At 73.8% G+C, this 49883-nt stretch carries 36 protein-coding genes and 1 pseudogene; 7 read left to right on the top strand and 30 right to left on the bottom strand.

Features of this window, described 5'->3' with window-relative positions:
* Positions 1-122: 122 nt before the first annotated feature.
* A complete protein-coding gene (locus tag ABT263_RS28700; RefSeq protein ID WP_352294695.1) occupies positions 123-1529 on the bottom strand; it encodes a DUF4192 domain-containing protein in 1407 nt (468 codons plus the stop codon).
* Positions 1530-1757: 228 nt separating this feature from the next.
* Between ABT263_RS28700 and ABT263_RS28705 the strand changes: the two genes are divergently transcribed.
* Both ABT263_RS28705 and ABT263_RS28710 read left to right on the top strand, forming a co-directional pair.
* Positions 1758-3992: a RecQ family ATP-dependent DNA helicase gene (locus ABT263_RS28705; RefSeq protein WP_352294697.1), complete on the top strand. Its 2235-nt coding sequence runs from the start codon at positions 1758-1760 to the stop codon at positions 3990-3992.
* A gap of 534 nt (positions 3993-4526) precedes the next feature.
* Positions 4527-5135, top strand: coding sequence for a hypothetical protein (locus ABT263_RS28710; RefSeq protein ID WP_352294699.1), 609 nt, complete (start codon positions 4527-4529; stop codon positions 5133-5135).
* 145 nt (positions 5136-5280) lie between these two features.
* Here the strand turns inward: ABT263_RS28710 and ABT263_RS28715 are convergent, their stop codons facing one another.
* The 3 genes from ABT263_RS28715 to ABT263_RS28725 form a co-directional block, all read right to left on the bottom strand.
* Positions 5281-5964, bottom strand: a complete 684-nt coding sequence (locus ABT263_RS28715) for a hypothetical protein (RefSeq protein ID WP_352294701.1) — start codon at positions 5962-5964, stop codon at positions 5281-5283.
* Positions 5965-6064: 100 nt separating this feature from the next.
* Positions 6065-6775: a ribonuclease HII gene (gene rnhB, locus ABT263_RS28720; RefSeq protein WP_352294703.1), complete on the bottom strand. Its 711-nt coding sequence runs from the start codon at positions 6773-6775 to the stop codon at positions 6065-6067.
* A gap of 208 nt (positions 6776-6983) precedes the next feature.
* A complete protein-coding gene (locus tag ABT263_RS28725; protein WP_352294705.1) occupies positions 6984-7802 on the bottom strand; it encodes a TetR/AcrR family transcriptional regulator in 819 nt (272 codons plus the stop codon).
* Between the two features lie 160 nt (positions 7803-7962).
* Here ABT263_RS28725 and ABT263_RS28730 point away from each other — a divergent pair, with 160 nt between their 5' ends.
* Positions 7963-9510, top strand: a complete 1548-nt coding sequence (locus ABT263_RS28730) for an MFS transporter (protein WP_380390945.1) — start codon at positions 7963-7965, stop codon at positions 9508-9510.
* A 269-nt stretch (positions 9511-9779) separates the two neighbouring features.
* Here ABT263_RS28730 and ABT263_RS28735 read toward each other — a convergent pair whose 3' ends face one another.
* From ABT263_RS28735 to nrdR, 15 genes are all read right to left on the bottom strand, one after another.
* Positions 9780-11492, bottom strand: a complete 1713-nt coding sequence (locus tag ABT263_RS28735) for a DUF4153 domain-containing protein (protein ID WP_352294707.1) — start codon at positions 11490-11492, stop codon at positions 9780-9782.
* 199 nt (positions 11493-11691) lie between these two features.
* Positions 11692-14838, bottom strand: coding sequence for an Ig-like domain-containing protein (locus ABT263_RS28740; RefSeq protein ID WP_352294709.1), 3147 nt, complete (start codon positions 14836-14838; stop codon positions 11692-11694).
* Between the two features lie 97 nt (positions 14839-14935).
* The gene (locus ABT263_RS28745) at positions 14936-15970 is read right to left on the bottom strand and encodes a carbohydrate ABC transporter permease (protein WP_352294711.1); all 1035 of its coding nucleotides are present in this window, start codon (positions 15968-15970) and stop codon (positions 14936-14938) included.
* A complete protein-coding gene (locus tag ABT263_RS28750; RefSeq protein ID WP_352294713.1) occupies positions 15967-16974 on the bottom strand; it encodes a carbohydrate ABC transporter permease in 1008 nt (335 codons plus the stop codon). Before ABT263_RS28750 ends, ABT263_RS28745 begins: the two co-directional genes overlap by 4 nt.
* 139 nt (positions 16975-17113) lie before the next feature.
* Positions 17114-18496: an ABC transporter substrate-binding protein gene (locus ABT263_RS28755; protein WP_352294715.1), complete on the bottom strand. Its 1383-nt coding sequence runs from the start codon at positions 18494-18496 to the stop codon at positions 17114-17116.
* A gap of 245 nt (positions 18497-18741) precedes the next feature.
* Entirely contained in the window at positions 18742-19947 is a 1206-nt protein-coding gene (locus ABT263_RS28760) for a cytochrome P450 family protein (protein WP_352294717.1), read from the bottom strand.
* 150 nt (positions 19948-20097) lie between these two features.
* A complete protein-coding gene (locus tag ABT263_RS28765; protein WP_329489846.1) occupies positions 20098-21342 on the bottom strand; it encodes a cytochrome P450 in 1245 nt (414 codons plus the stop codon).
* Positions 21339-22040, bottom strand: a complete 702-nt coding sequence (locus tag ABT263_RS28770) for a GTP-binding protein (RefSeq protein ID WP_352294719.1) — start codon at positions 22038-22040, stop codon at positions 21339-21341. The genes ABT263_RS28765 and ABT263_RS28770 overlap by 4 nt, the downstream gene beginning before the upstream one ends.
* Complete coding sequence (locus ABT263_RS28775; protein ID WP_329489844.1) at positions 22021-22389, bottom strand: DUF742 domain-containing protein; 369 nt, start codon at positions 22387-22389, stop codon at positions 22021-22023. Before ABT263_RS28775 ends, ABT263_RS28770 begins: the two co-directional genes overlap by 20 nt.
* The gene (locus ABT263_RS28780) at positions 22386-22838 is read right to left on the bottom strand and encodes a roadblock/LC7 domain-containing protein (RefSeq protein WP_352294721.1); all 453 of its coding nucleotides are present in this window, start codon (positions 22836-22838) and stop codon (positions 22386-22388) included. Before ABT263_RS28780 ends, ABT263_RS28775 begins: the two co-directional genes overlap by 4 nt.
* A complete protein-coding gene (locus tag ABT263_RS28785) occupies positions 22838-24604 on the bottom strand; it encodes a sensor histidine kinase (RefSeq protein ID WP_352294723.1) in 1767 nt (588 codons plus the stop codon). The genes ABT263_RS28780 and ABT263_RS28785 overlap by 1 nt, the downstream gene beginning before the upstream one ends.
* A 229-nt stretch (positions 24605-24833) precedes the next feature.
* Positions 24834-25400, bottom strand: a complete 567-nt coding sequence (locus ABT263_RS28790; protein WP_352294725.1) for a Clp protease N-terminal domain-containing protein — start codon at positions 25398-25400, stop codon at positions 24834-24836.
* A gap of 3 nt (positions 25401-25403) precedes the next feature.
* Positions 25404-25649 carry an RNA polymerase subunit sigma-70 gene (locus tag ABT263_RS28795; RefSeq protein ID WP_352294726.1) on the bottom strand — a complete coding sequence of 82 codons (246 nt, stop codon included), beginning with the start codon at positions 25647-25649 and terminating at the stop codon, positions 25404-25406.
* A gap of 222 nt (positions 25650-25871) precedes the next feature.
* Entirely contained in the window at positions 25872-28763 is a 2892-nt protein-coding gene (locus ABT263_RS28800; RefSeq protein WP_352294728.1) for a vitamin B12-dependent ribonucleotide reductase, read from the bottom strand.
* A gap of 327 nt (positions 28764-29090) precedes the next feature.
* The gene (gene nrdR / locus ABT263_RS28805; protein ID WP_329489838.1) at positions 29091-29588 is read right to left on the bottom strand and encodes a transcriptional regulator NrdR; all 498 of its coding nucleotides are present in this window, start codon (positions 29586-29588) and stop codon (positions 29091-29093) included.
* A 550-nt stretch (positions 29589-30138) separates the two neighbouring features.
* On the opposite strand from nrdR, the pseudogene lexA reads away from it, so the two are divergent.
* Positions 30139-30810: pseudogene (gene lexA / locus ABT263_RS28810) on the top strand (transcriptional repressor LexA); the annotation flags it as partial.
* A 103-nt stretch (positions 30811-30913) separates the two neighbouring features.
* Here lexA and ABT263_RS28815 read toward each other — a convergent pair.
* From ABT263_RS28815 to ABT263_RS28835, 5 genes are all read right to left on the bottom strand, one after another.
* Positions 30914-33034 (bottom strand): ATP-dependent DNA helicase, encoded by a 2121-nt coding sequence (locus ABT263_RS28815; RefSeq protein ID WP_352294730.1) that lies wholly within the window; start codon positions 33032-33034, stop codon positions 30914-30916.
* 12 nt (positions 33035-33046) lie between these two features.
* Positions 33047-34870, bottom strand: coding sequence for an IucA/IucC family protein (locus ABT263_RS28820; protein WP_352294732.1), 1824 nt, complete (start codon positions 34868-34870; stop codon positions 33047-33049).
* A complete protein-coding gene (locus tag ABT263_RS28825) occupies positions 34848-36311 on the bottom strand; it encodes a lysine N(6)-hydroxylase/L-ornithine N(5)-oxygenase family protein (RefSeq protein WP_352294734.1) in 1464 nt (487 codons plus the stop codon). Before ABT263_RS28825 ends, ABT263_RS28820 begins: the two co-directional genes overlap by 23 nt.
* 61 nt (positions 36312-36372) lie before the next feature.
* Positions 36373-37089, bottom strand: coding sequence for a GNAT family N-acetyltransferase (locus ABT263_RS28830; RefSeq protein WP_502885879.1), 717 nt, complete (start codon positions 37087-37089; stop codon positions 36373-36375).
* Positions 37086-38921 carry an IucA/IucC family protein gene (locus tag ABT263_RS28835; protein WP_502885880.1) on the bottom strand — a complete coding sequence of 612 codons (1836 nt, stop codon included), beginning with the start codon at positions 38919-38921 and terminating at the stop codon, positions 37086-37088. The genes ABT263_RS28830 and ABT263_RS28835 overlap by 4 nt, the downstream gene beginning before the upstream one ends.
* Before the next feature lie 331 nt (positions 38922-39252).
* Here ABT263_RS28835 and ABT263_RS28840 point away from each other — a divergent pair, with 331 nt between their 5' ends.
* Complete coding sequence (locus ABT263_RS28840; RefSeq protein ID WP_352294736.1) at positions 39253-40449, top strand: trypsin-like serine peptidase; 1197 nt, start codon at positions 39253-39255, stop codon at positions 40447-40449.
* 32 nt (positions 40450-40481) lie between these two features.
* Entirely contained in the window at positions 40482-41627 is a 1146-nt protein-coding gene (locus ABT263_RS28845; protein WP_352294738.1) for a trypsin-like serine peptidase, read from the top strand.
* A gap of 77 nt (positions 41628-41704) precedes the next feature.
* On the opposite strand, the gene hflX is transcribed toward ABT263_RS28845, so the two are convergent.
* From hflX to miaA, 5 genes are all read right to left on the bottom strand, one after another.
* On the bottom strand, positions 41705-43213 hold the full coding sequence (gene hflX, locus ABT263_RS28850; RefSeq protein ID WP_329489832.1) for a GTPase HflX: 1509 nt from the start codon (positions 43211-43213) through the stop codon (positions 41705-41707).
* A 151-nt stretch (positions 43214-43364) separates the two neighbouring features.
* Entirely contained in the window at positions 43365-45752 is a 2388-nt protein-coding gene (locus ABT263_RS28855; RefSeq protein ID WP_352294740.1) for a RelA/SpoT family protein, read from the bottom strand.
* Between the two features lie 180 nt (positions 45753-45932).
* On the bottom strand, positions 45933-46853 hold the full coding sequence (dapF, locus tag ABT263_RS28860; protein ID WP_352294742.1) for a diaminopimelate epimerase: 921 nt from the start codon (positions 46851-46853) through the stop codon (positions 45933-45935).
* Between the two features lie 74 nt (positions 46854-46927).
* Positions 46928-47437, bottom strand: coding sequence for a hypothetical protein (locus tag ABT263_RS28865; protein WP_352294744.1), 510 nt, complete (start codon positions 47435-47437; stop codon positions 46928-46930).
* A gap of 246 nt (positions 47438-47683) precedes the next feature.
* Entirely contained in the window at positions 47684-48634 is a 951-nt protein-coding gene (miaA, locus tag ABT263_RS28870; RefSeq protein ID WP_352294746.1) for a tRNA (adenosine(37)-N6)-dimethylallyltransferase MiaA, read from the bottom strand.
* Positions 48635-48803: 169 nt separating this feature from the next.
* Between miaA and ABT263_RS28875 the strand changes: the two genes are divergently transcribed.
* On the top strand, positions 48804-49064 hold the full coding sequence (locus ABT263_RS28875) for an antitoxin (RefSeq protein ID WP_329489827.1): 261 nt from the start codon (positions 48804-48806) through the stop codon (positions 49062-49064).
* Positions 49065-49102: 38 nt separating this feature from the next.
* Here ABT263_RS28875 and ABT263_RS28880 read toward each other — a convergent pair whose 3' ends face one another.
* The gene (locus ABT263_RS28880) at positions 49103-49765 is read right to left on the bottom strand and encodes a class III extradiol ring-cleavage dioxygenase family protein (RefSeq protein ID WP_502885881.1); all 663 of its coding nucleotides are present in this window, start codon (positions 49763-49765) and stop codon (positions 49103-49105) included.
* Between the last annotated feature and the right edge of the window lie 118 nt (positions 49766-49883).

Below are 49883 nucleotides of genomic sequence, written 5' to 3' on the forward strand. Positions count from 1 at the left end.
ACACCGTGCTCGGCCCGGAGATGCGCTCCACCGGCGAGGTCATGGGCATCGACAAGGTCTTCGGCACGGCGTACGCCAAGTCGCAGGCCGGTGCCCGGGAGGACGGCCGTCGCGCCGCGCGGTCAGACGCCCGAACCGGCGGTCCTGCACTCGGGCCCTCGTCGGGCCGACCGCCCTCGCGGGCCTTCGCCGTACCCCTGGCCGGACGGTCGGGGCGCCGCCCCGGCGTACCGGCGACACCTGGCGCACCTGCCTCGCCGGGCACCGCCCCCCGGGCTCGCGGCACCCGACTCACCCGGCGGCTCCGCCTCGGCCTCCCCCTTGCGGGCGCGCCGACGGCGAGGCTTCGCCGGGGCCGAGGGCGACGGCTCCTCCGGCGACCGCTCGGGGTCCGGGCCCCGCTCAGGGGCAGGGCGGCCCGGGCCGCCCGCCGGCGCTCCCCGCTCCCCGGCGGAGCGGCGGCTGCGCTCGGCCGCCACGCTCGCCAACAGCTCCTCGGGCGAGAGCCCGCCGTTCAACGACTCGTAGAGCAGCTGGGCCAGCAGGTAGGTGGGGGCGAGCCGGAGCGTGTGGGCGAGCACCACGCGGGCCGTCGCGGTGTCCCCCGCGACCCAGGAGGCCCAGGCCAGCAGAGTGAGCGGCGGCGGGGCGTAACCGGTGTAGGGCGGCACGCACCGCCTGGCGAGGAAGCGCCAGAGCCGCTGGGTGGGCGCGAGCTCCTCGGGCCGGATGTACTCGGCGGCCCGGTCCCGGGTGCGCCGGTCCTGGAGGGCGACGAGCAGCCGGGCCGTCCGGTGGTCGTCGAGTACGCGCGCGCCGGCCATGAACTCGGCCACCGCCTGGTCGAGCAGCGCGCCGCCCTGCTCCCGGGAGGGCGACGGCGCCCGGCTGTCCAGTACCCGGGCCAGTGCCAGGCGCTGGCCCTCCGCCTCGGGCGGACCGATCGGGCCCACCGCCGCCACGATCGCCTTGCGGCTGCCCCGCGGCGCGAGTCCCGCGAACGTGGCCGCCGCGGCCACCGGCCCGGGGGCGGGGCTGCGCCGGACCGGGTGACCGGCCGGATCGCAGCACCCCTCCCGACGGCAGAGGAAGGACCACCAGCGGCCGGCGGACACGCAGAGTGACTCCTTCACCCGCACTCCCCTGGCCTCGAAGGCCGCCCGCAGCTCCTCCGCGAGCGGTTCGAGCCGGTCGAGGACCGGCGGACCGTGCTCCCGGTCGGGGTCCTGACAGAGGTAGAGGAGGACCTGGACCGGTCGGCGGTCCCGGCGCTCGGAGAGGCCGACGAGCAGCGAGGCCGTCTCGTCGGCGGCCGCCGACCACTGCTGCGGCGCCTCGGGGATGTCCAGCCGGATCACCCCGCCCTGGTGGAGGTCCGGCCCCTGGAGGCCGACGGCGACGATGCTGTCGTCGGGGAAGAAGCCCAGCAGGTAGGGCAGCAGCTCGGCCATGTCGGCCGGGCCGCGCATGGTGACCGGACGCCCGCCGGAGGCCGGGTGGAAGGGGAGTGCGACGCGTTCGTTGTTCATGACCGGAAGACTGCCGCAATCCACGAGCCGCCCCCGGATTTTCCTTTTCCCTGTGGATAAAGCCCGCCTGTGGATAAAACGTCCTTCGTTCGGGGCATTCGGAGCCACTCTCCCGGGGGACATTCGACACCCGTTCAGCGGAAGAGCCGATGAATTGCACCCACCGGCCACCCAGCCGTGAGCAGCGCCGTTCGCCCATTGTCGGCAGCTCGGGGTTACATGGACGGCATGCAGCAGCCGCAGAACCACACCACCGCCACCGACGCCACCGCCACGGCCGGCACCGGCAGCGCGACCGCCGCCGACCGCGCCGAGGTCCGGGCGCGGGCCGAGGCCGTCCTGCGCGAACTCGCCGGGCCCGCCGCCACCCTCCGCGAGGACCAGTGGACGGCCATCGAGGCCCTGGTCGTCGACCACCGCCGGGCCCTCGTGGTGCAGCGCACCGGCTGGGGCAAGTCCGCCGTCTACTTCATCGCCACCGCCCTGCTGCGGGCCCGCGGCGCCGGTCCGACGGTGATCGTCTCCCCCCTGCTCGCCCTGATGCGCAACCAGGTCGAGTCGGCCGCCCGGGCCGGCATCAACGCCCGCACCATCAACTCGGCCAACACCGACGAGTGGGACGCCGTCCAGGCCGAGGTCGCGGCGGGCGCGGTGGACATCCTGCTGGTCAGCCCCGAGCGGCTGAACAACCCCGACTTCCGGGACCAGGTGCTCCCCAAGCTCGCCGCCTCCACCGGCCTGCTGGTGGTGGACGAGGCGCACTGCATCTCCGACTGGGGCCACGACTTCCGCCCCGACTACCGCCGGCTGCGCACCATGCTCGCCGACCTCTCGCCGGGCGTCCCGGTGCTGGCCACCACCGCCACGGCCAACGCCCGCGTCACCGCCGACGTCGCCGAGCAGCTCGGCACCGGCACCACCGACGAGCACGCCCTGGTGCTGCGCGGCCCGCTGGACCGCAAGAGCCTCACCCTGGGGGTGCTCGCCCTGCCCGACCCGGCGCACCGGCTGGCCTGGCTGGCCGACCACCTCGACCGGCTGCCCGGCTCCGGCATCATCTACACCCTCACGGTCGCCGCCACCGACGAGGTGACGGCCTTCCTGCGCGAGCGGGGCTTCCCGGTGGCGTCGTACTCCGGCCGCACCGAGGACGCCGAGCGCCGCACCGCCGAGGCGGACCTGCTGGCCAACCGGGTCAAGGCGCTGGTCGCCACCTCGGCGCTCGGCATGGGCTTCGACAAGCCCGACCTCGGATTCGTGGTGCACCTGGGCTCGCCCAGTTCGCCGATCGCCTACTACCAGCAGGTCGGCCGGGCCGGCCGTGGCGTCGGCCGGGCCGAGGTGCTGCTGCTGCCCGGGCGCGAGGACGAGGCGATCTGGCGCTACTTCGCCTCCCTGGCCTTCCCGCCCGAGGAGCAGGTCCGCCGCACCATCGACGCCCTCGCCGAGGCCGGCCGACCGCTCTCCACCGCCGCCCTGGAGCCCCGGGTGGACCTGCGCCGCGCCCGGCTGGAGACCATGCTCAAGGTGCTCGACGTGGACGGCGCGGTGCGCCGGGTCAAGGGCGGCTGGACGGCCACCGGGCAGAGCTGGGCGTACGACACCGCCCGGTACGCCAAGGTCGCCGCCTCGCGCGAGGCGGAGCAGGCGGCGATGCGCGAGTACGCGGCGTCGACCGGTTGCCGGATGGAGTTCCTGCGGCGGCAGCTGGACGACGAGCAGGCCGAGCCGTGCGGCCGCTGCGACAACTGCGCCGGACCGCTGCACACCCCGGAGGTCTCCGCCGCGGCGCTGGCCGCGGCGCGGGCCGCGCTCGGCCGGCCCGGCGTCAGCTTCGAGCCTCGCCGGCTCTGGCCGACCGGGATGGACGCGCTGGGCGTGCCGCTCAAGGGCCGCATCCCGGCGGGCGAGCAGGCCGAGACCGGCCGGGCGCTGGGCCGGCTCTCCGACATCGGCTGGGGCAACCGGCTGCGGACGCTGCTGGCCGACCAGGCGCCCGACGTTCCGGTGCCCGGGGAGGCGGTGGACGCCCTGGTGGCGGTGCTGAGCGACTGGGCGCGCGGCCCCGGCGGCTGGGCCGGGCCCGCGACGACCGAGGGGGTCCGGCTCGACCGGCCGGTCGGCGTGGTGACCATGGCCTCGTCGCGCCGACCGCAGCTGGTCGGAAGCCTCGGGGCCCGGATCGCCGAGATCGGCCGGCTGCCCCTGCTCGGGCACATCGAGTACGCGGCCGGACGGTCGCCGCAGGGCGGGCGCAGCAACAGTGCCCAGCGCCTGCACGCACTGGCCGGAGCGCTCGCGCTGCCGCCGGAGGTGGAGGCGGCGGCGGCCGCGGCGGGCGGGCCGGTGCTGCTGGTCGACGACCTGGTCGACTCCGGGTGGACGGTCACCGTCGCCGCCCGGCTGCTGCGCAAGGCCGGGGCGAGCGCCGTCCTGCCGCTGGTCCTGGCCGTGCAGGGCTGAGCCGGGGGGCGCGGGGCTCCGGCGAGCGGGGAGCCGGGGCCAACCGGGAGGTGCGACGCGGGCCGGAACGAGCGGAGGGAGGTGGGACTGCGCTCGTGATCGGCGGGAAGACGGTGACGGAGCCTGGGGGTTCCGGCACTGACCTACACCTGAAGGGAGTAATGCGGGCGCAGTGCGGACGATCTGCGGGAACCGGCGGCACCGACCGGGCAAAGGGAGGGACGACCATGCGAAAAGCACTCCGCGCCGGCCTTCGGGTGCTCCGGATCACGGCCTCGCGAGCCGTGGGTGACGGTCACACCGAGGGGGAATATATCCGGCAGAACGTTGGCTTTCGGGCGGCGTTCATCATTTCATCATTGCCGCTCCACCCCCGCTGCCCTGAGAATTGGACCGTACCCGGAACCCGGTCCGCTGGACCAGGGCTTCGGCGTACACACGTACCCGCGCGTCCGTGGGTCGGGAAGGAGGATCGTGATCAACGGTATCGGCCGAGGTCAGTATCCCCTCGCCCGGGGTTCGGAGCCCAGACGGGTGTGCGACCTGGAGACATGGGCTGCCTCGGGGATCCCGTCGCTGCGCGACCCGCGCGAGTTCGTCCTGGAACTGCACCGGCGCCACCTGCCTCAGCCCGGCACGGTCGTGGTCACCGTGCTGGACGCCTCGCACCGGTTGACCGCCTCGGCGTCCTTCGTTCCCCGGCCGCGCCACACCGACGGCTGGGAGCACCGCAACGCCCTCCTGGCGCACCTGCGGCAGGTCACCCCGCACGACCTGCGCCGGACCACTCCGGCCAGAACGGCCGTGCTGCTGCGCTGCCGGGAGGGCTCGGCAGGCTGGACGGCCCAGGACGGCGCCTGGATGTGGGCCCTGCAGGACGCGGCAGCCCTGCACGGGCTGCGCTGCGGTTCGTACCTCACGCTGACCCCGGCGGGCTGGCAGATCCTCGCCGACGGCCGGAGCGGACGCAATCCGCACTCGGGCTCGTGGGCGGACGGGCCGGTCCACACCGTGACCGAGCTGCCGCCCCGCCCCGCACTGGAGAGCGCTCGGGGGCAGCGCCCCCTGCGCCAGTCCGAGCGCCCGTGGACCGGCGCCCGGGTCACCGCGATCGAGCCCGGCCGGCGCACCGGCACCTACTGAGGCCGCGCCCTCGGGCAACGGGCCGCCGCCCACCCGTGCTTCGGGGCCCGGGCGCCGCAGGCACGCCCACAGGTGGCGGCACGGGTCGGAACGGCATGGGTCGGGCCCGGCACCTGGTGGTGCCGGGCCCAAGGGTCGACGGGTGTCAGGCGGACACGGGGCGGCCGGCCGGTGCACCGGCGGCCTCGGCGGCGGGGCCGGCGTCACCGCAGACCACCAGGAGCTCGGCCGCCCGGCCGCGCGCCTCGGTGAACGCCTTGGCGGCACGGTCGGCGCTGCCGCCGTTGACCACCAGCACGACCACGGCACGGCGGGCCGGCCGGGTCAGCGCGGCGTCCGCGTAGAACACGTCGCCCCCCTCGGCGAGTTGCGCCCAGTAGCGCTCCTCGCCGAAGGAGAGTTCGTGCCGCTGCCAGGGGTGCGGTTCGCCGACCGTCAGCACCAGGACGCCGCCCGGGTCGCGGCCGGAGTCCAGCAGCCGGTCGACCGCCTCGTCGGCGCGCTCCAGCGCCTGCGCGGCGGTGGCGGACAGGAGTTGGACCGCGACCTGCGGTGCCGCGGGCGCCGGACGGCGCGGACCGGGCTTGGGGATCCCACCCGGCCGGGGCTGCGGCCCCGGGCGCCCGGCACCCGGCGGCGCCGGGCGCGCGGGTGCGGGCCGTTGGCCCGGCACCGGGGCCGGGACTGCGGTGACGGTCGACGGTGCGGCAGGAGTCGCGCTGCCGGAGGCAGGCGTACGGGGGGCTTGTGCGTCCGACTCGCGGGGGAAGGGAACGCCGGGGCCCGGGAGGCTCTCGTGAATCTCCGGCTCCTCGGGGAAGACAGGCATACCCGGATATCTATCAAATGCCGGTCGGGCGCGCACGGGCGCCCCACCCATTGGGCACGGAAGCCTTCCGCCCCCACCCGGGTCAAGGGACGACGAAACGTCAGAAACCGAGCGTCAACTGCTCGTCCGCGGGACCCGCCGAGCCCGGTGCGCCGACACCGACGACGGCCCTGGTCCGCTTCAGGTGGCGCCATCGGGGCAGCCCGTCCAGGTAGGCCCAGGAGAGCCGGTGCTGTTCGGTCGGGCCGAACTCCTCCAGCGCGGTGCGGTGCACCGGGGAGGGGTAGCCGGCGTTGTCGGCGAAACCGTACTCGGGGCAGGTCTCGCCGAGTTCGGCCATCAGGCCGTCGCGGTGGACCTTGGCGAGCACCGAGGCCGCCGACACGCAGATGCAGGACTGATCGCCCTTGATGACCGTGCGTACCCGCCACGGGCCGCCCAGGTAGTCGTGCTTGCCGTCGAGTATCACCGCGTCCGGTTCGACCGGCAGCGCCTCCAGGGCGCGCACAGCGGCCAGCCGCAGCGCCGCGGTCATCCCCAGCTCGTCGCACTCCAGCGCGGAGGCGTGACCGAGCGCGTACGCGGTGACCCAGTCGGCGAGGACGGGGGCCAGCGCCTCGCGGCGCAGCTCGGTCAGCAGCTTGGAGTCGGTCAGGCCCTCCGGGGGCTTGCGCAGCCCGGTGACGGCGGCACCCACGGTGACCGGTCCGGCCCAGGCGCCGCGCCCGACCTCGTCGAGACCGACGACGATCTTGGCGCCGGCCCGGCGCAGCGAGCGCTCGACGGAGTGCGTCGGCGGAACGATGGGCATCGCGGAGTCCTTCGGCTGGGGCGACCTCCAGCGTAAGCCCCGCCCGGAACCACCCCGACCGGCCGGCCCCGGTGACCCCGCCGCCCGGAACCACCCCCACCAGCCGCCCCCGGTGACCTGGCCCCCCGGCCGCCAGGCGCACCACCCGGCCCCGCCCCCGCCCCCGGCAGCCCCCGCCCCCGGCAGCCCCCGCCCCCGGCAGCCCGCGTCAGCGGCGGATCAGCGGCACCAGGACCTCGTCCACCAGCTCGACGGCGAATCCGCGCCCGAGCTGCCGGCCGCAGACCTTGACCCGGTACATCAGCATCGCGGGCGCCACGTCGGCGACCAGCGGGCTGACCGCGCCGGGCCGGACGTCGCCGCGCTCCGCTCCCCGCCGCAGGATCTCCAGGATCGTGTCCTTGGTCGGCTCGACCACCCGCTGGACGATGAAGTCCTTGAACAGCTCCGCCTGCTCGTGCTCCAGCTCGGCCATCAACGCGTGCATGGCACCGCCCGACCGGGAGGTCATCGCCTCGGTGAAACCCTGGATGAGCAGCAGCAATTCGGCACGGGCGGACCCGAGGTCGGGGGTGTCGGAGGGCCGTGGCAGAGTGGAGTCCAGGGCGTCGATGACGAGTTCGACCTTGGACGCCCAGCGCCGGTACAACGCGGCCTTCCCGGTCCGCGCGGCCCCGGCGACGCCTTCCATCGTCAGCCGTGCGAATCCGCCGGAGGTGAGCTGGTCGAGCACGGCCTCGAAGATCGCGCGTTCCAGCTCCTTGCCCCGGCGCCGCATCGGCCGGGACAGCACCTCGGCGGCCACCTTCATCGGACAGTGCGACGCCGGCCCGGCCACCGGGACGACGATCCTCGGCACGGGCACGGCCGGACCGCCCTCCGCCGGCCACTCCACGGCTCCCTCCGCCGACCCCGGGAGCTGCTCGCCCGCCCGGTCCGCGACCTGGTCGCCCGGCCGCTCGACGGGCCGCTCGGCCGCCCGGCCGCTCGGCCGTTCTGCCGCCTGGCGCCGTACCAACTGATCCATCGTCACCAACCTTAGGGAACGCTTGCGTTCACAATCTCGCCCAGGATATCGTCCAGGCTAGTGAACGATCCCGTTCCTTCATAGCCCGCGGGACGTCGCGGGAACGCACTGGACCTCCGGTCCACAGCATACGAAGCAGTAGCCAGCAGGGGGCACTAACTTGGCTATCTCCGACACGCTCAGCAAGAACTCTCCACCGCAAGGCAGCCAGGGCAGGCGCAAGGGCATCACCCTGACCGTCATCGCCGCGACGCAGCTGATGGTCGTCCTCGACGCCACCATCGTGAACATCGCGCTGCCGCAGATCAGGGACGCGCTGAACTTCTCCACCACCAACCTGTCGTGGGTGATCAACGCCTACACGCTGACCTTCGGTGGCTTGCTGCTGCTCGGCGGCCGCGCGGGCGACATCCTCGGCCGTCGCCGGGTGTTCATCGCCGGCACGCTGCTGTTCGGGCTGGCCTCGCTGCTCGGCGGCTTCGCGCAGGACGGCGGCATGCTGCTCGCCGCCCGCGCGCTCCAGGGCATCGGCGGCGCGATATGTTCGCCGACCGCGTTCGCCCTGATCGCCACCAACTTCGACGAAGGGCCCGAACGCAACAAGGCCTTCGGGGTCTTCTCGGCGGTGGCCGGTTCGGGCGCGGCCATCGGCCTGCTGGCCGGTGGCGTGCTGACCGAGTACCTCGACTGGCGCTGGGTGTTCTTCGTCAACGTGCCGATCGCGATCCTGATCGCCGTCGCCGCGCCGCGCTACATCGCGGAGTCGGAGCGCCGCGCCGGCCGCTTCGACCTCCCCGGTGCGCTCACCTCCACGCTCGGGCTGGTCAGCCTGGTCTACGGATTCATCCGGGCCGCCTCGGACGGCTGGACGGACCCGGTGACGCTCGGCTCCTTCGCGGCCGGCGTGCTGCTGGTGGCCGCGTTCCTGGTGATCGAGAACCGCACCGCGCAGCCGATCACCCCGCTGCACCTGTTCGCCAACCGCAACCGCACCGGTGGCCTGGTGATGATGCTCTGCCTGGCCGCGGCCATGTTCGGCATCTTCTTCTACGTCACGCTCTTCGTGCAGGGACCGCTCGGCTACAGCCCGCTGAAGGCCGGCTTCGCCTTCCTCCCGATCAGCGTGTCGATCATCATCGCCGCGCAGGTCGCCTCCACCCTCCAGGCCAAGTACGGCCCGAAGCCGTTCATGGCCGGGGGTGCGCTGTTCGTCACCATCGGGCTCACCTGGCTGACCCAGATGAACGCGGACAGCGGTTACATCGACGGGGTGCTCGGCCCCACGGTGGTGTTCGGCTTCGGCATGGGCCTGACCTTCGTCCCGGTGATGCTGCTCGCGGTCGCCGGGGTGGCCGGCGAGGACACCGGCGCCGCGTCCGGCCTGCTCAACTCGATGCAGCAGATCGGCGGATCGCTGGGCCTGTCGATCCTCACCACGGTGTTCGCGCACTACGCCACCGCGGAGGCCAAGGTGCAGCTGCCCGGCTTCATGGCCTCGGCCACGCCGGAGCAGAAGGCGGCGTTCCTGGAGAAGAAGGAGTTCCCCAAGGGCACCGACGCGGCCAACCAGGTACTCGCTCATGGCATTTCGCACGGCTTCATCGTGGGCGCGGTGCTCGCCGGGCTCGCCCTGGTGGTCGCGGTCACCGTGATCAGGGCCAAGGCGGAGGACCTGGCGTCGAACACCTCCGGCATCGCGATGCACTGACGCGACACCGACACCGACGCGACGCCGACGCGACACCGCGAGCCCGACACCGAGCCCGACACCGAGCCCGACACCGAGCCCGACACCGCAGCGACGCGGCGCCGACGCGACACCGGTCGGAGCGGCCGCCGGCGGCGGACCGTCCGGACGCCGCACCGACCGCGGAACACCACGAGGGCCGGCCGGGAGCACACCGCTCCCGGCCGGCCCTCGCGCGTCGGACACCTCCGGCCCCCGCGCCGCACGGCGGCACGGCCCACCGGGCCGGCTCAGTGCCGCTCGGCGTCCTCGCCCTCCCGGTACCCGTCCCACAGGCCCGCCCGGGCGCAGGCGTCGCCCGCCGCCGACACCTCGTCCAGCGGCGGACGCTCGGCGAGGATGTCCCGCGCGCGGGTTGCCGCGAGGTTGGTCGCGTACCAGGGCACGGCCTCCTCGGCCTGGGTCCGCATCAGCTCCAGCGCGCAGGTCCGGTAGTCCTTCGGCAGCCGGTCCAGGGCCGGGACGGCGTCGAGCGAGAGGTCCCGGACGTTGCGCAGGTCGATCTGCTGGGTCCGCTCGAAGCGGGCCACGTTCTGCTCGGCGATGATCGCGTCCGGCCCCATCAGTCCGTACACCGCGGCCGTCAGCATGCCGCTGAGCACCACGGCGCGCGGCAGCCAGGCCGCCGAGCGGACCAGCCCGGCCGTGATCAGCAGCAGGAAGACGACGCCCAGCCAGACCTCGACCACCAGCACCCAGAGCCGGAGCCTGGTCAGCCCGGAGGCGTCGACGTAGAACCACATCCGGCCGAGGGCCGAGGCGACCACGACGAGGGTGAGCAGGCAGAGCGCGCCGAGCAGGACGCGGACCAGCCGGCGGTCCGCCGCGGTGCTGCGCGGCGCCCAGCGCTTGGCGACGCCCACCACGACCAGGGTCAGCACGGTGACGGCGGTCAGCTGCCAGAAGCCCTGCCGGGCGTACTCGGAACGGCTCATCCCGGTGTTCCGCACGATCGAGTCCCGGCCGCCGAGCACCACCACGGCCTGGATCAGCGCGAAGGCGCCGAACATCAGGTTGAGCGCGACCAGCGGCAGCGCCCACTCCAGCCGGCCGCGCTCGCGGCCCGGCCGGACCACCGTGCGGTCCCAGCGGCGCGGGCCCGCCGCGATGTGGGCGAAGCCCAGCGCGATGACCGTGCCGAGGACGAACAGCACCGCGCGCAGCGGGAACTCACCCAGGTCCAGGTCCGGGACGAGCGCCTCCAGGACGTCGGCCATGGCGGCGTCGGCACTGGCGAACAGCGAGCCGAAGACGACCAGCAGCACCCCGGCCACCAGGACCGCCTTCAGCACCGGGGCGACCCTGCCCCGGCCGGCCGGGCTGATGCGTCGCACGGCGGCGGCGGCCCAGCCCAGACCGGGCACCAGCTGCCAGAGGATGCCGGGCAGCGCGAGCAGCACGCCCGCCCAGCGGCGTCCGCCGTGCAGCGCGAGCGAGGCCAGGCCCAGGGCGCAGAGCGTCGACAGCGTCGTCGGCCAGCCGGCGTCGGAGAGTGCCGGGACGGCGAGCAGGGCGAGCGCCAGCGCGCTCCAGAGCAGCGTCCAGCCGCGCACCCGGCGACCGGCCGAGCGGGCCGCCAGGCCGGCCCCGACGGCGGCGGCCACGCCGCAGATCAGCAGGTTGACGCCGAGTCCGCGGTTCACCAGCAGGGAGACCAGCAGGCCGGTCACCAGGGCGGCCGCGAGCACCCGGGGCGTGGCCGGGGCCTTGGGGCCGGGGTCGCTGGGGCGCAGCCACGAGAAGGGCGACGGGACGGGGCGGCCCGGTGCGCGGTAGGGGTTCGTGCCGTCGGCCGCTCCCGGCCAGGACGGGCCGGGAGCGGCCGGGCCGGGAGCGGACTCGGCGTGCTGGGGGCCCGCCTGCTGCCCCGGGCCGCCGGGAGCGCGGTACGGATCGGATCCGGACGGCCCGCCGGCCGGGGCGGGTGTGGAGTGACCGGGCATGAGTTCCCCCTCGAAGGGTCTGCGGGCGTGCGGAAGCAGCCCACGGGGCAGTCCGCCGGCAGGCGCCTGGGCGCCGCGACTGACGCCGACTGTAGACCATTCTGAACAGGTTCAAAAAACCCCGGGGCGCCTCCGTCACAAGGCTGTGACAGAGGCGCCCCGGGGGGCGCCGTGCCGCGGGTGCGGGCGGGTCGGGCCGTCAGTAGGAGCCGTAGAGCGAGTACCGCAGCGTGTCCTTCACCGCCGGTCCGAACTCAGCCGGCCAGGTGCCGAAGGGCACCACCGCGTTGCTGTAGGCGCCCGAGCCGGTCGGGCCGGTGGAGTAGTTCATGTTGTTGACCGAAGCACCCGTCCCGTTGCTGTTGTAGACCAGCCAGTACGCGGTGTTCGCGGTGAGGTCCGCCGTCAGCGGCACGGTGTTCCAGGCGTTGGCGGTCAGCGTGCCGCTGCCGGTCGCCGCGACCAGGGTGCCCGGTGAGCCGCCCGCGTCGGTGTAGACCGCCAGCTGGTACTGGTTGTTCGGCGCCGCGCTGACCGGGCCGGTGTGCACGCTCAGCGCGGTGAGCGGCACCGGGGACGCCCCGGTGGTGACCCGGCTGCCGTTGAGGTGGTGGGAGTCGGTGTCGTCGATCAGCGAGCCCACGACCGGGTTGCCGAGCGTCCTGGGCGGCGCTCCCCCGGTGGTGAAGGAGATCGCGTACGGGCTCGCCAGCGCGTTGCCGGAGGTGTCCCGCACCCCCTGGACGCTCGCGGTGTAGCCGGTGGTCAGCGCCAGGGGGGCGCTCGGTGTGAGGACCACGCCGTTGGCAGCGCCGTCGTACGCCACCGAGCCGGCCACGGCGGCACCGGCGGCGGTCCGCAGGGTCACCGCGGAGGCCGTCACGCTCGCCTGGTCCAGCGGCTCGCCGAACGAGAAGCGCACCGCCGTCCCCGCCGCCACCCCGGTGGCACCGCCGGCCGGGGTCGTCCCGGTGACGGCGGGCGGGGTGGTGTCCCGGCCGTACGAAGCCGTGTAGGAGCCGACCGCCCCGTCGAAGAACGCGTACGCCACGCCCTTGACCGTCTCGATCCGGTACGGGACGCTCCGGCCGCCCGAGGAGATGCCGGTCAGCGTGCCGGAGGCGGCGGAGACGGGCAGCATCGCCCGCAGCCCGTTGGTCCCGCCGGTGATGTCGAAGGTCAGGCTGCCGCCGTTCCAGGCCAGCTTGGTGAACGCCGAGCCGTTGCGCCCGTCCAGCCAGGTGAGCATCTGCCGCCCGGAGACCACCGGGACGCCGCGCGCCTTCGCGGCGGTGACGATCGCGTCCGAGGCTGCGGAGGCCGCGAAGTCGGTGTGGATGTTGGCGGTCAGCGCCGCGTAGTAGCCCTGGCCGCCGTAGGCGGCGTCGAGCAGCGTGGTGATGGTGCCGGGGTAGGACTGGCCGGACTCGTCGGTCAGCTGGGTGGTGGCCTGGTACTCGTCGATCACGCTGCCGTCGGTGTCGGCGAAGCGCATGATCTGACCGGTGCCGTTGAAGTAACCGGGGCGGTCCTTGGTGAAGTTGGAGGGGTAGAAGTAGTAGTCGGTGTCGAGCCGGATGCCGTTGGCCAGCTTGGTCTTCGCCTGCGTCGCCCAGTCGTCCCACTCCACGCAGTGCGTACGGCTGCTCGAAGGGTTCGGCAGCGAGGGGTACTTGGCCCGCCAGTTGGACAACTGGTCGGCGTAGTAGCCCTGCAGGGCGGAGGTGCTGCCCCAGGGACGGCAGTTGGTGGTGACGTGGACGCCCACCTCGAAGCCCTGGTCGGTGTAGGCCTGCGCCTGCGCCGGCGTCAGCGGATCGTCGGTGTAGATGTACGAGGAGCCGCGCACGCACTCCCAGTTGGCGACGCTGCAGCCGGGCGGGCTCTGCGCCGTGTAGCCGTCCCAGCGGCCCGCCGTGCCGCCGACGCCGTGGTCGTCCCCGGTCATCACCACCACGGCCTTGACGTCGCGCGGGAAGTACCAGAAGCGCGGCAGCGGCTTGCGGGCGGAGTCGAGCAGGGTGATCAGGTTGGCCAGCAGCCGCTGCTGCTCGTCGGCGATCGGGATCAGCGCCTTGTCGAGGTCGTTCCAGTCCGGCCGGCCTCCGGTACCGAAGAACATCTCGGAGGCCTCGTAGCCGTCCGTGCCGTCCCGCTGCTGGCCGGCCCAGGCCGCGTTGCCCTGCCGGGTCTGCACCACCGACCTGGCCAGGTCGTAGCTGAAGGCGGCGGCCCGCCCGCTGCCGGCCGTCCGCAGCGTGACCGCCGGGTTGGCGGTCGCGGTGGCGGCGTCGGCGTACAGGGCGGCGACGGTGGTGGCGCCGTTGAGCGCGTAGAGGTCGGCGGCGCCGTGGTAGCCCATGGTGTCGCCGGTGATCCCGGCGCCGGGGGCCGCGGAGGTGTCCACCTTGAGGTAGGCGTCCGCGCGGGTACCGGCGGTGGGGGTGAGGCCGAACAGCGGCGCGAGCTGCTTGTCGGGGCGCATCGCCACCAGCCGGCCGCCGCCCTCGGTCCAGGTGGTGAACAGCGCGGCCTGCGCCGCGGTGAGCGGCATCTCGCCCAGCAGCACCACGTCGGCGGAGGCCAGCACCGAGCCGGTCACCGCCGAGATGTCCACCGTGCGGTAGTCGTTGAGGCCCTCCGCCTTGAGGATCTCGGCCAGGTAGCGGGTGTACGGGTTGGCCTGGCTGGTCACCAGCAGGATCGGACCCTCGGCGCCCGGGCCGGCGCCCGGCGGCGGGGGCGGCGGGGTCTGCTCCGCGGTGTAGGTCGCGTAGATCGAGAAGCTGAGACCGCTGGACGTCACCGCGCCGAAGTCGGCGGGCCAACTGCCGAACGCCCGGCCGCCGTTGCCGTACACGCTGGTGCCGCCGGGGCTGTAGCGCAGATTGTTGACGGCGGCGCTGCCGCCGTTGCTGTTGTAGGCCAGCCAGTACGCGGTGTTCGCGGTGAGGTCCGCCGTCAGCGGCACGGTGTTCCAGCTGTCGGCGGTGAGCGTCGCCGTGGCGCTGCCGGCCAGCAGTGCGCCCGGGCTGCCCCCGTTGTCGCGGTAGACCGCCACCTGGAACCGGTTGTTCGGCGCCGCGTCCACCGCGCCCACGTAGACGCTGACGCTGCTGACCGCACCGCCGGCCGCGCCGGTGACGTACCGGGACGCGTTGAGGTGGTTCGAGTCTCCGGAGTCGGTGGACGGACCGACCGCCGTACTGCCCAGGGTCACCGTGGCGGCCACCGCCGGAGCGGCCGCCGGGCCGGCGACCACCGCCACGGCGGTGGTGAGGGCGGCCAGCAGGCCCCCGAGCCTGTCACGCCTTCCGACGCCCGCGCGAATGCCTGTACCTGCCATGACCGCCCCCCACGCACCTCGGCCAACTGCCCCTATCGGTGTACCGGTTCGGCGCCGACCGTGTCCACGGAACCGCCACATCCCGTGCCGATCGGGACTATCCCTTGACCGAACCGGCCAGCAGGCCGCGGACGAAGTACCGCTGGAGGCCGAAGAAGACCGCCAGGGGGATGACGATCGACAGGAACGCGCCGGCCGTGAGCAGCTCCCAGCGGCCGCCGAAGGACCCGGAGAGCTGGGCCAACCGGACGGTCATCGGCGCCACTTCGGGCGTTCCCCCGGCGAAGGTCAGCGCGACGAGCAGGTCGTTCCAGACCCAGAGGAACTGGAAGATGGCGAACGAGGCCAGCGCCGGCGTGCAGAGCGGCAGCACGATCGACCGGAAGATCTTGAAGTGCGAGGCGCCGTCCACCACCGCCGCCTCCATCAGGTCCCGCGGCAGCTGGGCGATGAAGTTGTGCAGCAGGAAGATCGCCAGGGGCAGCGCGAACATGGTGTGCGCGAGCCAGACCGGCGCGTAGGTGCCCTTGAAGTCCACCGCGGGGACGACGGTCAGCGAGCCCAGGTGCGCGCCGCCGGAGAAGAGCCGCAGCAGCGGGATCAGCGCCATCTGGATCGGCACCACCTGGAGCGCGAACACCACGAAGAACACCGTGTCGCTGCCCCGGAACCGCACCCAGGCCAGGCCGTACGCGGCCATCGCGGCCAGCACCAGCGGGAAGAGCGTCGCCGGGACGCTGATCGCCAGCGAGTTGACCAGGAAGGGCATCAGGCCGGTGGAGACGCCGGAGCCGCCCTCGAACAGCACGGTGTGGTAGTTGGAGAGGCCGAGGTCCGGGTGGAGGAAGACGTTCCACCAGCCGTCGGCGGTGACGTCCTGCTTGGGCCGCAGCGAGGTGGCGAGCAGCCCGAGGGTCGGGACGGTCCACAGCACCGTCACCGCGATCACGAAGACGGAGGAGAGCGGGCTGGTGAACGCCTGCCGGACCGGGCCCCGGCGCCCGTCCGGCAGCCGGCGCCCGCCCCGCCGGCCCGCGTGCGACGGTCGCCGGTCACCGGTCGGACGCCGGCCGCCCGTGACCGGACGCTCGCCGGTCGGACGCCGGCCCGTGGTCGGACGGTGCTCGCTCATCGGACTCCGCGCTCCTTCCGCAGCTGGCGGATGTTGTAGGCCACCAGGGGCAGCACCGCGAGGAAGAGGATCACCGCGAGCGCGCTGCCCCGCCCGGTGTTGAACTGCACGAAGGACTGCGAGTACATCTCGTTGGCCAGCACCTGGGTACCGAAGTTGCCGCCGGTCATGGTGCGGACGATGTCGAAGGCCTTGAGCGTGGTGATCATGACCGTGGTGAGCACGACCACCACCGTGGTGCGGATCATCGGCACCGTGACGTACCAGAACAGCCGCGCCCCGCCCGCCCCGTCCAGCCGGGCCGCCTCGGTGACCTCGTCCGGGATCGCCTTGATCGCCGCCGAGAGGACGACCATCGCGAAGCCGGTCTGCACCCAGACCATCACCGCCATCAGCAGGAAGGTGTTGAGCGGCTGGGAGAGCATCCAGTTCGGCGGGTGCTCCCAGCCCAGCGTGATGGCGAGCTGGCTGAGCAGGCCGATCTGCGACTGGGCGGCGTCGCGGGACTCGTAGACGAACTTGAAGATGATCGAGGCGCCGACCAGTGAGATGGCCATCGGCATGAAGATCAGCGACTTGTAGACCGCCTGACCGCGCATCCGGTCCACCAGCAGCGCCAGCACCAGCCCCAGACCGGTGGCCGCGAGCGGCGCCACCACCAGCCACAGCAGGGTGGTGACCAGGACCTTCTGGACCGAGTCGGTGGTGAACGCCCAGCCGAAGTTCTCGCCGCCCACGAAGCGGCTGCTGTCGTCGTTGTAGAGGCTCAGGTAGACGGTGCGGACCAGCGGGGCGACCAGGCCGACGAGCAGCAGCAGGACGGCCGGGCCGAGGAAGACCCCGACGGCCAGCGGGCGGGCGATCCGGCCGGAGGCCCGGCCGGCCACCAGGAAGACCAGCAGCAGGATGCCCAGGAAACCGGCGACGGCGCCGAAGCTGTTGCCGAACTTGACGGCGGCGTCGCCCCAGGCGCCGTCGGCGAGCGCGGTGGCGGTGAGGGACATGGCTGCGCGTCCTTTCCCTGCCACGGGCAGGAAGGAGGGGCGGGCGGTGCGGGTGGGTGGCCCCGCACCGCCCTCGACAGGTGGTCCTTGGCGGTCGGAGACCGCTACCGGGGCCCGGCCGCGGTAGCGGTCGGACCCGTTACTGCGGCCAGGCCGCGTCGATGTCGGCGGCGGTCTTCTGGATGGACTGGCCCTCGGCGAACCAGGCGGTCAGCGACTTCCACTCCTGCCCGGCGCCGACCGCGGCCGGCATCAGGTCCGAGCCGTCGAACCGGAAGGTCGCCGCCGGGTCGGTGAGCGCGTCGGCGGAGAGCCGGTCGATCGGATCGGTGTACAGGCTCTTGTCCACGCCCTGGTTGGCGGAGACCCAGCCGGTGGCGGTCTTCACCCGGCTGCTCGCCCAGTCCGGGCTGGACAGGTAGTTCTGCACGGCCTGCACCTCGGGCCGGCTCGCGAACGCCGTCACGAACTCCCCACCGCCCTCCACCGGGCTGGCCACCTGCGGGTTCACGGCCGGCAGGCGGAAGGCGAAGATGTCGCCGTCCGGGCCGACCTTGGTGTCCTTGGGCCACTGCGCCTTGTAGAAGGACGCCTGCTGGAGCATGAGGCACTTGCCGGTGAGGATCGGGGCCCCCGCGTCCTGGAAGGTCGTGGTGGCGATCGACTTCACGTCACCGTACCCGCCGTTGACCCAGGCGGGGTTCTGCATCCAGTCCGCCACGGTCCGCATCGCGGTGGTGATCTTCTCGTCGGAGAACTTCACCTGGTGGTTCACCCACTGGTCGTACACCTCGCCGCCGTACGAGCCCAGCACCACCTCCTCCAGCCAGTCGGTGGCCGGCCAGCCGGTGGCCGTCCCGGAGGCGATCCCGCCGCACCACGGCTTCGCGGCACCGGCCTTGGCGATCCGGTCGCTGAGCGCCATCAGGTCGGCCCAGGACTGCGGCACCTCGTAGCCGGCCTGCTTGAAGGCCTTGGGCGAGTACCAGACCAGGGACTTCATGTTGGCGCTCATCGGCGCCGCGTAGAAGGTGCCGTTGACCGAGCCGTAGGTCTTCCAGACCGGGCTCCACTTGTCCTGGTTGGTGACGGTCTGCGCAGGGGGCTTGGCCACCTTGCCGCTCTTGACCATCTGGGCCAGCAGGCCGGGCTGCGGGATGATCGCGAAGTCCGGGGCGTTGCCGCCGGTCACCCGGACCGGCAGCTGGGACTCGAAGTCGTTGGAACCCTCGTAACTGATCTTGATGCCCGTGCACTTGCCGAACTCGGCCCAGGACTTCTCCAGGTTGTCCGACTCCGGGCTGAGGATCGACGCGAAGACCGTCACCGTGGTGCCGGAATGCCCGGCGTACGGCTGGTACTTGGCGCAGTCACCGGCCAGGGTCTCGCCCCCGCCGCCCGAACCGCCGCCGGAGCTCGAACTGTTGGAGCAGGCCGCGGTCAGGGCCAGCGCCGCCAGCAGGGCGGGCACGGCGACCAGACGGCGGGACCTCGCGGACGGCGTGGTCGGGGTGGGGGTCAATGCGGTCCTCCTCGCCAGGGCGCACGAGCGCCGGCAGTACGACAGAACGACATTGCGCTGTACCGGAGATCGACATGGACGCGGCGGGCCGCCGGTTTGACGACGTTAACGCAGCAGCCCCCCTCCGCCAAGGTCCGCGTTCGACCTTCATCGGCACGTGCCCCAGTTGTGACCCGGAGATCCGCCCCGGCCGCCGGCCGGTTCCCCGTCCGGGCGGACGGGGAACCGGCCGGCGCCGGGCACGCTCAGAAGAGCCGGACCGGCAGCTCCCGCAGCGAGTTGACCACCAGCGAGGGGCTCGGCCGCAGGTCCTCGTCGGGCACCGCCAGGGACAGCTCCGGGAACCGCTCGAACAGCGCCGGCAGCGCGACCCCCGCCTCCAGCCGGGCCAGCGGCGAGCCCGGGCAGACGTGCGGACCGTGGCCGAAGGAGAGGTGACGGCTCGGGTCCCTGGTGATGTCGAACAGCTCGGCCGTCACCCCGTGCTGGGCGGGATCCCGGCCGATCGCGTTGTAGGAGATCAGCACCGGCTCGCCGCGCGGGATCACGACCTCGCCGACCTCGATGGACTCGGCGGCGAACCGGAACAGGAAGTTGCTGGTCGGCGGCGTCCACCGGAGCGACTCCTCGACCACCGCGTCCCAGGACACCGTGCCGGCCCGGACCAGCTCCAGCTGGTCCGGGTGGGCGAGCAGCGCCCGGACGGCGTTGCCGATCAGGTTCACCGTGGTCTCGTGGCCCGCCGCGATGATCACCCGCAGGGTGGCCGCCGCCTCCGCGTCGCTCAGCGCCCCGCCCTCGGCGTCCGCCGCCAGCAGCGCACTGGCCAGATCGTCACCGGGCTCCGAACGGCGCTTCGCCACCAACTCGTTGACGAAGGCGTTCAGCCCGGCGATGGTCGCCTGGATGCCGTCGGGGTTGGGCCGGATGCCGAAGAACTCCTCGTAGAGCCCCCGCAGCAGGGCGTGGTCGGACTCCGGAACGCCCAGCAGCGAACAGATCACCGTCATCGGCAGCGGGAAGGCGAAGACCGACTTGAGGTCCACCACCCGCTCCCCCGCGGCCAGGACGTCCAGCAGGCCGTCGGTGATCTCCCGCACCCGGGGGCGCATCAGCTCCACCCGGCGCGGCGTGAACGCCTGCGCCACCAGCGTCCGCAGCCGCCGGTGCCGGGCGCCGTCGGTGGTCACCATGCTCGGGCCGGGCATGGCCAGGCCGATCAGCGGCCACGTCTTCGGCACGTCGCCGCGCTGGTAGGCCGCCCAGTGCGCGGCGTCCTTCACCAGCCGGGGGTCGGTCAGCAGGTCGCGCGCGGCCGCGTGCCGCGTCACCGCCCAGGCGGCGACGCCGCCGGGGAGCTCCACCGCCACCGCCGGGCCGGCGGCGCGCAGCAGCGCGCCCTCGGCGGCGTTGTCGCGCGCCAGCGGGTCGAGGGCTATCGGGGCGGTCATCGGCACAACTCTCCTTGGCTTCCTGATTCCTGTCCGGTGTTAGTGCCAGCGGGCTCCGGCGTCTCGCTGCCGGGCCGCGGCGGGGGCCCGGGTTCCGGCGGGCCCGGGTTCCGGGTTCCGGCGGGCCCGGGGCTTCGCGCGGCCCCGGGGTCAGACCGCGTAGCCCGGGGTGAACGACACCGGCAGTGCCACCAGCCCGCGCACCCACGCCGACGGCCGCCACACCAGCGCGTGCTCGGCCACCGCCAGCCGGAGGTCCGGCAGGCGGTCCAGCAGCACCTCGATCGCCGTGGTGGCGATCACCTCGGCCGCCTCCTGCGCCGGGAACGGGCACCCGTGCTCGCCGTAGGAGTAGCTCATGTGCGCCCGGTTGCCCTCCGCCGGGCTGCCGTCGGCCTGCCGCACCGCCGGGTCCGCGTTCGCCCCCGCGAAGCCGAGCAGCAGCATGTCCCCCGCGGCGATCCGCTGGCCGCCGAGCTGGGTGTCCCGGACCGCCCAGCGCCCGGCGAAGATCTGCGTCGGGGTGTCCTCCCAGAGCGCCTCGTTCAGGGCCTGGTTGATGCTGCGCCGGCCGCCGGAGAGCGACGCGGCGAACCGCTCGTCGGTGAGCATCAGCCGCAGCGCGTTGGAGATCCAGTACGAGCACGGCTGGTGGCCGGCGATCAGCAGGACGCGCAGGTCGCGCATCACCTCGTCGTGGTCCAGGCCCGCCTCGTGCAGCAGCATCCGCGAGGCCAGGTCGTCGGACGGCCGCTCGGCCTTCTCCCGGACCAGGTCGAGCATCACGCCGAGCAGCCGCTGCGCGCCGGCCGGGGCGTCCGCCCCGCCGTCCAGCATCGCCAGCAGCCCGTCGATCAGGACGGGCGCCTGCTCCTCGCTCAGCCCGAGCAGCCGGCAGAGCACCAGCAGCGGCATCCGGTGCGCGTACTCGGCGACCAGCTCGGCCTCACCGCGCCCGGCGAACCCGTCGATCAGCCGGTCGGCGATCTCCTCGCAGTGCTTGCGCAGCTCGTACGGGTCGACGGCGGCCAGCGCGTCCGTGACGGCCCGCGAGCGGCGGACGTGCTCCTCGCCCTCGGCGTACAGGATCGACGGCACCGGCGCCATCATCGGCTTCAGCGGCCAGTCCTCGGGGATGCTCTCCCAGGCGTTCCAGCGGGTCGAGTCACGGCCGAACAACTGCGGCTGGCCGGTCACCAGTTGCAGCTCCCGGTAGCCGATGACCAGCCAGGCGGGGACACCCCCGGCGAGCTCGACCGGAGCCACCGGACCGTGTGCGGCCCGCAGCTCGCGGTACAGCTGGGACGGGTCGGTCTGGAAGCGCGGCCCGTACAGCGGGGTGGCGCCGGCGTGCGCCGGGCAGCCCGGCGGCGGGGTGGCGGCGGGCTCGGTCACGGGGTGCTCTCCTCGTACGGGGACGGGTGGGTGGCGCCGGCGCCGGCGACAGCGGACACGGCGACCGGGGCGGCCTCCGGACGGGCGGCCGGACCGAGGCCGGCCTCCACCCGGGCGGCCAGGTGCCGGACCAGCTCGATCAGGACCTGCTTGCTCGACTCCCGGTCGCGCGCGTCGCAGTCCACCAGCGGCACCTCGGCGGGCAGGTCGAGCGCCGCGCGCACCTGCTCCAGGCTGTGGCTCGGATCGCCGAAGTTGTTGCGGGCCACGATGAACGGCGTGCCGTGGTGTTCGAGCCGGTCGATGGCGTACCAGGACTCCTCCAGCCGCCGGGTGTCCACCAGGACGACCGCGCCGAGCGCCCCGCTGAACAGGCGGTCCCAGAGGAACCAGAAGCGCTCCTGCCCGGGCGCGCCGAACAGGTACAGCACCTGGCTCGCGGAGAGCGTGATCCGGCCGAAGTCGAACGCGACCGTGGTGGAGCGCTTGCCCCAGGAGCCCGAGGGGTCGTCGATGCCCTCGCCCGCCTTGGTCATGGTCTCCTCGGTGTTCAGCGGACGGATCTCGCTGACCGCACCGACCAGGGTGGTCTTGCCGACGCCGAACCCGCCGACCACGACGATCTTCAGCGCGTTGTCGGCGGTACCGCGCAGCGGGGTGCGCCGGGGCCCGGGGGCCTCAGAGCTGTTGGAGTCCATGCAACACCTGCTTCAGCGTGTCGAGATCGGGCAGCCGGGCCTTGTTGGGGGCGAACCGGGGGTGCCGGGCGGTGACCGCCCCGGACTCCAGCAGGTCCCCGAGGAGGATCTTCACCGCCGAGACCGGCAGCGCCAGCTCGGCGGCGACCTCCACGACGGCGGTCGGGGCCTCGCACATCCGCAGGATGCGGGCGTGCTCCGACTGCATGCCCGGGTCCGGCTCCCGCTCGGCGACGATCAGGGTGACCAGGTCGAAGGCGTTCTCCGGGGAACGGCTGCGGCCGCGGGTGATGGTGTAGAGGCGGTCCGGGTCGTCGTCACGGCCCGGCAGGACCGGCCGCCCGCTCATACCCGGGCGCTCTCTTGGACCACCGCGTCCGTATCCGCCCCGGCACCCGCGTCGTCGCGGGCCGGAGCACTGAGGTGGACGCCGATCTGCTCGATCAGACCGTGCATGTTGTGGCCGACCACGCCCACGTCCGCCTCGTCGTCGGTGACCACGGCGAGGTGGGCGCCCTCGCCGGCCGCCACGATGCAGAGGATGCCGCCGTGGAACTCGGTCATCGACTGCCGCACGCCGCCGCTGCCGTCGCCGAACTCGATCGAGGCGCCGTGCGCCAGGCTCTGCATCCCGGAGGCGATCGCGGCCAGCTGGTCGGCCTGATCGGCACCGAGCCCGGCGGTGTGGCAGAGCCTGAGGCCGTCGGCCGAGAGCACCAGGGCGTGCCGGGCGCCGGGGGTGGCGGTCAGCAGGTTCTCCAACAGCCAGTCGAGGTCACGGTCGATAACGCTGCTCATCAGGAGTCCTTCTCGGTGACGGGGGAGGCGTCGGGCGTGGTGTCCGTGGTCGGTGCGGTCGGCGTGGTGTCCGTGGTCCTTGCGGGAGTCGCGGCCGGTGCGGGGGTCGCAGCCGGCATGGGGGTCGCAGCCGGCGCGGCGGTCGTGGCCGGTGCGCTGCCGTTCCCGGCCTGCTGGGCGGCGCGCCGGAAGGCACCGAACCGGGCGGCGGCGCTCACCGCGTCGGCACGGACGGGCTTGCCGGCCGGAGCCGGTGCCGCGGTGGTGGTACCGGTGGCGGCGAGCGTCTGCCCGCGGCGGCGCTGCGGCAGACCGCTGTCGGCGACCTCCACCGGTACCGGGGCGGACGGGGTCGCCGGAGCGGACGACGGCGCGGCGGCGGGCCTGGCCGGCAGCAGCGCCGGCGGGCCGGCGGGCGTGAGCGCCGGGCGCGACGGCGCGGGCGCCGCCGCCCGGGCCGGGGCGGGCACCGGAGCGGGCGCCGGCGCGGCGTGCGTCACCAGCTGCTGCGGGATGAGCATCACCACCCCCGTGCCACCGCGCGCCGACGGCCGGAAGGAGATCTGCAACCCGTACTTGCGGGCCAGCGCGCCGACCACCGCGAGGCCGAGCCGCGTCCCCGCGGTGAGCGTGGTGAGGTCCAGGGGCTCGGCGGAGACGGCCCGCTCGGCCCGGCGCAGCCAGCTCTCGCTCAGCCCGAGGCCACTGTCCTCGACGGTGACCGCCAGTCCGGCCGGCACCTCCTCGACGTAGACGTGCACCTCGGCCGGCGGGGCGGAGAAGTTGGTGGCGTTGTCCAGCAGTTCGGCCAGCGCGTGCATCACGCCCTCGGCGGCGAACCCGGCCACGGCCGCCGTGCTGGCGTTGTGCAGCCGGACCCGCTGGTAGGCGCCGATCCGGCCGAGCGCCCCGCGCAGCACCGACTCCACCGCGATCGGCTTGGCCCAGCGCCGGCCCGAGCGGGCGCCGGTGAGCACGGCGATGCTGTCGGCCATCCGGCCGGCCTGGGCCGTGGAGTGGTCCAGTCGCAGCAGGTCGCCGAGGACCTCCTCGTCGTGCCGGTGCTGCATCTCGCGCAGCTCGGCGTGCATGCTCGTGGCGAGTGCCTGGACCCGCCCAGCGGCGGTCGCGCAGACCGCGAGGGCGGCGGCCCGCAGCCGCTCGCCCCGGCCGATCTCCTCGGCGAGGGCCCGCAGCAGCGCGTACTGGGGGTGCGTGCGGTGCGCCGCGAGCGCGCTGTCCACGGACGCGCCGTCCCGGAGCTTCTTCACCACCTCGGGCAGGACGGACCCGGCGAGCCGGTCCAGTGCGGCTCGCTCCGCCCGCACGGCCTCCAGTTCGGTCCGCACCCGGGCCAGCTCGGCCTGCGCGGCCAGCACCTCGGCCTCGGCGTCCGCCTGCGCGGTCCGGGCCACCTCCCGCGCCGTGTCGGCGGCGGCGGCCCGCTCGCGGGCGCTCGCCCCGGCGGCGTCGGCCGCGGCGGTCAGCGCGCGCGCCGCCCCGGTCTCCTCCCGCTGCGCGGCGAGCTCCTCCGCCAGTCGGCGGGCGCGCTCGGTGGCGGTCGCCGCCAGTCCGACCGCGATCAGCCAGAGCACCGCGACCGCGCAGACCGCGGCGACGGTCAGCGGCTGGTGCGCCGACAGGGCCCGGCCCGCGGCCACCGGGGCGGCGACGCCCGCCAGCAGTACGGCCGCCGCGGTGAGGGCCGCGGTGCGCGGGGCCGGGCGTCGGCGCGCCGTGCCGTCGGGGCTGGTGCGTTCTCTCATCGATGCGGTCCTCGGCAGCGGCGGGCGTCGACGGGCGGACGCCGACAGCGGGGGCGGGCGAACGCGCGACCGCCCGGCCGACGTAGTGAAACGTCTCCGGGCGGCTGATCGGTTCACGCTTTCGGCCGATCATATCCATTCAGCTCCTGCCCTCAATGGGCAAGTTGACGGCCAGTATCATTCGTTCACGGCTCGTGCACCGATTGGCGACCTCACCGTCGCACCTCGATCAACTCAAGGTGGCATCCACCGCCCGGCGCAGTGCCGCGAAGTCCAGCCCGTGATCGGCGATGATTCTGGCGCCGAGCCCCTCCCCCTCCCGGACCACCCCGAGCAGCAGGTGCCCGACGCCGATGCGGCCGGACTTCAGCCGGAGCGACTCGCGCAGCGACAGCTCCAGCACCTTCTTCGCCCGGGGCGTGAAGGGCACCCGTCCGCCCTTGGCGTCGGCCCGGAACCAGCCCCGCCGCCTCGACTCCGGGCCCTCCGCCGGAGCGTCCAGCGCCCCCTCCCCGAACGCCGACTCGACGGCCTCCCGGACGGCGTCCAGATCGACCCCGATCGCCGCCAGCGCCTCCGCGTCGTCGGCCCCGCCGAGCATCCGGCGCACCGCCCGCCGCACGGCGGCGTGGTCCAGCCCCGCCTCGACCAGCACGGCCGCCGACGGATCGTGCGGCATCGCCACGACGGCCAGCAGCAGGTGCTCGGTGCCGATCTGCCCGTGCCGGAGCTGCGCCGCCTCCCGGCCCGCCTGGCCGACCACCTGCCGCGCATCGTCGGTGAAGCGTTCGAACATCGCTCAGCCTCCGCCCTTCTCGCTCGCGGTACCCCCGGCACCCCGCCGGGCGTACTTCTTGTGCACCGCCTGCCTGGTCACCCCGAGACAGACCGCGATGTCCTGCCAGGACCACCCCTGCTCGCGGGCGTTCCCGACCTGCAGGCCCTCCAGGCGATCGGCCAGGTCGCGCAGCGCCCGCACCGCCCGGAGCCCCACCGCGGGATCCCGACTGCTCGCGGCCGCCGCGAGTTCTCCGTTCTCGCTCATACCGTCAACTTAGGTTGACGCCCGTCGCGTGTCAACCCTGGTTGACAGATACTCCGGGATCCGCGGTGCTCCACCGCGCGAGCAGCGAGCGCCCGGCCAAGCCGCCCCGGTGTCCGGGCAACGCAAAAGGCGGGGCGAGGACCTCGAAAGGGTCCTCGCCCCGCCTCGCGGAACTCAGCCGCTCAGGCTGTCATCCGGCACCGGGCCGGCACGGCGTCCGGATCAGCTGCAGCCGCTGGTGGAGCCGCAGCCCTCGCAGAGGTAGCAGCTGCCGGCGCGGCGCATCTTGGTGCCGCAGGAGAAGCAGAGCGGCGCGTCGGCGTTGAGGCCGAGCTGGATCTCCATCAGCTCCGTCGAGTTGTGGGCCCTGCGCGGGGCCTCGACGGCCGGTGCGGGCTTGGCCACCGGGGCGGCCGGAGCCGCCGGGGCCACCGGCGCGGACTGCGCCAGGGTCTCGGTGTCCAGCTCCTCGGCCTCCAGCGGCTCGTAGGAGCCCGTCTCCAGGTGGCGCTGGCGCTCCTCGACGGAGTGGATGCCGAGCGCGGAACGGGTCTCGAACGGCAGGAAGTCCAGCGCCAGGCGGCGGAAGATGTAGTCGACGATCGACTGCGCCATCCGCACGTCCGGGTCGTCGGTCAGACCGGCCGGCTCGAAGCGCATGTTGGTGAACTTCGAGACGTACGTCTCCAGCGGCACGCCGTACTGCAGGCCGACCGAGACGGCGATCGAGAAGGCGTCCATCATGCCCGCGAGGGTCGAGCCCTGCTTGGACATCTTCAGGAAGACCTCGCCGAGGCCGTCGTCCGGGTAGGAGTTGGCCGTCATGTAGCCCTCGGCGCCACCGACCGTGAAGGAGGTGGTGATGCCCGGGCGGCCCTTGGGCAGGCGCTTGCGGACCGGGCGGTACTCGACGATCTTCTCGACCGCGGCGACCGGGGCCGCCTCGGTCTCGGCCTTCGCGTCGCCGGACTTCTTCTTGGCCGACAGCGGCTGGCCGACCTTCGAGTTCTCGCGGTAGATGGCGAGCGCCTTGACGCCCATCTTCCAGGCCTCGAAGTAGATCTCCTCGACGTCCTCGACGGTCGCCGCGGCGGGCATGTTGACGGTCTTGGAGATGGCGCCGGAGATCCACGGCTGGATCGCCGCCATCATCCGCACGTGCCCCATCGGGGAGATGGAACGCTCGCCCATCGCGCAGTCGAAGACCTCGTAGTGCTCGGTCTTCAGGCCGGGCGCGTCCACCACGTTGCCGTGCTCGGCGATGTGGGCGACGATCGCCTCGATCTGCTCGTCCTGGTAGCCGAGGCGCTTCAGGGCGCGCGGCACGGTGCCGTTGACGATCTGCATCGAACCGCCGCCGACGAGCTTCTTGAACTTGACCAGTGCCAGGTCGGGCTCGACGCCGGTGGTGTCGCAGTCCATCATCAGGCCGATGGTGCCGGTCGGGGCGAGCACCGAGGCCTGGGCGTTGCGGAAGCCGTTCTGCTCGCCGAGGCGCAGCACGTCCTGCCAGGTCTCGGTGGCGGCGGCCCAGACCGGGGCGTCCAGCTCGTCGACCGCGACGGCGGCGACCGAGGCGTCCGCGTGCTGCTTCATGACCTGCCGGTGCGGGGCCGCGTTGCGGGCGTAGCCGTCGTACGGGCCGACCACGCCGGCGAGTTCGGCGCCGCGGCGGTAGGCGGTGCCGGTCATCAGCGAGGTGATGGCGCCGGCCAGGGCGCGGCCGCCCTCGCTGTCGTAGGCGTGGCCGGTGGCCATCAGCAGGGCGCCGAGGTTGGCGTAGCCGATGCCGAGCTGGCGGTAGGCGCGGGTGGTCTCGCCGATCTTCTCGGTCGGGAAGTCGGCGAAGCAGATGGAGATGTCCATCGCGGTGATGACCAGCTCGACGACCTTGGCGAAGCGCTCGGCGTCGAACGAGTCGTCGTCGCGCAGGAACTTCATCAGGTTGAGCGAGGCCAGGTTGCAGCTGGAGTTGTCCAGGTGCATGTACTCGGAGCAGGGGTTGGACGCGTTGATGCGGCCGGACTCCGGGCAGGTGTGCCAGCGGTTGATGGTGGTGTCGTACTGGATGCCCGGGTCGGCGCAGGCCCAGGCGGCCTCGGCCATCTTGCGGAAGAGCTTCTTCGCGTCGACGGTCTCGATGACCTCGCCGGTCATCCGGGCGCGCAGGCCGAATTCGGTGCCGTTCTCGACGGCGGTCATGAATTCGTCGTTGACCCGGACCGAGTTGTTGGCGTTCTGGTACTGCACGGAGGCGATGTCGTCGCCGCCGAGGTCCATGTCGAAGCCCGCGTCGCGCAGGGCGCGGATCTTCTCCTCCTCCTTCACCTTGGTCTCGATGAAGGCCTCGACGTCCGGGTGGTCGACGTCCAGCACGACCATCTTGGCCGCCCGGCGGGTGGCGCCACCGGACTTGATGGTGCCGGCGGAGGCGTCGGCGCCGCGCATGAAGGAGACCGGGCCGGAGGCGTTGCCGCCGGAGGAGAGCAGTTCCTTGGAGGAGCGGATCCGGGAGAGGTTCAGGCCGGCGCCGGAGCCGCCCTTGAAGATCATGCCCTCTTCCTTGTACCAGTCGAGGATCGACTCCATGGAGTCGTCGACGGCCAGGATGAAGCAGGCGCTGACCTGCTGGGGCTGCTTGGTGCCGACGTTGAACCAGACCGGCGAGTTGAAGCTGAACACCTGGTGGAGGAGGGCGTAGGTCAGCTCGTGCTCGAAGGTCTCGGCGTCACCGGGGGTGGTGAAGTAGCCGTTCTTCTCGCCGGCGGCGCGGTAGGTGAGCACCACGCGGTCGATGATCTGCTTGAGGCTCCACTCGCGCTGCGGGGTGCCCACGGCGCCGCGGAAGTACTTGGAGGTGACGATGTTGACGGCGTTGACCGACCAGAAGTCGGGGAACTCCACGCCGCGCTGCTCGAAGTTGATCGAGCCGTCGCGCCAGTTGGTCATGACGACGTCACGCCGCTCCCAGCGGACCTCGTCGTAGGGGTGTACGCCAGGGGTGGTGTGGATGCGCTCGATCCGCAGGCCGCCCTTGGGGGCCTTGCCGGCGCCCTTGGTCACGGTCTTGTCGGACTTCGACCCGCGTGCGGAACCGCTCGTGGTGTCTGTCACTTCTCGCTCCTCCTCCTGGGCAAACGCCCAAAGTGCCCCGAAAAGTCCGGGCACCGCTGGTTCGTCTTCCGGTGTGCGGACAGGCGACGACCTGCCTGTACCCGCACGGTTTGTGGTGTTCTGTGCGCCGTTTCCGGGCACGCCTCGGCCCCGAGGGGCCGGTATGGCCGGTATGGCCGGTATGGCCGGTATGGCTGATGTGGCTGATGTGGTGCTGTGAGCCCCGAGGGGCCGGTGTGGTGCTGTCGGCCCCGAAGGGCCGGTGCGGCTGGTGTGGCTGGTGTGGGACGAAAGGCCCCGAGGGGCCGGTGGTGCGGAGCCGGCCTCCTAGGGCGCGGCGGCGGCGACGGGCACGCAGGCGCCGTCCGCCTCGGGGACGGGCCGCTCGGCGCGGAGCTCCGCGATGGCGGCCTCGAAGTCTTCCAGTCCGTCGTACGCCTGGTAGACGCTGGCGAAGCGCAGGAAGGCGACGACGTCGAGTTCCTTGAGCGGTCCGAGTATGGCCAGCCCCACGTCGTGGGTGGTCAGCTCGGACTTGCCGGTGGCCCGCACACACTCCTCGACCTTCTGGCCGAGCTGGGCGAGGGCGTCCTCGGTGACCGGGCGGCCCTGACAGGCCTTGCGGACTCCGGAGATGACCTTCTCCCGGGAGAACGGCTCGGTGACGCCGCTGCGCTTGATGACCATCAGTGCGGCCGTCTCCACCGTGGTGAAACGGCGGCCGCAGTCCGGGCACTGCCGGCGACGGCGGATCGAGCTGCCGTCTTCGGTGGTCCGGCTGTCGACGACGCGGCTGTCGGAGTGCCGGCAGAAGGGGCAGTGCACCTGAAGATCCCTCCGGGCAGGACGTGCGGACTGGTCGAGTCTATGCGAAGAGGACCCGGCACCGCCAAGCGGATCATGCGACGTGACCACTAGTACTGGGCCCGGAGAGGACTGTAACCACTACATGTGGGTCCAGGGGGGAAGCGACACCCCTGGCGTGTCGGCGCCGATTAGACTGCCGGAGCCGCGTTCGAGTCGAACATTTAAGCGATGTACAACAAAGCCTTGATCGAGTCAGCCAACTCCCGAATAATTCACTCGAACGTGTGTTTGGCGCAACCTTTCGATAGGAGGTGCCGTTGGGCTGGAAAAGGGGAGAGGACAGCCGTCGAGAGGGGCCGCCGTGAACACGATCGAAAGCAACACCATCCCGGTGCAGGAACACTCCCAGCTCAAGGTGGGGCAGCGCACCACGAATCAGCAGAGTGTGGACAGCATGGACCGTAGCGAAGAACACCGCCTCTCCGGCCAGGCCATTTCCCATCCGGGCCGCGTTCCCGACCAGCCGATCGAGCACGCCGCCGTGCTGGACGACAGCCACCCGGTCCCCGCGCGCTCGCTGCCCGGCCGCCCCCCCGGCATCCGGACGGACGAGGCCGGGCTGACCGAGCGCCAGCGGCGGGTCATCGAGGTCATCCGGGACTCGGTCCAGCGCCGCGGCTACCCGCCGTCCATGCGGGAGATCGGCCAGGCCGTCGGCCTGTCCAGCACCTCCTCGGTCGCCCACCAGCTGATGGCCCTGGAGCGCAAGGGCTTCCTGCGCCGGGATCCGCACCGCCCGCGCGCCTACGAGGTCCGCGGCGTCGAGGTGGCCCGCCCCAACACCGCCGAGACGGCCGGGCGTCCGTCCACCTCGTACGTGCCACTGGTCGGGCGGATCGCCGCCGGCGGCCCGATCCTGGCCGAGCAGACCGTCGAGGACGTCTTCCCGCTGCCGCGCCAGCTGGTCGGCGAGGGCGAGCTGTTCGCGCTGACCGTGCGCGGCGACTCGATGATCGAGGCCGCCATCTGCGACGGCGACTGGGTGACCGTCCGCCGCCAGCCGGTCGCCGAGAACGGCGACATCGTGGCCGCGATGATCGACGGCGAGGCGACCGTGAAGCGCCTCAAGCGCGAGGACGGCCGGATCTGGCTGATGCCGCACAACCCGGCGTACGAGCCGATCAACGGCGACAACGCGACCATCCTGGGCAAGGTCGTCGCCGTGCTGCGCCGCCTCTGAGCCGCCCGGTACGGCGCCCACCGGGAAGGGGCTCCACCGCACGGTGCGGGGAGCCCCTCCGGTGTGCCCGGGCGGCGGCCGCCTCCCGGGGGCGACCGACGCCTCAGCCCCGCTTGACCACCGGCCGCACCGGCGCCGCGGAGGCGTCGATCGCCGCCAGAGAGCGGCGCACCTGGTTGCGATCGGTGGTGTACCAGAACTCCGGCATCGAGGAGCGGAAGAAGCTCCCGTACCGCTTGGTCTCCACCCGCGGGTCCAGGACCGCCACCACACCGCGGTCGTCCGCCGCGCGGACCAGCCGGCCCGCGCCCTGCGCCATCAGCAGCGCGGCATGGGTGGCCGCGACGGCCATGAAGCCGTTCCCGCCGCGCTGTTCGACGTCCCGTTGGCGGGCGCTCATCAGCGGGTCGTCCGGGCGCGGGAACGGGATCCGGTCCATCACCACCAGCTGGCAGGCCGAGCCGGGCACGTCCACGCCCTGCCAGAGCGAGAGCGTGCCGAACAGGCAGGTGGTCGCGTCCGAGGCGAACTCGCGGATCAGCTCACCCAGGGTGTCCTCGCCCTGGAGCAGGATCCGGTTGTCCAGCCGCTCGCGCATCGCCTCGGCGGCGGCCTGGGCGCCGCGCATCGAGGAGAACAGGCCGAGCGTGCGCCCGCCGGCCGCGCCGATCAGCTCGGCGAGTTCGTCCAGCATGTCGGGGCGCTCCGGGTCCCGCCCCGGGTCGGCCAGGTGCCGGGCGACGTAGAGGATGCCCTGCTTGGGGTACTTGAACGGCGAGCCGACGTCGATGCCGCGCCAGTGCGGCACCGCGTCCTCGCCGAAGGCGGCCTCGGGGGCGTCGCCCTCGGTGCGCTGGTCCGGCAGCCGGGCCTCCGAGGGCAGGCCGACCGAGGCGGCGACGCCGGTGAAGTCCCCGCCGAGCTTCAGCGTGGCGGAGGTGAGCACCACCGAGCGCTCCTTGTAGAGGCCCTCCCGCAGCAGCCCGGAGACGCTCAGCGGGGCGACCCGCAGCGAGGCGGTGCCCAGGCCGTACCGGTCGCTGCGCTCGATCCAGACCACGTCGTACTCGGAGTCGGCCAGCAGCCGCTCGGCCGTCTCGTGCAGCGCCTCGGCGGAGGCCATCGCCTGCTTGCGCACCGCGTCCTCGTCGGTGAGCGCCTTGTCCCGCGTCTCGCCTAGCGAGGTGATCACCTGCCGGCTGGCGTCCCGGATCGCGGTGACCGCGTACGCCAGGTACTCGGGCAGCTCCTCGACCCGGCCGGGCTGGGCGGTCTCCATCAGGCCGTGGTAGTTCTCCGCGGCCCCCTGGAGGGCGTCCACCGCCTTCTCGTTCGCCAGCCTGGCCGCGCGCTTGACCGCCCGGTTGACCGCGCCGACGGTCAGCTCGGCGGTGGCCGCGCCGGTGACCCGGTTGACCAGCTCGTGCGCCTCGTCGACGATCAGCAGCTCGTGCTCCGGCAGCACCGGCGCGCCCTCGATGGCGTCGATCGCCAGCATGGCGTGGTTGGTGACCACGACGTCCGCCAGCTTGGCGCGCTCCCGCGCCTTCTCGGCGAAGCACTCCTGCCCGTACGCGCAGCGGGTGGCGCCCAGGCACTCCTTGGAGGTGACCGACAGCTGGGCCCAGGCCTTGTCGGAGACGCCGGGGCTCATGTCGTCGCGGTCGCCGGTCTCCGTCTCGTCCGCCCACTCGCGCAGCCGCAGGACGTCCTGGCCGAGCTTGCCGGTGGGGCCGCCGAGGGCGTCCACCGGATCGAAGAGGCCCTCGCCCTCGTCGCTCGGGGTGCCCTCGTTGGCCCGGTGCAGGCAGAGGTAGTTGGAGCGGCCCTTGAGCATCGCGAACAGCGGGCGGCGGCGCAGCACCGGGTGCAGCGCCTCCACCGTCCGCGGCAAGTCCCGCTCGACCAGCTGGCGTTGGAGCGCCAGGGTGGCCGTGGCGACCACCACGCGGTCCCCGTGGGCGAGGGCCGGCACCAGGTAGGCGAGGGACTTGCCGGTGCCGGTGCCGGCCTGCACCAGCAGGTGCTCGCCGTTGTCGACGGCGTCGGCGACGGCCTCGGCCATCCTGACCTGGCCGGGGCGCTCGACGCCGCCGACGGCGGCCACGGCGGCGTGCAGCAGCTCGGGGAGCTGGGCCCGCGGGACGGCCTCGACCGCGCCGGCGGCGGCCGACCCGTCGGCCTCGTCGTCGGCGGGGAGCTGGGATTCGGAGTCGTTCGTCATGACCCACCCAGCCTACGGGGCGGGGGTGACAATCCGGTCCCGCCGGCCGTGCGGCACCGCGGCTCCCGCGGCGGCCAGCGCGTTGGGCACGGTGCCGTGCCGGGCCGCGTGCGGGCGGTGCGGGCGGTCCCCGTAACCGTCCAGCAGCAGCCGGTTCCGGTTGAGGCAGAGCCGGTCGATCCGCGGGCGGAACAGGTCGAAGAGCTCGAACCGCTCGCGCAGCTCGGGGAAGCGCTCCTGGTAGCGCAGGATCTCGGCCCGCAGCAGGGCCCAGAACTCGGCCTCGGGCAGTCCGGTCTGCGCCTCCAGCAGCGGGGCGAGGTAGCGGTAGACGCCGATGAACAGGCCGGAGTGGAGGAACTGGCAGAGGCCCTGCGGGTCCTCGCGCAGCAGCACCTCGGCCACCTCGGCGGGCAGCTCGCGCAGCTCGGGCAGGTCCTGGTCGCTCAGGTTGACGTCGTCGACGAAGTCCTTGACCGCGAGCCGGGCCGGGGCGTCCCGCTCGTCGAAGACCACGATGGCGTTCTCCCCGTGCGGGGAGAAGACCAGGCCGTACCGGTAGAGGAAGTGCAGCAGCGGCGGGAGCATCGCCGCGAACAGCCGGGCGGTCCACGCGGCGGGGGTGAGGCCGGAGCGGGCGATCAGCTCGGCGGCCAGCGCCCGCCCGTCGGAGCCGGTCTGCAGCAGCGCCGCCAGGGTGCGGCCGCGCTCGCCGCCGTCCAGACAGGGGCCGAGCGGCTCGCGCCAGATCGCGCCCAGCAGTTCCTTGTACTGGTAGGGCGCCTCCGGCAGCTCCCGGTAGAGCGGGTGGTCGACGGTGACGGAGGCGATCTCGCCGAGCAGCACGATCCGGCACTCGTCGCGCAGGAAGGGGTCGGCCTGCCGGATCCCGTGGATCCAGGCGGTCACGGCGGGCGCGGCCAGCGTGCGCTCGGTGGGCAGGCCGCGCCAGACCAGGGTGTTGAGGATGGCGAGCGGCAGCTTGACGGTGCAGCGGTCGGGCCGGCTCCGGTTGAAGAAGGAGCGGATGGACTGCTGGGGCAGCCGCAGGTCGCCGTCGGTGGGCAGCGGGACGATCTCACCGCTCGCGATCCACGGGGCGAACAGCGGGACGACGGTCTCGTCCCACTGCCAGGGGTGCACCGGCAGCAGCAGGTAGTCGTCGGCGTCCGGGCCGAGGACGGCGCGCAGGGCGGCGGGGTCGTCGAGCTCGCGCGCGTACAGCTGCTCGGGCTCGGCGACGCCGGGAACGCCGCGGTACTGCGCCAGCCGGCGGTGCACGGCGATCCAGGGCAGTGGTCGCGGGGTGCGCGCCTCCGGGGCCCAGCGGGCGGCGTCGGTGGCGGAGAAGCCGAGCCGGCCCTTGTTGGGGACGATCCAGGGGTGCCCGCCCTGCCGGCCCTCCAGCTCGGGGTGGCCGAGGTCGGCGAGCTCGGCGGCGGTGAGCGCGGTGGCGAGCTGGTGGGCGTCGGCGATCAGGGTCGCGGTGAGTTCGCGGATCAGGTGGCCGGTGGTGTCGCCGCGCAGCCCGAGGGTGTGCCGGGCGTAGGGGAGGAAGCGCAGCGGGTCCAGGCCGTCCGGCCGGGAGCAGCGCACCGAGTCCGGGACGACCTGCCAGCCGCCGTACGCGCCGCGGCCGGCGGTGAAGCGGTAGTCGGCCTCGGGCAGCCGGAGCAGGTAGCCGTCGGGGCCGTCGGGGACGGGGGTGATCAGCTCCTCGTAGGCGAACTCGCCGAGCATCTTGGCCAGCAGCGTGCGGCCGGCCCGCTGCCAGTGCCCGGCGGTGAGCTGCGGGGGCAGGTACAGCGGGGGTTCAGCGGCCGGCGGTTGCGGCACGGGTCCACTCCTGGGGTCGCGGAACGGCGGGGACGTCCGCGGTGGCGGGGACGTCGCCCATGGCGGGGGCGGCAGGGCCGGTGGGGCCGGTGGGGCCACCGGGGGTGACGGGGGTGACGGGGGTGACGGGTGGTGCGAAGCCGGTCCAGGCGGTGCGTTCGGGCAGCCGGTGGACCGTCCGGCCGGCGACGGCGTTGAGGATCACGGCGGCCCGGTGGGCGCCGAGCCCGAGATCGGGAGTGCCGACGCCATGAGTGTGCAACTCGGCGTTCTGTACGTACAGTCCGCCGACGAGGTCGGGCAGGGTCGCGACCCGGTGGTCGAGGTCGACCCGGTAGCGCCCGGCCGCGTCCCAGTCGATCAGGTGGGCGAGCGGCTCCAGGGCGGCCGGGCGGGCGGCGCGGTACCCGGTGGCGAGCACCACGGCGTCGGTGCGCAGCACGTGCTCGACGCCCGAGTCACCGTGCCGGCAGCGGAGTTCGAGACCGCCGCAGGGGCCGGGCCGGGCGTCCGTGACGGCCGTGCCGGGGGTGATCTCGACCGGGGCGTCGTCGATCGGCCGGCCGATGGTCCGCTCGTACAGGTGGTCGTGGATCTCGGCGAGGGTCTCGGCGCTGGCGGCCTTGTGCAGTTGCCACTGCGCCTCGACCAGGGTGTCCCGGACGGGCCCGGGCAGGCCGTGGAAGTAGCGGGTGTAGTCGGGCGTGAAGTGCTCCAGCCCGAGCTTGGAGTACTCCATCGGCGCCAGCGCCCGGGTGCGGGTGAGCCAGCGCAGCCGGACGCCCTCCCCCACCCGGCGCAGCAGGTCGAGGAAGACCTCCGCGCCGGACTGCCCGCTGCCGACCACGGTGATGTCGCGCGCGTCGTCCAGGGTCTCCCGGCGGTCCAGGTAGTCGGCGGAGTGGAAGGCCCGGGGGTGGCCGTCGAGGGCGGTGAAGGCCTCGGGCAGCACCGGCCGGGTGCCGACGCCGAGCGCGAGGTTGCGGGCGTGCACCTCGGTGCGCCGGCCGGTGGCGGTGTCGCGGAGTTCGGCCCGGTACAGCGCGCCGTCCCGGTGCAGCGCGGTGACCTCGGTGCCGAAGCGGCAGTTGCCGAGCCGTTCGGCCGCCCAGCGGCAGTAGTGGTCGTACTCCCGGCGGGGCAGCTGGAAGCGCTCGGCGAAGTAGAACGGGAAGAGCCGGTCCTGCTCGCGCAGGTAGTTGAGGAAGGACCAGCGGTTGGTCGGGTCCACCAGGGAGACCAGGTCGGCGAGGAAGGGGACCTGCATCCGGGCCCCGTCGACCAGCATCCCGGGGTGCCAGCGGAACTCCGGGCGCTGGTCGCAGAAGAGCGTGCGCAGGCCGGGGGCGGGTTCGGCCAGCGCGGCGAGCGAGAGGTTGAACGGGCCGATGCCGACGCCGAGCAGGTCGTACGGCGCGGGCGGGGCTGCTGGGGTGTCCATGGAGTCGGAGGTGTCCTCGGCGGGGTCGGTCGCGGGCGGGCGGGCGGCGGAGGGGGCGCGGTCAGGCGGCGGGCGGCCGGGCGGAGGGGGCGCGGTCCGGCGGCACCCGGACCGGCCGGTCCGGCCGGTCCGGACCGCGGCCGCGGACCATCAGCGCCGCGCGCTTGTCGGGCAGGTCGAGTTCGGCGGCCCGGGTGAAGCCGGCCCGCTCGAAGGCACGGATCGAGCGCAGGTTCCGGACGTCGGGCTCGGCGACCACCCGCCGGCAGCGCGGCCGCGCCCGCAGGATGCGGTCGGCCAGCGCGGCGAGCAGGGTCGCGCCCAGGCCCCGCCCCCGGCAGTCGGCGGGGCCGAGCAGCAGGTGGACGCCGGTGTCGTGGGGCCGGGCCGGGTAGTGCGCGGCGAGCGGGTCGAGGTCGGCGCGGTAGATCTCCCAGTAGCTCATCGGGGCGCCGTCGAGCAGCCCCAGGCGGGGCAGGCTGCGGCCGTCGCCGTCGAGCTGGGCCCGCAGGTGCCGTTCGGTGACGGCGGGCGGCCCGGCGAGCTCCCAGAAGGCGGCGGTCTCGGGGTCGTTCATCCACCCGGCGAGCAGCTCCAGGTCGGCGGGCAGCCGGACCGGACGGAGCCGGAACTCCCCCGCACCGGTGGCCATCGGGCCCCGGCCGGTCACCCCGTCGGGGCCCTCGGCGGACACGCCGTCGGAGCCCTCACCGGAAACGTCCTCAAGACCTTCACCGGTACCGCAGCCGTCGTCGGAGCCGCTCGCGCGGGAGTTCACGCGCCGGCCACCGGGTTGGGGATGTCGACGTAGACGGACTGCGTGGCCACCGGCCCGACCAGCTCGTCCAGGCCGTTGATCCGGGTGAGCAGGTTGGCCTTGCAGGGCAGCGTGGCGGCGTCCAGCAGGAGCGCGGGCAGCGCGGACCCGGTGGCCGCGACGCGCGGTCCGGACAGGAAGCCGCGCAGGGCGGCCAGCAGCACCGACTCGTCGGCCAGCCGCTGCGAGCCGAAGGCGCCGATCAGGCCCAGGACGTGGTTGATCCCGAGGTAGTAGGCGAAGTGGTGGTCGATCACCTCGTCGGCCAGGAAGGTGTCGCTCCGGGCACCGAGCCCAGGCAGCCGGGCGGTGAGCCGGTCGGCCGCGCTCTGCCGGTAGTAGAAGCCCTGGTTGTCCCGGTACCGGCCGCCCTGCGGCCACCCGTCGGCGTCGAGCAGGACGAGGCTGTTCTGCTGGTGCGCCTCCAGCGCGATGCCGGCCTGGCCGTCCAGCCAGAGCACCGGCAGGACGACGGCGTCCAGGTAGCGCAGGAACCATTCGGCGGCCACCGTGGGCAGCGGGCGTCCGCAGCGCGCGGCGAGCGCGCGCAGGGTGTCGCCGAGCCGCGACGGTACGGTGTCGCCGGTGCCGAGCGGCTGTTCGGCGACCAGCCCGGCCACGCAGAGGGCGCGGTCGCCCGGGGCGAACGGCTGGGCGCGCAGCACGGTGTCCAGCCCGCCGGGGTCGCCGAGCGCGGGGTGGTCGACGCCGATCCAGGCCGGGTCGCGGACGATGTCGAAGCCGGGGTGGACGGCCCGCCACTCGGCGGCCAGTCCGGTCTCCAGCAGCCGGTGCATCTCCAGGCCCCGGTGGAGCTCCTTGCGGAGGTTCTCCCGCCGGGAGTTGGTGATCCGCAGGCCGAGCGAGAGCTTCAGCATCCAGGGCGTGCCGGGCCGGTAGACGGTGCGCACCGAGGAGGTCGGGTACCAGGGGTCACCGGCCGGGCCGAGGTCGCGCAGCCGCCCGTCGGCGAGCAGTTCCGCGACGGCCGGGCGCAGGGCGAGCTCGCGGGCCTGCCAGGGGTGCAGCGGGAGGGCGGCCGTCCCGGGCGGCACCAGGGTCGGGTCGCCGAGCAGGTGGGCGGTGATCCGGTCGGCGCTCTCGGTCAGCGCCGAACCGGCCGCGAGCAGGTCGCGGTCGACGGCGTACCAGTGCAGCCGGAAGGAGCCGTGGAGCTCCGGGGAGTACGCGGCGCTCTGCGCGGGCCCGAGGCCGTCGCGGCTCTTGGGCGTCGGGTGCAGCGGGTGGCCCAGCAGCAGGGACTGCTCGGCGGCCAGGAACTGCGAGCCCTCCGGCCCGCCGGGGGCGGCGGCGGTGCGGCGGTGGGCCAGGATGTCGGCGGTGCGGACCACCGAGTCGGCCACCCGGGCGGCGAGGTCGGCGACCTGGCCGGGGTCGGGGCGGGCGGCGGCCGCGGCGGCGAGCAGGGCGGCGGCGGTGACGGCGTCCACCGGGGCGGCGGCGGTGCCCTCACCGACCGCGAGGGTGGCCGGGCCGAAGCGGTGCCAGCCGGCCGGCGACCAGTAGCGCACCGGGGCGAGCAGCCGGGCGGCGCCGCCGAGTACGGCGATCCGCAGCCGCCCGTCCGCCCCGGGTACCGCCCCGGTCTCCCGGGCCCAGCACCGCAACAGGGCCTCCAGACCGGCCTGTTCGGCGGCGACGGCCGGGTCCGGATGGAGCAGCGGGTCGGGCGGCACCGGGCGGGCCGCGGCCGGCCGGACCCCGGCGGGCTGGACCGGGGCGGGGTGGCGCGTCGGGGCTTCGGGCGGGGCTCCGGTGACGGCGGTGCTCAAGGCTGCTCCTTGTGGCGCGTGGGGTGCGGACGCGCGCTGGTGGTGGAGAGGGTGTGGCGGGCGCTCGCACCGTCGCGTCAGGTAAGGGTTAGCTATCCCTGAGGGGTGATCACAAGGGCTGCTCACTCGTCCGAGTGAAGAGCGGTGAGAGTTCAACACTCAGGAGGGAGGACCTGCCGTGCCAACGAGCCAACCGGGCGTTCGTCACAGATCGGTGACCTCCGGCCGCCGTCGCAACCCGGGGGTCGGCCCGCGCCGTCCTGGTGGCCAGTGGGAGACTCCAAGGCGGTCGGCCGCCGCCGCACAGGACCAGCAGGGGGAAGCGAACACCATGCCATCGATCCACCGGTCAGCCATGGCCGCGGCCCTCGCCGCCGCAACGCTGCTCGTCGTGACGGCCTGCGGGCCGGACGGCCCCTCCGGCGGGGGCACCGCCGCACCGCCGCCGGCCCCGGCGAGCGGCAGCGCCACGACCGCCGGGGGTGGCGGCGTGATCGGCGGCGGTGTGATCGGCGGCCTGACCCTGCCGTCGGGCATCCCGACCAGCCTGCTGGAGGGCCTGCCCACGAGCTGGGACGACCTGAAGAAGTGGAAGTTCGAGGACTGGGACAACTGGGCCTCCAAGCACGTCTTCAACAACCCGGTGGTGAAGGACTTCTGGAACCCGGACAAGATGGGCGACTCCAAGCCGGCCGACCCGGCCCCGCCCACCGCGAAGCCGACCGGCGACGCCGGGGTGACCGATCCGGACCCGGCCCCGGTCAAGGCCACGCCGGTGACCCGCCCGTACACCAAGCAGCCGTCCGGCAAGGTGTTCTTCAGCGCCGACGGCGGCCGCGGCAACTGCTCGGCCACGGTGATCGCCGACCCGGCGCACCCCGGCAAGAGCAACCTGGTCTGGACCGCCGGGCACTGCGTGCACCCGGGCAAGGGCGGCGACTTCTACAAGGACCTCGTCTTCGTCCCCGCCTACAACAACTCCGGTGCCTCCAGCGGCGGCAAGAAGGCCCCGCTCGCGGAGCTGGCACCGCTGGGCACCTGGTGGGCCAAGGACGTGGTGACCTCGCCGCAGTGGACGGTCGAGGGCGGCGGCACCGGTGACGCCGCCAACCAGTACGACTTCGCCGTGATGCGGGTGCAGAACCAGAACGACACCGGCAAGTCGCTGGAGGAGACGGTCGGCGCGGCCGTCCCGGTCTGGTTCGACGCCCCGCGCGACCGGATCTCCGCCTCGGCCTGGGGCTACCCGCTCTACAAGCCCTTCGACGGGCAGGAGTTGTACAAGTGCGACGGCGGGAAGCCCACCCGGCTCTCCTTCGACGCCAAGCGCCCGGCGATGCTCACCATCGGCTGCACCATGACCCAGGGCTCCAGCGGCGGCGGCTGGTTCGCCCCGATGCCGGACGGCCGGACCGCCCTGGTCAGCAACACCTCCATCGGCACCCAGGACCACACCTCGCTGAGCGGCCCGTACCTGGAGACGGTCGCCAAGCAGGCCCTGGACTACATCTCCAGGAAGCAGAAGTAGCCGCCACCGCGCCGAAGACCACACGGGGACCGATGACCATGCCGAAGACCAGGCACCGCACCGCGCCGGCGGCCGCCGCCGTACTCGCCGCGCTCGCGCTCACCGCGACCGCCTGTGGACCGGAGGACGCGGGCAGCGCCGACGCCGCGTCCACCCCGGCCACGACCGCCGCCGCCACCGCCGCGTCCGCCAAGCCGGGCGCTCTGCCCGGCAGCCTCCAGGACCTCGCCGGCTGGAAGCTCGACGACTGGGCCCGCTTCGTCAGCGAGAACGCCTTCGTCAACGAGGTCGCCCAGGGCTTCTGGTCGATCGCCAAGATGGAGAACGCCAAGGGCCGGCCCACCCCGGAGTACTCGCACAAGAGCCCGGGGAACACGGTCGTCCGGGACGACCCGCCGGCGGCCGTCCCGGCCAGGCCGCAGCCGCACCCGTACAGTCCGGCGACGGCGGTGGTCGGCAAGATCTTCATGACCGCGCCGGAGGGCGACTCGATGTGCTCGGGCACCGTGGTCTCCGACCCGGCCGACCCGGGCCGCAGCAACCTCGTCTACACCGCCGCGCACTGCCTGCACGACGGCAAGGGCGGCGGCTGGCTGAAGAACATCGTCTTCGTCCCCGGCTACAACCGCGACGGCCAGGCCAGCCGGGGCAGGCAGTACACCGAGCAGCAGGTCTCCCCGTACGGGCGGTGGACGGCGGTCCGCGCGCTGGTCGCGCCGACCTGGGTGAAGGAGACCGGCGTCGGCCCCAACTCCCAGTTCGACTACGGGATCATCCGGGTCCGCAACGAGAACGGCTCCGGCAAGTCGCTGGAGGAGACGGTCGGCGGCTCCGTCCCGATCTGGTTCAACGCCCCGCGCGAGCAGATCACCTCGGCCTTCTCCTACGGCTACCCGGCCGAGCGGCCGTTCGACGGCATGGAGCTCAACCACTGCGACTCCACCGTCCGGCCGGTCAGGCTCTCCTTCGACCAGGCCCGCCCGCCGATGTACGTGATCGGCTGCACCATGACCGGCGGGTCCAGCGGCGGCGGCTGGTTCATCACCAAGGACGGCAAGCCGAACCTGATCAGCGTCAACTCGATCGGCAACCGCAACCCGTCCGAGTACATGGCCGGCCCCTCGCTCCAGGACCAGGCGAAGCAGGCCTTCGACTACTTCTCCAAGAACGCCAAGTAGGACGCGCCCGGCCCCCGGGGACGACGACGGGCCCCGGCCTCCCGCAGGGGAGGCCGGGGCCCGTCGGCTGCCGGTGCTCAGCTCTGCGAGCTCAGCGCGACCGCGTAGCGCTCCAGCTCGGCGGCCAGCTCGGCCGGCACCTTCGCGTGCAGCAGGGTGCCCTCGGCGGTGTGCTCGGTGGAGAGCAGCTCGCCCTCGGCGTGCACCCGGGAGACCAGGCCGCCCTGGGTGTACGGGACCAGCACCTGCACCTCGATCGCCGGGCGCGGCAGCTCGTCGTCGATGAGCTTCAGCAGCTCCTCGATGCCCAGGCCGCTGCGGGCCGACACCACGATGGCGTGCGGCTCGCGGCGCAGCAGGCGCTGCAGCACGAGCGGGTCGGCGGCGTCCGCCTTGTTGATCACCACGATCTCCGGCACGTTCTGTGCCTCGACCGAGACGATCACCTCGCGGACGGCGGCCAGCTGCGTCTCCGGCTCGGGGTGCGAGCCGTCCACCACGTGCAGGATGAGGTCCGCGTCGGCGACCTCCTCCATGGTCGAGCGGAACGCCTCGACCAGGTGGTGCGGCAGGTGCCGGACGAAGCCCACGGTGTCGGCCAGGGTGTAGAGCCGGCCGCTCGGGGTCTGCGCCCGGCGCACCGTCGGGTCGAGGGTGGCGAACAGCGAGTTCTCCACCAGCACGCCCGCGCCGGTGAGCCGGTTGAGCAGCGAGGACTTGCCGGCGTTGGTGTAACCGGCGATGGCCACGGAAGGCACCTGGTGGCGCTTGCGCTCCTGGCGCTTGGTGTCGCGGCCCTTCTTCATGTCGGCGATCTCACGGCGGAGCTTCGCCATCTTCTCGCGGATCCGCCGACGGTCGGTCTCGATCTTGGTCTCACCGGGACCACGGGTGGCCATGCCGCCGCCGGACGAGCCGGAGCCACCACCACCCATCTGCCGGGACAGCGACTGACCCCAGCCCCGCAGGCGCGGCAGCATGTACTGCATCTGCGCGAGCGAGACCTGCGCCTTGCCCTCACGGGACTTGGCGTGCTGGGCGAAGATGTCCAGGATCAGGGCCGTCCGGTCGACGACCTTGACCTTGACGACGTCTTCCAGGTGGATCAGCTGGCCCGGGGTGAGCTCACCGTCGCAGACCACGGTGTCGGCGCCGGTCGCCGCGACGATGTCGCGCAGCTCCTTGGCCTTGCCGGAGCCGATGTAGGTGGCCGCGTCGGGCTTGTCGCGGCGCTGGATGACGCCGTCCAGCACCTCGGAACCGGCGGTCTCGGCGAGGGCGGCGAGCTCGGCCAGCGAGTTCTCCGCCTCCTCGACGGTGCCGTCGGTCCAGACGCCGACGAGCACCACGCGCTCCAGGCGGAGCTGGCGGTACTCGACCTCGGTGACGTCCTGGAGTTCGGTGGAGAGGCCGGCGACACGGCGCAGGGCGGCTCGCTCGCTGCGGTCGTACTGGTCGCCGTCGTAGTGGTGGTCGAGGTCCTCGTCGATGGCCGCGAGGTCCTCGTCCATGAGGGCTTCCGCCCGCAGACCGTCGAAGCGGCGCGGGGCGTCGGCGTGGTCGCGGGTGTCTGACGTGGAGGTCATTCTGTCCTTTGGCTGCAGGAGTGGGACGGCCTGTGGGCGCGACCGTGCACAACGGTCTCACCCGGAGTCTGCCCAGCTGCCGCCCCGTCTACCGCTCGGGCGAGTCGTGAGCTACCCCTCAGGGCCACGGAGCCCACTGGGACTCTTGTGTTCAGTGTCCAGTGAACGCCGCGGACCGGCCGTGAATTCCCCATGATGGTCGCACGCCGGGCGCCGACGGGTCATCCCCATTTCCCTGCGCGGACACCGGTGCGGACACCGGCCCGGACACCGGTGCGGACACCGCGCCGGAGACCGGCTCGGGCGCCGGGCCCGGCGCCGGGCGGGTCGCCGCCCCGGCCGCCGCCGCCGGGGTGCGGGCGCCGCCCCCCGCCGGGGCGAACGGCCGGCCCACGTCGTACACCCCGGAGACCCGGAGCATCGCCCGCAGCACGGCGGGCAGCGCGCCCGGCTCGGGCAGCTCCACGGTGTAGGTGTGCCGGACCCGCAGCTCCTGCGGCGGCTCCACCTCCGCCGAGACGATCCCGACGCCCTCCCCCGAGATCGCCGCGGTGAGGTCCGCCAGCAGCCGGGGCCGGTTCAGCGCCTCGGCCCGCAGGGTGGCCCGGTAGCCGGACGGCGGCGCGGCGCCGGGCCGCCAGCGGACCTCCGGGGTGCCCCGCCCGTCCGCCCGCATCCGCTCGCCGGCCGGACAGCCGGTGCGGTGCACGGCGACCGCGCCGCCGCGGATCGCGAAGCCGCTGACCTCGTCCGGTGGCACCGGGGTGCAGCAGCGGGCCAGCCGGACCGGCGCCCCGGGCCGGCCGACCACCGTGACCGGGGCCTCGCCGCGCTCGGCGGCGCGGTGCGCGGGCGGTGCCGGCTGGCCGGCCGACGGCCCGGTGCGGACCACCGGGACGCGCGGCGGGTGGTCGGCCAGCCACCGCTCGATGGCCAGCCGGGCGGCCGGCGTACGGGCGTGCGCCAGCCACTCGGGCGCCGGGCCGGACGGGCGGGCGGCCGGATCGCCCTGCTCGGTGAGGATGGCCACCCGGTCGCCGTCCTGGAGGACGGTGGAGAGCGCGGTGAGCCGGCCGTTGACCCGGGCGCCGATACATCGGTGGCCGGTCTCCTCGCCGAGCAGGTAGGCCGCGTCGACGCAGCTGGCACCGGCCCGCAGCTGAAGCGTTTCGCCGGCCTCGGTGACGACGGTGATCTCGCGGTCCCCGGCGAGGTCGGCGGTCAGCGCGGACCAGAACGCGTCCGGATCGGGCGTCTCCTGCTGCCACTCCAGCAGCCGGCTGAGCCAGCCGGGTCTGGCCGGGTCGGTGCGGTCCAGCTCGTCCGCGCCCGGCTCGGTGCCGGGCTGCCGGGGGTCGCCGAGGGCCACCACCCCGGTTTCGGCGATCTCGTGCATCCGCCGGGTGCGGACCAGCACCTCGACCACCTCGCCGCCCTCCAGCGCCACCGCGGTGTGCAGCGACTGGTAGAGGTTGAACTTGGGAGCGGCCACGAAGTCCTTGAACTCGCCCGGCAGCGGTGTCCAGCAGGTGTGCAGTTCGCCGAGCACGGCGTAGCAGTCCGCGTTCTCCTCGACCACCACCAGCACCCGGCCGAAGTCGGCGGGCTGGGGCCCCTGCGGCCGCCCGTCCGGCCCGGCGGCGGCGTCCCGCTTGAGCAGGACCCGGTGCAGCGAGACGCAGTGCCGCGGCCGGACGGTGACCTCGGCGGCCACCCCGGCCTCGGCGAGCTGGCGGCCCAGCGCCAGGGCGAACGGGGCGAGCAGGGCGTCCGGGTGGTCCTCGCGGCCGGCCAGCAGCGCCCTGGTCCGGGCGTACTCCTCCGGGTGCAGGGTGGCGAAGACGATGTCCTCCAGCTCCGCCTTGAGCACCTGGATGCCCAGCCGCTCGGCCAGCGGGATCAGCACGTCCCGGGTGACCTTGGCGATCCGGACCCGGCTGGCGGGCTTCATGTGCCGGATGGTGCGCATGTTGTGCAGCCGGTCGGCGAGCTTGATGACCATCACCCGGACGTCGTCCCCGGTGGCGACCAGCATCTTGCGGAAGGTCTCCGCCTCGGCCGCCGCACCGAAGTCGACCTTCTCCAGCTTCGTCACCCCGTCGACCAGGTAGGCGACTTCGGGCCCGAAGCCGGCCCCCACCTGGTCCAGCGTCAACTCGGTGTCCTCCACGGTGTCATGGAGCAGCGAGGCGACCAACGTGGTCGTCCCGGCGCCGAGTTGGGCCAGGATCATGGTGACGGCCAGTGGGTGGGTGATGTACGGCTCGCCGCTCTTGCGCTTCTGCCCGCGGTGGCTGGCCTCGGCGAGCCGGTAGGCCCGGCCGAGCAGGCCGAGGTCGGCCTGCGGGTGGTGGCGGCGGTGGGCCTGCACCAGCGGTTCGAGCGCGTCCGGCACCGGCGTGCGGCCGGTGGCCAGCAGGGCGGCGCGCCCGGCCCGGCCGAGGGCGGCCCGGCCGAGGCCTCCCAGGGGCCGCTTGGGCCCGGCCTGCCGTGCGGACGTCGGCTGCCCCGCCAGGGGCTGCCCGGCTTCGATGGTCATCGGCACCTCCGGCAGCGGTCACCGGGAGCATTGGCCGACCCGGTGGTCCATGCTACCGAGCAGAGCACGTTCCGCGACGCCCTGCTCCCCGTCGGTCATCGGGATCACCCGAACGGGGGGATTCATCACCGCACGAAATGGGCAAACCGGCCGCACTGCCAGGGGTTGTTCGAACCGGACCTACCGGTGGGCGGTGGCGAGCCACCCCGGGTCGAGCTCGCCGCGGGCCACGATGACCGCCGGACCGGTCTTCTCCACCCGGCCGTCCGGGTACTCGGTGATCACCAGCCGGCCCCCGAGCACGTCCACGGTGTAGGTGACGGCCTCACCGGTGACCGCCGGGTCGACACCGTCCCGCCGGGCGGCGGCCACGGCGACGGCGCAGGCCCCGGTGCCGCAGGAGCGGGTCTCGCCCGAGCCGCGCTCGTGCACCCGCATCGCGACGTGGCGCGGACCGCGGTCCACCACGAACTCGACGTTGACGCCCTCCGGGTAGGCGGTCGCGGGGCTGGTGAGCGGCGCGCTCAGCAGGTCGCCGGCCTGGTCGAGGCTGTCCACGAAGGCCACCGCGTGCGGGTTGCCCATGTTCACGTTGCGGGCCGGCCAGCGCCGCTCGCCGACCGCCACCTCGATGCCGTCCGGTCCGGGCAGCACCGCGCGGCCCATGTCCACGGTCACCTGACCGGGCGTGCCGTCCCCGGCGTCCGCGCCCACCCGCACCCGCCGCACGCCGGCCCGGGTGGCCACCGCCAGCTCGCCCGGCTCGGCCAGCCCGGCCTCGACCAGGTAGCGGGCGAAGACCCGGACGCCGTTGCCGCACATCTCGCCGATCGAACCGTCGGAGTTGCGGTAGTCCATGAACCACTCGGCCTGCTCCGCCTGGTCGGCCGCGACCGGGTCGGCGGCCGAGCGCACCACCCGCAGCAGCCCGTCCCCGCCGATGCCGGCCCGGCGGTCGCAGAGCGCGGCGACCGCCTCGGGGCCGATCGTCAGCAGGCCGTCCGGATCGGGCACGATGACGAAGTCGTTCTGGGTGCCGTGCCCCTTCAGGAAGGGCAGGCCGGCGGGAGTCACGGAGGATTCGCTCACCCTCCCGATCATACTGAGCGGGCCCGCTCCGCGGCGCCGCGGACCAGCAGGCGGACCGCGCCCGCCGAGGCGGCGGGCGGTGGCGGTCAGCGCAGGTGGACGACCCGCCACAGCGCGAGCGCGCAGGCGACCAGGGCGACCAGGGTGTAGATCACGATCGCCTTCCACCCGGCCCGCCGGCCCGAGCCGCGACGCGGCAGCCCCGGCCACTTGTACCCGGCGTGCCGGGCGGCCATCGCGCCCCAGCCGACCGAGGCCGCGGTGAGCAGCAGGCCGAGCATGCCGACCATCGCGGAGCCGGCCCCGGCCGAGCCGAAGGCGAGCGGGAAGGCGAACATCAGCGAGCCGGCGGTGCCCAGCAGCGCGATCGGCAGGGTCTGCCACCAGCGCAGCCGGCGGCGCGGCCGGATCTCCCGCTCGTGCACCGCGCCGGCCGGGGCGCTGGTGTCCAGGGCGGGCAACGCGAGCGCGTAGGAGGTCGGTCCGTCGAGACCCGCCAGCACCGGCAGGCCCGGCAGGGAGGAGGCGTCGGGGCCGTCGGCCTGAGCCGTGGCGCTCCCGCTCTGACCGCTTTCGGGGCCGGTACCCGTCGACACGCGGCCTCCCCTGACAGTTCGACACGAGTGCGGACTCGCGGCCGGGCAACGGTCGACCCGCCCGGGGCCGACCCTTATGGCATCGATGATGGCATGTCCAGGAGGGCGTTCCGGGCCTGACCGGGGCCATCGGGTGATCCGTGGCCATGACGTGATCCGGCCGTAACCGCGGGTTCGTCCTGCACGCCCACCTGCGCGCGCAGCTGCACCGCCGGATTGGCCGGATCCCGTCCACGGCCCGTCCGGTTACTGACGCTCGATCAGCTCCAGTGAGCGGGAGAGCAGCTCGGCGGGGTCAGCGCCGGCCGGCCGGGAGAGCCAGTGGATCCGGTCGTCGCGCCGGAACCAGGACTCCTGGCGGCGGGCGAACCGCTTGGTGGCCCGGACGGTCTCGGCACGGGCCTCGTCCTCGGTGCACTCGCCGGCGAAGTGGTCCAGCACCTGCTGGTAGCCGAGCGCCCGGGAGGCCGTCCGGCCCTCACGCAGGCCGAGCCCCTCCAGCTCCCGCACCTCGTCCAGGAGTCCGGCCCGCCACATCCGGTCGACCCGCAGGGTGATCCGCTCGTCCAGCTCGGGCCGGGGCACCGCGACGCCGATCTGGACGGCGTCGTAGACGGCGGTGTTGCTCGGCAGGTTGGCGGTGAAGGGCTGCCCGGTGATCTCGATGACCTCCAGCGCCCGGACGATCCGTCGGCCGTTGCCGGTCAGGATCGCCTCGGCGGCGGCCGGGTCCAGCTCCGCCAGCCGCCGGTGCAGCGCGTACGGGCCGGCCTGCGCCAGCTCGGCCTCCAGCCGGGCCCGGACCTCCGGGTCGGTGCCGGGGAACTCCATCTCGTCGATCGCCGCCCGGACGTACAGGCCCGAGCCGCCGACCAGGACGGCGGTCCGGCCCGCCGCGAGCAACCGGTCGATCTCGGCCCGGGCCAGCCGCTGGTACTCGGCGACGCTGGCGGCCTCGGTGACGTCCCAGATGTCCATCAGGTGGTGCGGGACGCCCTCGCGCTCCGCCAGGGTGAGCTTGGCCGTACCGATGTCCATGCCCCGGTAGAGCTGCATCGAGTCGGTGTTGATCACTTCGCCGCCCAGGGCCCGGGCGAGGGCGACGGCCAGGTCGGACTTGCCGGCGGCGGTCGCGCCCACCACCGAGACGACGCGCGGCGGGGCGGCATGGGGCTGGACGGTACGGGAGCTGCTCACCGGACCAGTCTCGCAAAACCGTCGCCGCGCCGGTGACCTCCCCGTCCGTCCGGCCCCACCGGGCGACGATATGAGCGGTTCCGGCCGTTTTCACCGGGCTGCGAACGGTTCGGCCACGACGGACGTTGAGCAGGAAACAGAGAGGAACGGTGAGACCACCATGGGTCTGATGGACAACCTCAAGGGCAAGGCCGGCGAGCTCAAGGGGAAGGCGAGCGAACTGGCCGGCAAGCACAGCGAGCAGATCGAGCAGGTGGTGGACAAGGCCGGCGGCGCGATCGACAAGGCGACCAAGGGCAAGTACAGCGACAAGATCGAGCACGGCGCCAGCAAGGCCAAGGGGGCGGTCGACGACTTCGCCCACAAGCCCGGCGACCCGGGCGCTCCAGGGGCTCCCGGCGCTCCCGGTGCCGGCGGCCCGTCCGCCTGATCCCGGCCCGCTCGCCGGCCCGCCCCCCGGGCCCGGTCTCAGCTCCAGGACGCGACGAAGTACCCGACCCCGTACGGCGCGTCCCGGTAGCCCAGCCGCGCGGTGAGGCCGGCGCCCCCGGCGGCGCCGGCCAGCACCTGCCAGGGGGCCCGGCCCTCGGCCAGCAGCTCGCCGGCCAGGCCCGGGTCGACGGCGGCCAGCGCCGCCGTGTCCGCCGAGCCCAGCGCGTCCGCGATCACCGCGTCGAAGCCCTCGGCCCGCTCGTCCAGGTAGCCCGGCGCCTTCAGCGAGCGGCAGGCGCTGCCGTCGCCCATCACCAGCAGCCCGACCCGGTCGGCCAGCCCGGCCAGCCCCTGGCCCAGCCCGAGCATCCGGTCGGCGGGCGCGTCGGCGGGCACCGCGCAGGCGTGCGTCGGCACAGTGGCCCCGGCCCGCTCCAGCAGCCAGGCGCCGACGGTCAGCGCGGGGCTCAGCTCCGGCCCCTCGACCCGGCCGGACGGCAGCTTGGCCACCAGCGGGACGCCGTACCGGTGGAAGGAGCCCGCGCCGCCCTCGGTCCAGACCTCGGGCTCGGGACCGGTCCCGACCACCACGACCAGCTCCGGTCCGGCCGCGAGCAGCGCGGCGAGCGCCTCGTCGCAGGCCGCGCGCAGCGGCTCCAGCTCGGCGGCGGCGCCGGCGGCGACCTCCGGGACGAGCAGCGGCGGACAGGGGCAGACGGCGGCATCACCGCGAAGGACACCGGCTGCACCACATCCACCCGCTCCAGCGAAGGCGCGCCCGCAACCCCCCGCACCACATCGAGCAGATCCCAACCGA

Origin of the sequence: Kitasatospora sp. NPDC001603 (assembly GCF_040298365.1) — a bacterium.
GTDB lineage: Bacteria > Actinomycetota > Actinomycetes > Streptomycetales > Streptomycetaceae > Kitasatospora.

Coding starts and splice junctions, on each gene's coding strand:
- ABT263_RS28700 (WP_352294695.1), bottom strand. CDS start 1,529: ATGAACAACGAACGCGTCGCACTCCCCTTCCACCCGGCCTCCGGCGGG.
- ABT263_RS28815 (WP_352294730.1), bottom strand. CDS start 33,034: ATGACGAACGACTCCGAATCCCAGCTCCCCGCCGACGACGAGGCCGAC.
- ABT263_RS28785 (WP_352294723.1), bottom strand. CDS start 24,604: ATGAGAGAACGCACCAGCCCCGACGGCACGGCGCGCCGACGCCCGGCC.
- ABT263_RS28825 (WP_352294734.1), bottom strand. CDS start 36,311: ATGGACACCCCAGCAGCCCCGCCCGCGCCGTACGACCTGCTCGGCGTC.
- ABT263_RS28875 (WP_329489827.1), top strand. CDS start 48,804: ATGGACAACCTCAAGGGCAAGGCCGGCGAGCTCAAGGGGAAGGCGAGC.
- ABT263_RS28715 (WP_352294701.1), bottom strand. CDS start 5,964: ATGCCTGTCTTCCCCGAGGAGCCGGAGATTCACGAGAGCCTCCCGGGC.
- ABT263_RS28775 (WP_329489844.1), bottom strand. CDS start 22,389: ATGAGCGGGCGGCCGGTCCTGCCGGGCCGTGACGACGACCCGGACCGC.
- ABT263_RS28840 (WP_352294736.1), top strand. CDS start 39,253: ATGCCATCGATCCACCGGTCAGCCATGGCCGCGGCCCTCGCCGCCGCA.
- ABT263_RS28725 (WP_352294705.1), bottom strand. CDS start 7,802: ATGGATCAGTTGGTACGGCGCCAGGCGGCAGAACGGCCGAGCGGCCGG.
- ABT263_RS28770 (WP_352294719.1), bottom strand. CDS start 22,040: ATGGACTCCAACAGCTCTGAGGCCCCCGGGCCCCGGCGCACCCCGCTG.
- ABT263_RS28795 (WP_352294726.1), bottom strand. CDS start 25,649: ATGAGCGAGAACGGAGAACTCGCGGCGGCCGCGAGCAGTCGGGATCCC.
- rnhB (WP_352294703.1), bottom strand. CDS start 6,775: ATGCCCATCGTTCCGCCGACGCACTCCGTCGAGCGCTCGCTGCGCCGG.
- hflX (WP_329489832.1), bottom strand. CDS start 43,213: ATGACCTCCACGTCAGACACCCGCGACCACGCCGACGCCCCGCGCCGC.
- dapF (WP_352294742.1), bottom strand. CDS start 46,853: ATGATCGGGAGGGTGAGCGAATCCTCCGTGACTCCCGCCGGCCTGCCC.
- ABT263_RS28750 (WP_352294713.1), bottom strand. CDS start 16,974: ATGTCCCTCACCGCCACCGCGCTCGCCGACGGCGCCTGGGGCGACGCC.
- ABT263_RS28845 (WP_352294738.1), top strand. CDS start 40,482: ATGACCATGCCGAAGACCAGGCACCGCACCGCGCCGGCGGCCGCCGCC.
- ABT263_RS28740 (WP_352294709.1), bottom strand. CDS start 14,838: ATGGCAGGTACAGGCATTCGCGCGGGCGTCGGAAGGCGTGACAGGCTC.
- ABT263_RS28705 (WP_352294697.1), top strand. CDS start 1,758: ATGCAGCAGCCGCAGAACCACACCACCGCCACCGACGCCACCGCCACG.
- ABT263_RS28855 (WP_352294740.1), bottom strand. CDS start 45,752: ATGACCATCGAAGCCGGGCAGCCCCTGGCGGGGCAGCCGACGTCCGCA.
- ABT263_RS28760 (WP_352294717.1), bottom strand. CDS start 19,947: ATGACCGCCCCGATAGCCCTCGACCCGCTGGCGCGCGACAACGCCGCC.
- ABT263_RS28735 (WP_352294707.1), bottom strand. CDS start 11,492: ATGCCCGGTCACTCCACACCCGCCCCGGCCGGCGGGCCGTCCGGATCC.
- ABT263_RS28745 (WP_352294711.1), bottom strand. CDS start 15,970: ATGAGCGAGCACCGTCCGACCACGGGCCGGCGTCCGACCGGCGAGCGT.
- ABT263_RS28780 (WP_352294721.1), bottom strand. CDS start 22,838: ATGAGCAGCGTTATCGACCGTGACCTCGACTGGCTGTTGGAGAACCTG.
- ABT263_RS28790 (WP_352294725.1), bottom strand. CDS start 25,400: ATGTTCGAACGCTTCACCGACGATGCGCGGCAGGTGGTCGGCCAGGCG.